The sequence below is a fragment of the Lysobacter sp. P5_B9 genome (assembly GCF_054049835.1).
Genome location: NZ_JBFULP010000007.1, coordinates 173,015 through 215,050, shown reverse-complemented (window position 1 = coordinate 215,050; position 42,036 = coordinate 173,015). Strand labels below are relative to the sequence as shown.

General features: G+C 63.9%; 37 protein-coding genes and 1 pseudogene (1 of these 38 running past the window's edge). 27 read left to right on the top strand and 11 right to left on the bottom strand.

Annotation, left to right across the window (positions count from 1 at the left end; translation table 11 throughout):
• Together ACXJJ9_RS14680 and ACXJJ9_RS14675 are read left to right on the top strand one after the other, a co-directional pair.
• Positions 1 to 230 (top strand): hypothetical protein (locus ACXJJ9_RS14680; RefSeq protein ID WP_457097862.1); only part of this gene is annotated, 230 nt, incomplete at its 5' end.
• Positions 231 to 352: 122 nt separating this feature from the next.
• The gene (locus tag ACXJJ9_RS14675) at positions 353 to 1,636 is read left to right on the top strand and encodes a carbohydrate porin (protein ID WP_457097861.1); all 1,284 of its coding nucleotides are present in this window, start codon (positions 353 to 355) and stop codon (positions 1,634 to 1,636) included.
• Positions 1,637 to 2,050: 414 nt separating this feature from the next.
• Here ACXJJ9_RS14675 and ACXJJ9_RS14670 read toward each other — a convergent pair whose 3' ends face one another.
• The 5 genes and pseudogenes from ACXJJ9_RS14670 to ACXJJ9_RS14650 form a co-directional block, all read right to left on the bottom strand.
• Positions 2,051 to 3,016, bottom strand: coding sequence for a hypothetical protein (locus tag ACXJJ9_RS14670; RefSeq protein WP_457097860.1), 966 nt, complete (start codon positions 3,014 to 3,016; stop codon positions 2,051 to 2,053).
• A gap of 323 nt (positions 3,017 to 3,339) precedes the next feature.
• Positions 3,340 to 4,698: a trypsin-like serine protease gene (locus ACXJJ9_RS14665; protein WP_457097859.1), complete on the bottom strand. Its 1,359-nt coding sequence runs from the start codon at positions 4,696 to 4,698 to the stop codon at positions 3,340 to 3,342.
• A 2-nt stretch (positions 4,699 to 4,700) separates the two neighbouring features.
• Positions 4,701 to 5,693 (bottom strand): hypothetical protein, encoded by a 993-nt coding sequence (locus ACXJJ9_RS14660; protein WP_457097858.1) that lies wholly within the window; start codon positions 5,691 to 5,693, stop codon positions 4,701 to 4,703.
• Between the two features lie 1,060 nt (positions 5,694 to 6,753).
• A pseudogene (locus ACXJJ9_RS14655) lies at positions 6,754 to 7,812 on the bottom strand (M4 family metallopeptidase); the annotation flags it as partial.
• Positions 7,813 to 7,844: 32 nt separating this feature from the next.
• A complete protein-coding gene (locus ACXJJ9_RS14650) occupies positions 7,845 to 8,162 on the bottom strand; it encodes a protealysin inhibitor emfourin (RefSeq protein WP_457097857.1) in 318 nt (105 codons plus the stop codon).
• Between the two features lie 1,775 nt (positions 8,163 to 9,937).
• Between ACXJJ9_RS14650 and ACXJJ9_RS14645 the strand changes: the two genes are divergently transcribed.
• Positions 9,938 to 10,297, top strand: a complete 360-nt coding sequence (locus ACXJJ9_RS14645) for a helix-turn-helix domain-containing protein (RefSeq protein WP_457097856.1) — start codon at positions 9,938 to 9,940, stop codon at positions 10,295 to 10,297.
• A 560-nt stretch (positions 10,298 to 10,857) separates the two neighbouring features.
• On the opposite strand, the gene ACXJJ9_RS14640 is transcribed toward ACXJJ9_RS14645, so the two are convergent.
• Both ACXJJ9_RS14640 and ACXJJ9_RS14635 read right to left on the bottom strand, forming a co-directional pair.
• Positions 10,858 to 11,526: a hypothetical protein gene (locus ACXJJ9_RS14640; protein WP_457097855.1), complete on the bottom strand. Its 669-nt coding sequence runs from the start codon at positions 11,524 to 11,526 to the stop codon at positions 10,858 to 10,860.
• 517 nt (positions 11,527 to 12,043) lie between these two features.
• Positions 12,044 to 12,370 carry a hypothetical protein gene (locus ACXJJ9_RS14635; RefSeq protein ID WP_457097854.1) on the bottom strand — a complete coding sequence of 109 codons (327 nt, stop codon included), beginning with the start codon at positions 12,368 to 12,370 and terminating at the stop codon, positions 12,044 to 12,046.
• Between the two features lie 118 nt (positions 12,371 to 12,488).
• On the opposite strand from ACXJJ9_RS14635, the gene ACXJJ9_RS14630 reads away from it, so the two are divergent.
• On the top strand, positions 12,489 to 12,758 hold the full coding sequence (locus ACXJJ9_RS14630) for a hypothetical protein (protein WP_457097853.1): 270 nt from the start codon (positions 12,489 to 12,491) through the stop codon (positions 12,756 to 12,758).
• A gap of 6 nt (positions 12,759 to 12,764) precedes the next feature.
• Here the strand turns inward: ACXJJ9_RS14630 and ACXJJ9_RS14625 are convergent, their stop codons facing one another.
• The gene (locus tag ACXJJ9_RS14625) at positions 12,765 to 12,959 is read right to left on the bottom strand and encodes an SDR family oxidoreductase (protein ID WP_457097874.1); all 195 of its coding nucleotides are present in this window, start codon (positions 12,957 to 12,959) and stop codon (positions 12,765 to 12,767) included.
• Positions 12,960 to 13,296: 337 nt separating this feature from the next.
• On the opposite strand from ACXJJ9_RS14625, the gene ACXJJ9_RS14620 reads away from it, so the two are divergent.
• From ACXJJ9_RS14620 to ACXJJ9_RS14605, 4 genes are all read left to right on the top strand, one after another.
• The gene (locus ACXJJ9_RS14620) at positions 13,297 to 13,623 is read left to right on the top strand and encodes a type II toxin-antitoxin system MqsR family toxin (RefSeq protein ID WP_457097852.1); all 327 of its coding nucleotides are present in this window, start codon (positions 13,297 to 13,299) and stop codon (positions 13,621 to 13,623) included.
• A gap of 2 nt (positions 13,624 to 13,625) precedes the next feature.
• Positions 13,626 to 14,222, top strand: coding sequence for a type II toxin-antitoxin system MqsA family antitoxin (locus tag ACXJJ9_RS14615; protein ID WP_457097851.1), 597 nt, complete (start codon positions 13,626 to 13,628; stop codon positions 14,220 to 14,222).
• Positions 14,212 to 14,736: a hypothetical protein gene (locus ACXJJ9_RS14610; protein WP_457097850.1), complete on the top strand. Its 525-nt coding sequence runs from the start codon at positions 14,212 to 14,214 to the stop codon at positions 14,734 to 14,736. Before ACXJJ9_RS14615 ends, ACXJJ9_RS14610 begins: the two co-directional genes overlap by 11 nt.
• 405 nt (positions 14,737 to 15,141) lie before the next feature.
• Positions 15,142 to 17,286, top strand: a complete 2,145-nt coding sequence (locus ACXJJ9_RS14605) for a CHASE domain-containing protein (protein WP_457097849.1) — start codon at positions 15,142 to 15,144, stop codon at positions 17,284 to 17,286.
• Between the two features lie 29 nt (positions 17,287 to 17,315).
• Here the strand turns inward: ACXJJ9_RS14605 and smpB are convergent, their stop codons facing one another.
• Entirely contained in the window at positions 17,316 to 17,843 is a 528-nt protein-coding gene (smpB, locus tag ACXJJ9_RS14600) for an SsrA-binding protein SmpB (RefSeq protein ID WP_310052776.1), read from the bottom strand.
• Between the two features lie 57 nt (positions 17,844 to 17,900).
• Between smpB and ACXJJ9_RS14595 the strand changes: the two genes are divergently transcribed.
• Positions 17,901 to 18,353, top strand: a complete 453-nt coding sequence (locus tag ACXJJ9_RS14595) for a type II toxin-antitoxin system RatA family toxin (protein WP_310052774.1) — start codon at positions 17,901 to 17,903, stop codon at positions 18,351 to 18,353.
• Positions 18,350 to 18,622: an RnfH family protein gene (locus ACXJJ9_RS14590; protein ID WP_457097848.1), complete on the top strand. Its 273-nt coding sequence runs from the start codon at positions 18,350 to 18,352 to the stop codon at positions 18,620 to 18,622. The genes ACXJJ9_RS14595 and ACXJJ9_RS14590 overlap by 4 nt, the downstream gene beginning before the upstream one ends.
• Positions 18,623 to 18,673: 51 nt before the next feature.
• On the opposite strand, the gene ACXJJ9_RS14585 is transcribed toward ACXJJ9_RS14590, so the two are convergent.
• Positions 18,674 to 19,069 carry an outer membrane protein assembly factor BamE gene (locus ACXJJ9_RS14585; protein WP_310052771.1) on the bottom strand — a complete coding sequence of 132 codons (396 nt, stop codon included), beginning with the start codon at positions 19,067 to 19,069 and terminating at the stop codon, positions 18,674 to 18,676.
• Positions 19,070 to 19,236: 167 nt separating this feature from the next.
• Here ACXJJ9_RS14585 and fur point away from each other — a divergent pair, with 167 nt between their 5' ends.
• A complete protein-coding gene (gene fur, locus ACXJJ9_RS14580; RefSeq protein WP_310052769.1) occupies positions 19,237 to 19,644 on the top strand; it encodes a ferric iron uptake transcriptional regulator in 408 nt (135 codons plus the stop codon).
• A gap of 68 nt (positions 19,645 to 19,712) precedes the next feature.
• Here the strand turns inward: fur and recN are convergent, their stop codons facing one another.
• Entirely contained in the window at positions 19,713 to 21,389 is a 1,677-nt protein-coding gene (gene recN, locus ACXJJ9_RS14575; RefSeq protein WP_457097847.1) for a DNA repair protein RecN, read from the bottom strand.
• Between the two features lie 134 nt (positions 21,390 to 21,523).
• On the opposite strand from recN, the gene hrcA reads away from it, so the two are divergent.
• The 16 genes from hrcA to ACXJJ9_RS14495 form a co-directional block, all read left to right on the top strand.
• Positions 21,524 to 22,579 (top strand): heat-inducible transcriptional repressor HrcA, encoded by a 1,056-nt coding sequence (hrcA, locus tag ACXJJ9_RS14570; protein ID WP_310052766.1) that lies wholly within the window; start codon positions 21,524 to 21,526, stop codon positions 22,577 to 22,579.
• A 120-nt stretch (positions 22,580 to 22,699) separates the two neighbouring features.
• The gene (grpE, locus tag ACXJJ9_RS14565; RefSeq protein ID WP_457097846.1) at positions 22,700 to 23,215 is read left to right on the top strand and encodes a nucleotide exchange factor GrpE; all 516 of its coding nucleotides are present in this window, start codon (positions 22,700 to 22,702) and stop codon (positions 23,213 to 23,215) included.
• Positions 23,216 to 23,388: 173 nt separating this feature from the next.
• Entirely contained in the window at positions 23,389 to 25,311 is a 1,923-nt protein-coding gene (gene dnaK, locus ACXJJ9_RS14560; RefSeq protein ID WP_457097845.1) for a molecular chaperone DnaK, read from the top strand.
• An 86-nt stretch (positions 25,312 to 25,397) separates the two neighbouring features.
• On the top strand, positions 25,398 to 26,528 hold the full coding sequence (dnaJ, locus tag ACXJJ9_RS14555) for a molecular chaperone DnaJ (protein ID WP_457097873.1): 1,131 nt from the start codon (positions 25,398 to 25,400) through the stop codon (positions 26,526 to 26,528).
• A 95-nt stretch (positions 26,529 to 26,623) separates the two neighbouring features.
• Entirely contained in the window at positions 26,624 to 27,334 is a 711-nt protein-coding gene (dapB, locus tag ACXJJ9_RS14550) for a 4-hydroxy-tetrahydrodipicolinate reductase (protein WP_457097844.1), read from the top strand.
• Positions 27,335 to 27,492: 158 nt separating this feature from the next.
• Positions 27,493 to 29,721 (top strand): DUF1631 family protein, encoded by a 2,229-nt coding sequence (locus tag ACXJJ9_RS14545; protein WP_457097843.1) that lies wholly within the window; start codon positions 27,493 to 27,495, stop codon positions 29,719 to 29,721.
• Positions 29,722 to 29,959: 238 nt separating this feature from the next.
• Positions 29,960 to 31,081, top strand: coding sequence for a glutamine-hydrolyzing carbamoyl-phosphate synthase small subunit (gene carA, locus ACXJJ9_RS14540; protein WP_457097842.1), 1,122 nt, complete (start codon positions 29,960 to 29,962; stop codon positions 31,079 to 31,081).
• Positions 31,078 to 31,536 (top strand): DUF6973 domain-containing protein, encoded by a 459-nt coding sequence (locus ACXJJ9_RS14535; protein WP_457097841.1) that lies wholly within the window; start codon positions 31,078 to 31,080, stop codon positions 31,534 to 31,536. Before carA ends, ACXJJ9_RS14535 begins: the two co-directional genes overlap by 4 nt.
• 7 nt (positions 31,537 to 31,543) lie before the next feature.
• Complete coding sequence (carB, locus tag ACXJJ9_RS14530; RefSeq protein WP_457097840.1) at positions 31,544 to 34,795, top strand: carbamoyl-phosphate synthase large subunit; 3,252 nt, start codon at positions 31,544 to 31,546, stop codon at positions 34,793 to 34,795.
• A gap of 104 nt (positions 34,796 to 34,899) precedes the next feature.
• On the top strand, positions 34,900 to 35,376 hold the full coding sequence (greA, locus tag ACXJJ9_RS14525; RefSeq protein WP_310052755.1) for a transcription elongation factor GreA: 477 nt from the start codon (positions 34,900 to 34,902) through the stop codon (positions 35,374 to 35,376).
• Positions 35,377 to 35,389: 13 nt separating this feature from the next.
• Positions 35,390 to 36,319 (top strand): phosphoglycerate mutase, encoded by a 930-nt coding sequence (locus tag ACXJJ9_RS14520; protein ID WP_457097839.1) that lies wholly within the window; start codon positions 35,390 to 35,392, stop codon positions 36,317 to 36,319.
• Positions 36,316 to 38,040, top strand: a complete 1,725-nt coding sequence (recJ, locus tag ACXJJ9_RS14515; RefSeq protein ID WP_457097838.1) for a single-stranded-DNA-specific exonuclease RecJ — start codon at positions 36,316 to 36,318, stop codon at positions 38,038 to 38,040. The genes ACXJJ9_RS14520 and recJ overlap by 4 nt, the downstream gene beginning before the upstream one ends.
• Before the next feature lie 74 nt (positions 38,041 to 38,114).
• Positions 38,115 to 38,738 carry a YkvA family protein gene (locus tag ACXJJ9_RS14510; RefSeq protein ID WP_457097837.1) on the top strand — a complete coding sequence of 208 codons (624 nt, stop codon included), beginning with the start codon at positions 38,115 to 38,117 and terminating at the stop codon, positions 38,736 to 38,738.
• Positions 38,739 to 38,811: 73 nt separating this feature from the next.
• A protein-coding gene (prfB, locus tag ACXJJ9_RS14505; RefSeq protein ID WP_310052748.1) for a peptide chain release factor 2 occupies positions 38,812 to 39,940 on the top strand; the annotation gives its coding sequence in 2 pieces (ribosomal slippage) (positions 38,812 to 38,886 and positions 38,888 to 39,940; 1,128 coding nt in all).
• An 85-nt stretch (positions 39,941 to 40,025) separates the two neighbouring features.
• Positions 40,026 to 41,534 carry a lysine--tRNA ligase gene (lysS, locus tag ACXJJ9_RS14500; RefSeq protein ID WP_457097836.1) on the top strand — a complete coding sequence of 503 codons (1,509 nt, stop codon included), beginning with the start codon at positions 40,026 to 40,028 and terminating at the stop codon, positions 41,532 to 41,534.
• 122 nt (positions 41,535 to 41,656) lie between these two features.
• A protein-coding gene (locus tag ACXJJ9_RS14495) for an HD domain-containing phosphohydrolase (protein ID WP_457097835.1) crosses the window boundary here: on the top strand, positions 41,657 to 42,036 show its 5' portion. The gene runs 679 nt beyond the window's last position; the window shows 380 of its 1,059 coding nt (coding positions 1–380); it begins with the start codon at positions 41,657 to 41,659; its stop codon lies beyond the right edge, outside the window.

Below are 42,036 nucleotides of genomic sequence, written 5' to 3'. Positions count from 1 at the left end.
CCGGGTTCGACAAGCAGACCATCGCCGACATCAAGCGCCTGGTCGATGCCAGCAGCCTCCCGCCGGACGAGCAGCTCGGTGCCGAGTGGGAGGCGTTCCTCACCTCGGTGCAGCGTCCGGCCGCACAGCAGCGCATCGGCAAGCTGATGCAGCAGGGCCTGCAGACCAACACGGACCTCGAAAGGAACCTGGACGTGTACACCGGCAAGCTCAACGAACCGTCGAAGTGACCCCTCGCCACAATGCGCCGGAATCGACCGGCGCTGTGGTGTTTCCTCGGACTGTGGCAGGCACCATGGATCGAGGTCCGGCGTCGTGTTGATTTGCTGTTTCGCGTCAGGAGATCACGGACGTGAATGCATGTACCAGGAGCCTGCTTGCGGCAGCGGTGGCGGCGTGGAGTTGCCACGTCCTCGCAGCCGAGGACGGCCCTTTCGACCACCGCATCACCGGCGACTGGGGCGGACTGCGTGAGACCTGGCACGAGAAGGGCGTCGACCTTTCCTTCGGCTACATCAACGAGTGGCTCCACAACTCGACGGGCGGCACACGGAGCACCAGCGCTTACGCCGACCAGATCATGCTCGGCGCGGATCTGGACTTCGACCGGCTATGGGGCTGGCGCGGCGGCTCGTTCCACGTGGTCATTACCAATCGCAACGGCCCCCAACTCGACGCCAAAGCGGGTCTCGGCACGTTGCTGGAAACCCACGAGATCTTCGGACGCGGCCACTACACGCGCCTGACTCGCTTCTATCTGCAGCAGGAGCTGTTCGACGATCGCCTGACGGTCAAGCTCGGCCGCAGCGATGTCGACTTCTTCCCATTGTCATGCGACTTCATCAACATCAGCTTCTGCGGCGTCCTGCCCGGCTACCACAGCGACGGCTGGTACACCTGGCCGATCAGCCAGTACTTCGCCGACGTAACCTTCCGGCCCACCGCCTCGTTCTACGTCAAGGTCGGCGCCAGCGAGGTCAACCCGCGCAACCTCGATGGCGACCAGGGTCTGCGGTTGACCACGCCCGACGACGACAACGACGGCACCCTGACGAACTTCGAGGCTGGGTGGCTCCCGACGTTCGGCAACGCACTCGAGGGTGCCTACCGCATCGGCTACTGGCGCGACAGCACCGGCTACTCCGACCTGCTGCTCAACCAGCAGGGCCAGCCGCTGCCGATCGCCGGCGGTACGCCCATGCTGCAGGACACGTCCACCGGCTACTACGCCATGGCGCAGCAGCGACTCACGCACAACGATGCCGGCGGCGGACTGGTGCTGTTCGCGAACCTCTCCCACTCGGACACCGACGTCAGCCAGACCGACCGCCTCATTTCCGTGGGCCTGTGGTACACGGGCGTGTTCCCTTCGAGGCCCGGGGACCGGCTGGGCTTCGCCATCGGGCAGAACCGGGTAGGCGACCGCATCCGTGAGTTCGAACGCCTGACCAACGAGCAGGCCGGGATCGATGCACCGTCGCGCGGCAGCGAGAAGCCGGTGGAACTCAACTACAGCATCGCGGTGTCACGCGGCTTCTGGCTGATGCCGAGCTTGCAGTACGTGCGCGACCCCGGCGGGCGCAGCGACGCGGAAAGTGCGCTGGTATGGGGCCTGAAGCTGTCCGCCGATTTCTAGCGGTATAGCGCGTGGGCCCTTCCCAGACGTTCTACTTCGGCGCCGATCTGCTGCCCACTACACCTCGGATCATGTCGAAGTGTCAGGCATCCTGGTGCCGACCAGGCGATGGGTATTGGTTCGCAACCCCGATGGAAGCACGCAGTCCGAACCGACCATCGTGTCAATCGCCTTGAGCGAGTTCACGACGCATAGCGTGGCCACCCGTTCGCGGAGGCCACGCCAATCGGTCTGACTCCAGCGCATGGCGCCGCCTGAGCTGCGCACACGAGAACCTGGCTGCACCAGATGCTCAATGACCGCTTTGGGTCGGAAGCGGACGCGGACTCCGCACAGCCGGCACCCGCGGATGTCCGCGGATGTCCGCTATCGGCCAAAAGCAGTCGTTCGCCAACGCCTGACGTCCGTGTCCGCCTATCGCACAGGCCCACTCTCCAGCCAGCGCTTGAACCGGCGCCATAGCGGCGCTCCGGTCCAGAATGCCAGCGTTCCTGTCACCAGGGCCGCCATGGCATTGACGACTCGATACAGGAGCGATCCTTCGAAGCTGACGGAGTACGTCCAGGCCGGCGATTCCGACAATAGTCTTAGCCAGTCGCTGCGAACCCCCAGCCAGCCCGCCGTGTCCACTGGGCGGGATAGCTTTTCGAGCGCATCCGCCAGGATCGCCCGGCTGGATGCCTTTGCTTCTTTGATGAGCAATCGAACTTGGAGCGTCGTATCCACGTTTCGCTCATTGCGTTTCAGCCAGGACCGCAACCTAAGCTTGCCGCTACCATCCAGCTGGATCTCCCTCTTCATGATCGACGCAGGCTTGGCCGCCTTCTCGAGGGTGTAAAGCTTCACTCGGCCATCCTGAGTGGTCGTCACCTCCTCGCCAAAGGACGTCTTGCTCGCCGGCACGGACAATCGCTGATCTTGGTGGTTAGCGAAGTACGCCTCGAGCGCCACCGCCCTATAGATCGCATCCTGGTGTGTTCTGGCAATCAGCGCGAGTTCGTTGAAGCGTTTCTGGCGTTCCTCCATCCCGCTGCTCGGCCTCGCCCAACTCTGCATATGCATCAGGGCCAGCGCATGCATCGAGGTGACCGTGATTAGCCAGTACGCCAGCACCAGCAGACCAAAGCCGATGCGCGATAATCCTTGGGTCCGGTAGATAGGCGTCCTGTACTCCACAACTTGCACCCAGCCCACAAGCGTTAGGATCAGCAGCATCGCCCAGAGGCCGGTGTATATGGCGGTGGCATCATCGTCACTTTCACTGCCACCCATCAGACCAACGATCCAGAACATGAAGAAGACGAACAGCCACATCGACGCTGTCCCGATTACAAACGGCTGATGCACCATCTCGCCTTCATATAGCCTGGGCTTTTTCATTTCACGACGTCCGGCGGGTTATCTGAGCGCCCATATCAAACGTGGCGCCTATGTCGAATCGGTCAGGAAGGCGGTCAATTCTTCAAGGCCGCCGCCGTTAGCCTGGCTGGGTCTGGACATCCAGCAGAAGGCCCATGTCGTTGGGGCTTACCGGCGCGAGCTTCGAGACTGATGTTCACGGGGTGAACGAATTTCACGACGGACGGACGTCCTGAAATGATCAGGGCGTTCGTTACTCCGTGCGACGAGGAGTACGGCGGCGACTGGCGTCACTTCGGGCCGACACACGCGTCGAGAATGTTGTATCAGGCCTGCGGCGAGCTCTACTTGATCCGCCCTTTGATCCATCCCTCATAAGCATCGATGCGGGTCTCGAACCCCCAAGTACACGTTGCAGAACCCATCGAAGTGATGGCGACCTGCGTGGTTTGGTCTCCCTCAACCAGAAGCGCGGGACCGCCCGAGTCGTAATTACATGTGCTCAGGCCGGAAACAAAGAAATAGACACGGCGAGGTTCAACTTCGTTGATGTGCCATTCGGCGTGGCGTTTGATTCCCTCTCCTACAAGCTCGCCAGCGTCCAGTGTGTACCCATAGCCGACGAAATCTAGCGTGGTCTGCTTGGACTTGATCGCTTGCCATCCTGGGTCACCTTGATGCAGTTTCATCAATGGACGGGACGTAGGCTGCTGAAGGTACACCACGCCGACGTCGTCCACGTGGCTCTTAGGGTCGTAGGCGTAGTGATCGCCATTCTTTCCGGTGGGATATTCGAAGTCCGCAATCTTGATCGGCGCACTGTCCGGCGCCGAGACCGTCTCACTCACCAAGAAGCTAAAGGAACGCTTTTGCTCCTCACGACCGTACAAACAATGCGCGGCGGTGAGGAGTGTCCGCTTGCCTACGATCGTCGCCGTGCAATGAATCTTCCCGTCGATCAGAATTGCGCCAACTGACGGATATCCATTTGTGCGCTCTCCACCAGCAATCATTGGTCTGTATTCACCGCGAAATGTAAGGAGAGGCGCCTTTTGCACCTTGACGTCCAGGCGCGCCGAGGAGGACACCTCCTCACGGCAGCATTTACCTTGATTGAAACTCGCGGAATCAGCAGCGACTTGAAGCTTGAAGTTGGCACCAGGCCGCCCATCGATTCCAAAGAAGCCTTGGCCGCGAACAGGGATTTCACTGCCGTCCGGCCCCAGCATCTTCAGTTTGACGGGCACACCGGTCGATTGCACCGACACGTCGACCATATAAGGTGTCTCCGACGCGTCGTCGCCGAAGGAAATTGCAACGTCGGCTACCGAGTGAGCGGAGGCACTCGCCTCTGAGCCGTCAATCCCAACGGGAACGCCATTTGCGCATGAATCGTAGCTGCCGCGCTGCGTGCTCGCCTCGGTCATGATCGCGAACGAAAGACCATCTGAACGCTGCACGATGTCACGCACGTCCGCCTTGGCCATTGCGGCGCCGACTTGACCTGCACCGCAGCGAGGGTCGCTGATGCGACTAAGCTTATCGAAAAGTGTGTCATCCCCTCGGCGAATAACAGGTTCGCGCCCCGATGCCTCCAAACGCAGCGCGTTACGTTCAATCAGGCGCAGCGAGAACTCCTGTGCGACCGCCGTGTCAGCCAAGCCAAATAGCGCTGCAGAAAATACTGACAGTGCCAGCCGCATTGCTACTTCTTCTTCTCGGCTTCGTTCTTCTTGTCGACAGCCTCTTTGACCGCCGCAACTTGCTTCGCGAGCTCCGCGACGATTGCGGCATTGGAACTAACGCCTGAATCCTTATCTGTGGAGACCGAAACGCCGCACTGCGAGTGCATTACGATCTTGCCCTTCTGGGGCAGGTTGACGCTTTGCAAAAATCTGGAATCTGAGATCTTGACCGGCGGCAGGTCTTGCTTACAAGACTCTGTCTTACCAACCACTTTCTTACCATCCACGGTCTTATCTGGCGTCTTGCACTCCACGGTCACAGTCACTGTCGCGGTTCGGCAGGCTGGATAATAGAAGTTGGAGGTAGTGTGTCCAAAAAGACTGTCGTTTGGATCGCCTTTTTTAGGAACCTGCATTGCGTCTTTCTCAACAGCAGCGACATTGATCTCTACAGTTGGTTCTTCGTCTGACTCTACGACTTTGCCCTTTCCGGTGTCGTCCGAGTTCCTGAGCAGCGAGCTGACATTGATGCGCTTCGGAAACTTTTCAACTTTGGATTCAGGCTCTGAGAACGTCACCGCGGTCACCAGAAGACCGCCGATCTGCTTGATCAGATCAATACGCGTATCCACCACTTCGGACCCAACTTCCTTCGGCATGGCTGTGTTTTCGTACTTGCTGATGACGACATTGGTCTTGACGCCAAGGCTCCCTCTCCGATACATCGCGACCTTGTAGTCGGTGTAGTCGACGGGGACCGATGTAACAGTCAATTGCAAGGGCTCCAACGCATTGCCTTTCTCATCACGCTTCGCGTCGATGATGATCACGGAGTCCTGGAACGCAAACGTGTCAAATTCCGTTCCGTCGAGCTGGGACGCGTCATAGATGCGCTGATATGCCACCTTCGGCATCGTCTTGCATGCAGCGGTTGCGAACGCGACAGACACCGCGAGGGCAATCACGCGCAGGATCGGGGAAGCGGACGGACTACCGGATACGAAAATGGCCATGGAAGGCTCCTTGCACGGTGAGCTGATCCTTGCTGTGGAGGGTGCGCGGGGTGCCACCGTCGGCTTACGGATTCCCGGGCGCCTCCGGCCATACCTCCAGAATATCGATCCAGCCGCCGAGCGAGCCCCAGCCGCTCCAGCCATTGCTGGGAGCCGTCTGCCACATGTTGTAGAGGGCGCCATCGCCGCCGCGCACGAAGATCTCCATGCGGCCATCGTCGTTCGAAGAGACCTTGAGTAGGTCGATCCAGCCGCCGAGTGAGTACCAGCCGCTCCAGCCGTTGCTGGGTGCGGTCTGCCACATATGCCAGACGGCACCATCGCCACCGCGCGCGAAGATCTCGAGCCGGCCATCCGCATTTCTGCCGAGGTCCAGCATATCGATCCACCCGCCCATCGAGTACCAGCCGCTCCAGCCGTTGTTGGGAGCGGTCTGCCACATATGCCAGAGGGCGCCATCACCGCCGCGCGCGAAGATCTCAAGACGGCCATCGGCGTTTCGCGCCATGTCCAGCATATCGATCCAGCCGCCGAGCGAGTACCAGCCGCTCCAGCCGTTGTTGGGTGCCGTCTGCCACATATGCCAGACAGCGCCGTCGCCGCCGCGCGCGAAGATTTCGAGCCGGCCGTCGGCGTTTCGGGCCACGTCCAGCATGTCGATCCAGCCGCCCATCGAGTACCAGCCGCTCCAGCCGTTGTTGGGAGCGGTCTGCCACATGTGCCAGAGGGCGCCATCACCGCCGCGCGCGAATATCTCGAGGCGACCATCGGCGTTCTTGACCACGTCCAGCCGGTCGATCCAGCCGCCCATCGAGTACCAGCCGCTCCAGCCGCCGCCGGGGCTCACTTCCCAGTTGTGCCAGACGGCGCCGTCGCCGCCGCGCGCGAAGATCTCGAGGCGCCCGTCCTGGTTCGTCGCGACCTTGATCAAGTCGACCCAGCCGCCGAGCGAGTACCAGCCGCTCCAGCCGTTGTTGGGCGCGGTCTGCCATCTGTGCCACACGGCACCGTCGCCGCCACGGGCGCAGACATGGATGCGGACACCTTGCGCGGACACGTCGATGCCGACGTCGTGCCAAGCCTGCACGACCGCCGCCCTGGCAGAGGCGCCGTAGAGCGTGTCGGCATTGTCGGCGGTGAGGTTGGCGAAATCCTGGAACTGGGACGTGGCGGAAAGCCTCGAATCGAGCAGCGTCCGGTACCAGATGTTCCCCGCCACGTCCCATGCATTGCCACCGATGGCGGTTGCGGCCAGGTAGAAGGCTTTGTTCGGAATCCCCGAGTTGGTGTGCACGCCACCGTTGTCGCTGGTGGTATGAACGTAACGGCTCATGTGATCGGGCTGTGGGTCCTTGCCGATTACTGGGTCGTCGTAGGCCGTGCCGGGTGCCTTCATCGACCGCAAGGCCACGCCTTTGATGCCCGCGGCCCACAGGCCGGCACCGATTAACCAGTCGGCCTGCGCGGCCGTCTGGCCGAGCGACCGCTGCTTGACCAGCGAGCCGAAGACGTCCGAAATCGACTCGTTGAGCGCGCCAGGCTGATCGTGATATTCGAGTCCTGCAGTCGCACCTGTCACGCCATGCGTCAGTTCGTGGCCCATAACGTCGATGGCAATCGTGAAACGGTTGAAGATCGTCCCGTCGCCGTCGCCGAACACCATATGCGTGCCGTCCCAGTACGCGTTGTCGTAGCCGTTCCCGTAATGAACCACCCCGATCAGGTTCTGGCCGTTGTCGTCGATCGAATTGCGTCCGTAGACGTCGGAATAGAGATCGAAGGTGGCGCCGAGGCCGTCGTAGGCTTCGTCGACTGCGACGTCCGCCGTAGCGGCCTGGCCTTCGCTTCGAACCAGCGTGCCGGGCAGGTTGGTCGAATTGGAGGCCGTGTAGATAGAGCGATTCTTGTGCGGGGGGCCGACGCCTTGCCGCCCTGCAGGTCTCGCTCCCGATCGCGCCGCGCGCTGCGCTCGGAACTGCGCGTCATGCGCCAAGGTTTGTATCGCTAGGGCGCGTTGAGCCTGCGTTCCATTCTTGGCGATGGACTCCAGGACATACGGTGGAACGATGCAACAAGTGCACACCCCATTCGTGTTGCTATGTCGATGCCGATGGATCATGTGCTTCTCCTGAGCTGGACGATGGGATGAAGTCACGGAGTCGACGGGCGAGCAATGATCCGGAGACATGACACGAGCCGTTCGAGATTCGCGTCCGTGATCGGGTCGGTCAATTGAACGGTGTGGACGCGTGGGCCGTCCTGCACTGTGATGGTGTAGGTTCGATAGTCGGCAGCCCCTTTTTGCGTAGTGTCGATGCGTGGAGGCTGGTCAAAGAAGCGAGATTCCCGCACTAGGGACTCGAGTTGACGGGTTAGCTGCGGGTCGATCCTTGTCGTGTCAATGGTCGAGGGTCTGCTCAAACCGGGGGTCGGTGCGTGCCCGCCGTCTGTTTGGATCGTGATGTTCATTTCTCGAAGCGCTCCAGGCGATGTCCCACCGGTAGTTGCAACCGGCGGCGGTGCACGGCACGTTATGCAGCCTTCATGGGCACGTTAACGTGAGCTTGCTCGGCAGGCCGCTTCGGCTTCGGCCGGTGCGCGCAATCGGCCATCGGCAACATAAGGTGTCGCCGACGCCAATACGGACCGCGTGGTGGGCAAGGCGCCGCGTTTCGGAGCAATCGCATCTGGCAGGCGTCTTACTCCTTCTGACAATGAGGCGAAAACTGAGCCATCTACATCTCAATGGGCCTTTCCCACTCCCGGGATCAGGCCGCTCGCGATCATTTATTCGACCGTTCTCATTTGGGCGGTGGCGTACCGGCGGTTCCCACATAGCCCGCACCGGCCTGCGAGCCGGCGGCAGTGGCGCCCGAGGGTCGCGGTGGCGTACCGGCGGTTCCCACATAGCCCGCACCGGCCTGCGAGCCGGCGGCAGTGGCGCTCGGGGGCAGCGGTGGCGTACCGGTGATTCCCACCTTGCCCGCGCCGGCCTGCGGGCCGGCCGCAGTGGCGCCCGGGGGCGGGGGTGGCGTACCGGCGGTTCCCACCTTGCCCGCGCCGGCCTGCGAGCCGGCGGCAGTAGCGCCCGAGGGCGGCGGGGGCGTTCCGGCGGTTCCCACATAGCCTGACGAAGCTGACTCACTCATAGCGGCACCTTCTGTCTTTGTATCGGATTGGCTTTCGGGTTCGTAGGGTGTCGCGCCCGCCAATGCGTCTCTGGGGGTTGGCAAAGCACCCCTCTTCGGAGCATCCCGCTTGGGAGTGGGACGAGTGTGATTCTCCTTGACCATCGCTCTCTCCTAAGCCGGGACATCTCGCGAATCCGAGCTCGCGTACAGGGTAACGCCAGGCAATAGCTGTTGTGGCCACTCGATTTAAGTAAGCATCGCTTACACAGGGCATTTCGCTGATCTATCTTCTGCTAGAGACCGCCAATGTCAGTGTGGCTAGACAAATTTCTGAGAGAATTGCTTACCGGTAAGCACGGCTGTTCCGGCCGCGTGACTTTGTGCCTCGCCGGAGATATGACGCGCATGGAATGGGCTTTTCCAGGCGTTAGGTCTACGAGTCGAGGTTATGCAGCGGAAGACACGGCGACGAGTGCAGTTCGGGATCACCGAGATGAGTAGAGAGCTCGTCAGGTTTGAACGCGGGCTCCGTAGCTCGGACTACGTATAGCAAGCTCTAGAGCTCCGTCCGTTAACTACCGAGGTTGACGACGCGCTCGAGATCTCCCAGCAGACCGAGGCTTGAGGTCCCGCCAGAAGCGGTCATGTGTATACACGCTCCTACTATGCAGAGTTCAGCGACCGTGATCGCCCTCCGAGTGCTTGCACTGCGGCGGTCTCCCGAGCGTTGGCAATCCGGGCCCCAGCGACTTTGCGCCACGCCACCGTTCCCCCGGAAAGCACCTCGACCTCGATGACGTCGTACGCCTGAAGTTGCTCGACGTTGTCGACCGCGACCGCGGGCCCGCCGGCCAACGCGACGTTATGGTGGTCTTTAACTCGGGCATGACGCTTCGCTCCCTTGTCGGATGCATGCATCACAGGTAACACGATTGTCGCGAATGCAACAGATTGCAGCCGTACGTTAAGCCGCACTTACCTTCAGCCACGACGGGGGCGTCGGCCGACTGGAGGTAACCGCTTTCTGGACGAGAGGCAAGCGCAATTGGACCAGTCGGCGTTAGGATCGCTGCGCAGTCAGCCCTACTTGACGGGCGAGCAAAGGACAATGCCATGCTGCAGTTGCGGTCACGGATTCGACGAGCTCGCACGCGCTCCTCCTTGACGCAGTCTGAGTTGGCGAAGCGCCTAGGCGTCAAGCGCAGCGCGGTGAGTCAGTGGGAAGCCACCTCCGGAACCACGCCTAGCGTGACGCATCTTGCGGAAATCGCCCGCGAAACAGGCGTTTGTTTCGATTGGCTGGCGACAGGGCGCGGCCCCGAGGTTCCCGAACCGGGAGCCTTCGAGTCAGCGGTGCTCCTCACGGACTACGCGCAGGACGAACTCGAAAGCATCGGCCTAGCAGCATTGCGGCGGATGCCACGGCAAAAGAAGCGTGTCGCCGTTTCCATCATCGAATTGTTGGCGCAGTGAATCGAGGCGGTGGGTGTTGTAGCGATCCCTCGACGCGCCTGGACACCGTCCTTCTCCGAAGAAGGCGGCGACTCGGGCGGAAATAGGGCCGAATCCGATAGCGCCTTTGTCGCCGGCCTCCAGTGCCGGGCGACCATTTGCGACAACATCGCACTGAACATGCTTACTAGTTCGCGCTTGCGCAACTATGGCGACTGTCGCTGGACGGAACCGTTCTCCGAGGAGACCGACGGATTCGGTGATGGCAACAGGGCCGTGTGTGGCACAAACGAATTCGTGAACCGATCCAGAGCCCCCCACTGATGCTTTTGCAGGCCCTCTTTTTGGACGCATGGGAAGGCGCCAATTTGCTGGTCGTTGCCCGACATCGAGAACATCTTGAGAGGCGACCTCAGGTAACTGGACGACCGCTACTGGCCGATAGCGGCCGTTAAGACAGCCCCGTCGGCTCAGGCGGCCGGATACGTCCAGATGTCTGCTATCGGCCAGAAGCGGACATTCAACAAGAGAGCCGAAGCCAAGGAGCAAGGGCGGCAAGAACGTCCAAGCGCGGGCAGGCGTCATTCGACGCAGACCTGTTCGCTGAACCGGGACTTGCGGCCCACGCCCGCGTCGTCCAGCGCGTCGCGATAGAACGCATGGTATCCGGAGAGATGCCGTTCGTTTGTGTCGTAACTGGGAGACCAGCGATCGACCACACGGTGTTCGCTGCCGCGGATTGCTTCGACGACAATCCGCAGGCCGTCTCGTCCGTTGCTCTCCTCTTTAGCGGCCATGTCCCAGTAGCCGGCTGCGTCGAGCGACGCGAGGAGCGCGTCCGCCTGCGCGCGCGTCAGACGGTCCGTGCGATCGACTACGATCGGACCCGGCTGGCCATATCCTTGCAGTTGCACTGCGCGCCGCGCCGCGCCGTTGGCGTCGAATGTATAGCGCACAGCCGCTGAATGACCAAACGCAGTCACACAAAGGATTCGCAACGCAGCGACGCGCGTTCCGCCGGCGTAGGCACGCAATTCGGGTTCGCGCATCGCGTCAAGATGCCCGCGATAAATTGCATGCAGAGGACCGGGCATGACTTCAGGCGGAAAATACCAACCTGATCGTGGCATCGAGATTCCGAGCATCGCCGCTGCCACTATCGCAACGAGCAGGCACGCCACCAGCGCGGCAAAGACAAGCCACGGCGTCATCAACGTTGGCTTGGCGGGAGGCGCCTTGTCGAGATCCATGCTGCTGACGTTATCGCCACGCGCCCGCTTCGCAAAGGGCCTCATCGCGATACTAAAGCGCGCCTATGCACCGAAGCGGCCCCTCCGAATGTCCGCTTTGGGTCGTTAGCGGTCACTCGCCAGTTCACCGCAGCGGCCTTCTGGCCATGTCCGCATGGCGCGTCGTGGCTTGGGGCGCCAGCTCACTGGCTCAATGGCCGGGTCAAGCAGTGGGTCCGGTCCAGCCTTGGTTTGGGCCCCACCAAAAAAGCGTACGCCGCTTGCTCCAGCCGCCACAGGCAACGATTTGGCTGTTGTGCTCAATGACGAAATAGGTCTGATCATCAATGAGCTGGGTGTCTGATCGCGTCAGCTTGCTTCGGCGAATAGTGGCCGATGCTCAGGGCGCGACCGGAGAGTTCAATGAGATCGCCAAGACCGGAGATGTCAGATCGATCGGCTGTACGAAGTTCCATTGCGGGAGGCCTAACACCAGAATTAAGTCGACCCGTGAAGCGGGTTCCGCTTGAATGAATTGTTAGGCGCTGTCTCGTGGAGAACAGGCCCGCTCAAACGCGCGGAACAATGAACTGACGCTCCATACCAAGATAGTGGATTGAACCGTCAGTAACGCAGCAGCCAGAAGATAAAGGCCTAGCGGGTTGTGCCCTGACGCCGGAAAATGTCTGGCACCGTAAGAAGTAAGAACATATAGGACGTTGAAAGCGCTTGCGACGGACATCACCGCGAGGCTGGGATGCTTGGTTTTGCGGAATGCGCCGAGTTGCAAGGTAATCAGGATGATCTGGGTGATGACGCCAACGACAATTAGGTAATTCTCCACGAGGTGCATGTTGTAGGTCATCGATGTGACTCGCTTAAGCGGCCTAACGCCTGAATTATGCGGAGCCGCGAAGCGGCTTCGGCTTGAATGAATTGCTCGGGCAAAACGCCTCTAGCCTATTGATTTTAAAGGAGTGAAAATGATTCCCCTCGCGGCTGGTTCGTCTGTGGTTCGTTTGCGAGTCCCGGCGGCGTTTCCAGGCGCGAACCTGGCGGCCTGGTATGGGAACAATTATCCGGAATTGTTCCCCCTGGCACGGTGGGTCCTGAAGTTGGCGGCGCGTACAAGCGCAACCCGCAAGCGCGACGTACGGATGTCGGACGGGTTGATCGCTCGCGCCGGCAAGGCGCTGACGTGCCTGCTGATGATGACCGCTTTCGGCCACGAGCGGACGCTAGATTTCCTGTGACTGTCGTTACCCGCGCGCCAGCGGACCGTAGAAATACGAAGCAGTCACGCCACCATCAATCAGGAAATCGCTGCCGGTAATGAAGCCGCCTTCCGGCCCCATCATCAACGAGGCCAGCGCCGCGATTTCATCCGGTGTACCAGCGCGCCCGACCGGACTTTTGGCGAGCATGTTGCGATAACCCTCTAACGCACCCTTCAGACCAAGACTGACGGAACCTGGAATGTTCTATTCGCCTGAGGCCACGGCTACGACGCAAGCCTTTCGACCAGGGGGCAGGGCGATTCCTGCTCGATCTGGGCGAGTAATCCGAAGGGTCGATCCCTCGAAGCCGCCATGCTGAAGGGATCGTGATTCCTGTTCACACCCACCCCGGAATCTAGTAGGCTCCGCCGTGGGGGACCATGACTTCCTACATATAGGGGTCGGTGGATCAGCTCCATCAAGGGTTAGGGGTAGCCCTACACAGCGCCGACTGTCGCGCCTTTTGACGCGATGGTCAGAACGTTGAATTCTGACTAACCATTATGGTTGATTTGTGCCCCAATCCACGCCACTATACGATCTCGACCTAGTGCGCGCAGCCGCCGAAAAGGGGCGCGTGTTCTTGACCAGGAACGCCCAGCGGGACTACCAGGAGTTGGGATATGACCTTGATGACGTGCATGACTGCCTGGCCAATTTGCGGGTTTCTGACCACCGCGGCGTAGTTGAACTCGGTGGCATCAAGTATGACGTTTACCACCCGAACTATCGCGGTCCGGGCGGAGTCGTCGACGAGCTTTATGTGAAGCTAAGCGCTAACGAGCGGGCGACCGTTCCTCAGATTGCGATAGCTTCGTTTCATTTACAGCGAAAGGGTTAGCAATGACTGCAACTTGCCCGCTTTGTGAGCGTGGTCAGCTTGAGCCTCGAGTTATAGACGAGACGATTCGTTATGACGGGGCTGAACTTGTTGTGCGAGGGATTGAGATCTCTGTGTGCCACGTTTGTGGCCAAGAAGTGGTTGCTCCGCAGCAGGCGCGCGCTAACGAAGTTAGATTTGCCGATGCAAAGCGTGCCCACGACGGCCTTCTCACCTCGAAAGAAATCTCTGAGTGGCGTGACCGCTGGCACTTTACGCAGCAAACGGCTGCGGCGTTGCTTGGTGGCGGCGTCAACGCTTTTTCGAAGTATGAGCGTGGCGAAGTAATCCAATCGCGTCCGATGGACCTTTTAGTGCGCGCTTCGGATCGGTTTGCGGAACTGCGGGAGTTCCTAGCGGAAAGGGCGGGGGTGACCCTGCCTGATCATCATTGGGTGACGTTGACACAAGACGACGAGCCCGTTGAGCGTTCAATGAGGCTTAAGCTGGAATCGAACGTCATTGACGTGGCGGCTTATCGTGTTCGACGTGCTGAGTGCGGCGTCGTCGCAAACGACGGCACATGGCACGAGGATGCCGGGTTCGCTTATGGCAGTTGATCAGGGCCAATTCGACGCCACCGAGTATTTCGCGCTCAACGACATTGCGCTCTGGACAACTTCGCTCCGAAGGGACGTGGAGTATCAGTCGGGGATTCACGACGGAAAAACAGTCGTACAGACCATGCGCTCTACCACTGCGGAAACCATAACCGCAGTTTTCGAAGGGGCTGAAGAGCCCATGGACATGCTTCGAACCTACGTCAATTTTGGCGTGAGATCGGTCTTTCGAGGCGACGACGATCAGCAAGAGGTTGCGCTCTACACATTAGAAGCGACCTTCGCTGTTGAGTACGCAATTCTGAAGATGCCATCCGAAGATAAGCTTCAGTCTTTCGTCGAGTTCAATTGCACACACAATGCTTGGCCGTTCTGGCGTCAACACGTGTATGACACCTTAAAGCGTGCTTCGTTACCCGTACCGGTGATTCCCTTCTTCAGCGGGAAACCAGGGGGCAGGCCAGGGAAGATAAAGCTGAAGCGGGCATCGGTGCAGGGCAAGAAGGCTCCGTAATTGCGCTCGGCCAGTGAGCGCTCCGGCGGGTTTCGCGTTGCCCTAAAGCGGTCATAGTGACCACATAGCCTTAAACGCCTTCCATGCTTCGCCTTTCGGCTTTCTCCAGTTGAGCTTTGTCGTCGTTTCCCCGGTCCCGTGCAGACGATGCTAGTTCGCTAGAGTCGACGACAACGAAGCACGATGTCGGTGCCGGTAGCTTTGACGGTAACTTCTTTGGGTCCTTAGAAAAAGTAGCGCAAAGCAAGTGATGCACCGCCGTATTCAGTAGTCCCCACCTCCACCAATCAGGAAAAAGCCCGCTTCGGCGGGCTTTTTTTTGCCTGCCGCCGCGCGCCGGACTTGTATGCTTGGGCGATGGGGACAGGATCCATACGGACCTCGGACAGTCATCGCTCCGGCCTGATGCCGCGGGGAGGATATCTGCTGGCACTGATGGTGCTGGTGGGTTCCCTGGTCTTCGTGCTGGTCGCCTGGCACTACGCGCGCGAACGCGAATTGCGTGCTGCAGAAGCCAGCTTCGTAGCCCGGACGACCGAAATGGTCGAACGCCTGAACCAGCGGCTCGTGTATTACGAACTGGTGGCTCGTGGTGGCACGGCCTTGTTCGCATCGATGGCGCGACCGACGCCGCAGCAATGGGCGGACTACGTCGATAGCCTGAATCTGCGTGCGCGGTTTCCTGCAGCGGAAGGCCTTGGGTTCGTGGGCTATGTCAGCAGCAGCAGCCTTGACGACCTGCAGATCGAATGGCGCGAATCCGGCTACGGCCAATTGAATGTGCGCCCACACGGGATGCGTGCGCGCTATGCCCCCGTGCTCTACCTGGAACCACGCACGCCCGACAACGTCGCGGCCATCGGCCTGGATCTGCTGAGCGACCCGGCCAGCGCTGAAGCGCTGCAGGCGGGGCTGGACACGGGAGAGGCGCGCCTGAGCGGTCCGGTGCAGGCATACGCGCGCGACCTCATGCTGTTCGTCCCCGTCTTCAGGGATGGCGATCGTCCGCGCACGCCCGCGTCGCGGGAACTGTCGATGCAGGGTTGGGTGTACCTGCCATTCGATCTCGACCGCTATGTCGATGTTTCGCTGGGCACGGCCTATGCCGACGTTGGCTTGCGTATTTTCGATACCGATGGCGGGGATCGGCTGCTTTTTGCCAGCAAGGGAGGGCAGGCGGAGCCAGCGTTCCACCACCAGGTGGCGATGGCCCGTTACGGTCGCCACTGGCGCCTGGAGTTCGATTCGCCACCAGAAGCCGTGGCCGCGCCCCACATCAGGGGCCTGGAAAGCATGCTTGCATTGGGCATGGTCGCCGCCCTGCTGCTCTATGGCGTGGCCTGGACGCTTGCGCGCACGGAGGATCGCGCTGTCGTGATCGCAACGCGGATGACCGAGGACTATCGCCGCAGCGAGCAGCGCTTCCGCAGCTCCATGCAGCACTCGGCGATTGGCAAGGCGCTGTTGGACAGCGAAGGTCGAATGGTTGAAGTCAATCCTGCGCTATGCCGGATCGTCGGGCGTCACGAGGAATCGCTGCGGGGGCATGCGTTCGAATCGCTGTTCGAGGACGACGAGTCCTCGCTGCGACCGAATGGCGACGGGACGACGGATGCCAATGGAATCCATCGCGTTACCCGGCACCTCCGTCGCGAAGGCGACCTTCCGCGGGAGGCGCAACTCACCTACGCGCCGGTGCCGGGCAATATCGGGCAGGACATCACCGGGCTGGTCGAGGTCGAGGACGTAACCGAACGCGTTCGCGCGCAAGCCCGTGTCCATGCCCTCAACCGCACGCTTGAAGCACGCGTGGCCCTGCGCACGCGCGAGCTGAGCCAGGCGAACCAGGAGCTGGAGGCTTTCGCCTACAGCGTCTCGCACGACCTGCGCGCCCCATTGCGTTCGATCGACGGCTTCAGTCGTGTGCTCATCGAGCGCTACGAAAACCAGCTGGACGAAGGCGGCAGGGACTACCTGCGCCGCGTGCGCAAGGCCGCCACGCGCATGGGGGAGCTCATCGACGCGATCCTGCAGATATCGCGCCTCGGTCGCGCCGAGGTGCGTCGCGAGTCAGTCGACCTCAGTCGCATGGCGGTGGAGGTGATCGACGAGCTGCGCGCCGACGATCCCGGTCGTGAGCTTGCCGTGCGCATCATGCCGGGCATGGCCGCGATCGGCGACGCCACTCTGCTGCGCAACCTGCTTGGCAACCTGCTCGGCAACGCGTGGAAATTCACGCGCGGTCGCGAGCACGCGATGATCGAGTTCGGTGCGATCGAACAACCTGGCGGCGACGTCGAGTTCTACGTACGCGACAACGGCGCCGGCTTCCCGCAGGCGTACGTCAACAAGCTGTTCCGTCCCTTCCAGCGCCTGCACTCCCTGCACGAATTCAGCGGGCACGGCATCGGCCTGGCATCGGTGAAACGCATCATCGAGCGCCATGGCGGCCTCATCCGCGCGGAAGGACGCGAAGGGGAGGGCGCGGTGTTCTACTTCACGTTGCCCGAGACTGTCGAACCCGCTACGGATTCCCGGCAGGGCGCCTGACGCCTGCCGCAGTCCGGCTGTGAAGGCCGCTAGGCGTTCTTGTTGTGGCGACGCATGACCCGCTGCTTCTCGCGTGCCCAGTCGCGTTCCTTGCTGGCTTCGCGCTTGTCGTGCGTCTGCTTGCCCTTGGCCAGCGCTATCTCAGCCTTGACCTTGTTGCCCTTCCAATAGAGGGCGGTGATCACCACGGTGTAGCCGTCGCGCTGGACGCGGCCGACCAGGCGGTCGATCTCGCGACGGTGCAGGAGCAGCTTGCGCGTGCGCCGGTCCTCGGCGACGACGTGGGTGGAGGCTGAAATCAGCGGCGTGATCTGGGATCCATACACGAACATCTCGCCTTCGCGGATCATCGCGTAGGCGTCGACGATATTGGCGCGGCCCGCGCGGATCGCCTTGAGCTCCCAGCCCTGCAGGGCCAGGCCGGCCTCGAAGCGCTCTTCGAGGTGATATTCGTGGCGGGAACGCTTGTTAAGGGCAATGGTCTTCACGGCCGTGGCGTCGCCACCGCCTCCCTTTCCTTTATCCTTGCCGCCCTTGCTGCTGGAATTCTTTGCCATCGCGCCATTGTCCCATGCTGGCGAGCGCGATGTGCAGCGACCGGAACACACAGCCCAATGCCCACCATTCGCCGCTCCGCCCTGGTCGAACACTCCGCCGCGCGCATGTTCGCGCTGGTCAATGACGTGGCGGCCTATCCACGCCGTTTCGACTGGTGCGATTCCGCCGATGTGCTCGAAGCCGACGATGAGCACATGGTCGCGCGGCTGGACCTGGGGCTCGGCGCGCTGCGCACCTGGTTCACCACCCACAACACGCTCAAGGCGCCGCACCACATCGACCTGAAGCTGGTCGACGGCCCCTTTCGCAAATTGAGCGGACGTTGGGAGTTCCATGCGCTCGACGAGTCCGCGTGCAAGGTAACGTTGACCCTCGACTTCGAGCCGGCCGTGAAGCTGCTCGGCCCCGCATTGGCAGTAGGGTTCCAGAGCCTGGCCGATCGCATGGTGGACGACTTCGTCCGCATTGCCGATTCGGCGGAAGCGGATGTGCCGAGCCGGATGTCATGAAAGTGGAACTGGTGCGGGCCTGGCCCCGCCGTTACGAGCGGGTCGAGCTGGAATTGCCGGAAGGGACAACCGTGCGCGAGGCAGTCGACGCGGCCGCGTGGGGCGACGATCCGCAAGCGGTGGCGTACGCCGTCTTCGGCCAGCGGACCGAGGGCTCGGCGATCCTGCGCGAGGGCGACCGTGTCGAACTGCTCAGGCCGCTGCTTGCCGATCCGAAGGACGCACGGCGGCAACGCGAGGAAGAGCGACGCCGCCTGCCGAAAAAATGACCATAAAAAAAGCGGAGCCTGGCTCCGCTTTTTTCCTGCAACCGGCTTGGATCAGCGGCGGCGCTTCTTGTCCTTGTCCTTGGCCAGGTTGCGGCCGAACTGCTTCGGCGCGGCCTTGGCCAGGGCCTCGTCCTGCTCGGGAAAGTAGTCGCCTTCCCAGCGGGCGAGGGTGTCGCCTTCGAAGTAGAGCGTGAAGTTCTTGATTTCTGTGCGGCCCATGCGGCCCACGCGCTGGCTGGCGGTGTAGTCCCAGCGCTCGTGGTGGAAGGGGTCTTCGATCGAAGGCGTACCCAGCAGCACCAGCACCTGCTGCTTGCTCATGCCGGTCTGCAGCTGGTCGACGTTGGTCTTTTCCAGGAGGTTGCCCTGGTAGATCGGCTGCTTGTAGAGGATGCCGCAGCCCGCGGTGGACAGGGCGACAATAAGGACCAGCAGGAGCTTACGCATCGTGTTCTTCGCGACAGGCGGACAGTAGAAACAGGGGCCGATGATACACTGAAGCCATCGCCACGCGGCCCGGCCGCGGACATGTTCACCTGCCGTTCCGGGCTGTTTCCCACGGCGCCCGCGGCACCCGGTTTGTCGATCGCGGCTACCCGGACAGAAGGAAACCCATGGAATCCGAAGACCTTCGCAACGCCGGACTCAAAGTCACCCATCCGCGCCTGCGGATCCTCAGCCTGCTCGAGCAGGCCAAGCCCCGGCACATGACGGCCGAAGACATCTACCGTCACCTGCTGGAGCACGGGGAGGACATTGGCCTCGCGACGGTATATCGCGTGCTGACCCAGTTCGAGGCGGCCGGGCTGGTACTGAAACACAACTTCGAGGCCGGCCAGTCGGTTTACGAGCTGGACCGGGGCCACCACCACGACCATATGGTCGATGTCGATACGGGCAAGATCACCGAGTTCGAAAGCAGCGAGATCGAGGAGCTGCAGCGCAAGATTGCCGCGCAGCACGGATACGAGATCGAAGAGCACTCGCTGGTGCTCTACGTGCGCAAGAAGGCGCCGCGGTAAATCATCCGCCACCGAATCGATGAGCGCGCCGCAGCGCGCGGGGTCATCGAGTCGCCGGGCTCGCGCAGCTACTCCACGTCCGCCAGCAGGCGCTTCGCAGCCGCGCGCGCCTCGCGGGTCATCTCCACGCCGCCCAGCATCCGCGCGAGTTCTTCCTCGCGCTGCTTCGCGTCGAGTGACTGCACCGCGCTCTGGGTAACGCCCTCGCTCGCGGCCTTGCTGACCCGGTAATGGGCATGCCCCTGCGCGGCCACCTGGGGCAGGTGGGTCACGCACAACACCTGCCGCGAAGCGCCCAGCGCGCGCAGTTTCTGGCCGACGATTTCGGCGACCCCGCCGCCGATGCCCGAATCGACTTCATCGAAGACCATCGTGGGCACGGCATCGAGGCCCAGGGCGGCAACTTCTATCGCCAGCGAGATGCGCGAAAGCTCGCCGCCCGAGGCGACCTTGCGCAGCGGACGTGCGGGCTGGCCCGGGTTGGCGGCGACCAGGAATTCGACGCGCTCGCCACCCTGCGGGTCGGGGCGCCCGGTTTCGATCGGCTCCAGCGCGACCTCGAAACGACCGCCGCCCATGCCGAGTTCGGCGATCAGGGCGGTGGTGTCCTTCGACAGCGCCGCCCCGGCTGCGCGGCGCTTCGCGCCCAGGATGCCGGCGGCCTGGCGCCAGGCCGTCGTGGCCCGCTCGATGTCTCCATCGAGCCGCTGCAGGCGTTCGTCGGCACCGCGCAGTCGTTCCAGTTCCGCGGCGATCGAATCGCGTTGCGAAGCGAGTTGCTCGGCGGGCACGCGGTGCTTGCGCGAGAGCTCATGGATCCGGCCGAGGCGGTGTTCCAACTGCGTGAGGGCGTCAGGGTCGAGATCGAGGTCGCTGCGCACCCGGTCGAGCATGACCAGCGCCTCGTCGATCTGGATCGCGGCGGCGTCGAGCATCGCATCGACCTCGACCAGTCGCGGCTCGTGCTCCGCCACGCGCTGCAGTTCACCGCGAACGTGGTGCAGGGCGCGCGACAGCGAGGGGCCTTCGTCACCCCCCAACTGCGCGAAGGCGCCATCGCAGGCGGCGATCAGGCCAGCAGCGTGGGCGAGGCGACGGTGGTCGGCCTGCAGCTTCAAAAGGGAATCGGGCTCGAGGGCCTCGCGGTCGAGTTCGGCGAACTGGTGTTCCAGCCATCCGATCCGATCTGAGACGTCCCCCTGCGCGAGCAGGGCTTCGCGCTCGCGCAGCAGTTCGCTCCAGGCCTCGGCAGCCTTCGCCACCACGATGAGTTCCGCGTCGTTGCGGCCGTAGGCATCGAGCAGGGCCAACTGACTGGAGCGCGCAAGCAGTGCCTGGTGCTCGTGCTGGCCGTGTATCTCGACCAGCAGGCTGGCCAGCTCGGTGACCTGGGTGACGGTGGCGGGGCGGCCATTGATCCATGCGCGCGAACCGCCATCGGCACGGATCACGCGCCGGATCTGGCAAACGGAGTCGTCTTCGCTTTCGTCCAGGGCGTTTTCGCGCAGCCAGGCGAGGGCGGCGGAGGCGTCATCGAGCACGAAGCCCGCCGTCAGCTCGGCTCGCTCGGCGCCGTGGCGGACGACGCCGCTGTCGGCGCGCAGGCCCGAGAGCAGTCCGAGGGCGTCGACCAGCAGCGACTTGCCGGCGCCGGTCTCGCCTGAAATGACGGTGAGTCCGCGGGCGAAATCCAGCTCCGTGCTACGGACGACGGCGAAATCCTTGATGGCGAGGTGGACGAGCATGGGGCGTGATTGTAGCGGCGGCCAGTTTCGGAGAGGGGTAGCGAGGCAAGATGTAACCGGGTTGCGTCTCACAAACCGAAACAACCGGCGCCCCGGAGCTTGCGTAGCCCCCCTGCCGCCTTTATATGGCCCACATGAATCGTCATTTCCCCGACTACACCAGCCTGGATCCCCGTGCGCGGCAATTGCTCCGCACGCTGATCGGCCGCTACATCCAGAGTGGTGAGCCGGTGGGATCGCAGACACTGGCCCGTCACGCGGGGCTGGACGTGAGCGCGGCGACGATCCGCAACATCCTCGCGGACCTGGAGGAGGTGGGACTGCTCAGCGCACCGCATACCTCGGCCGGGCGCATTCCCACGGCCCAGGGCTACCGCCTGTTCGTGGACTCGCTGCTCCAGGTCCGGCCATTGCCGGAAGGCGAGGTCGCACGCCTGCGCAGCGAGCTGCCGGCTGGCTCCGGGACCCAGGCCCTGCTCGGCAGCGCGTCGGAACTACTCTCGGCGATGACCCACTTCGTGGGCGTGGTGAGTGTGCCCCGGCGCGAGCAGTTCGCCTTCCGTCGCATCGAATTCGTCCCGCTGGACGCACAGCGCGTGCTTGCGATCCTGGTGTTCTCGGACAACGAGGTGCAGAACCGGATCATCCAGACGCGCCGCCCCTACGATGCCAGCGAACTGGAGCGTGTCGCCAACTACCTCAACACCCATTTCTCCGGGCGGACGCTGCCGGATATCCGCGCCCGCCTGCTGCGCGAGCTGCGCAGCGCCCGCGACGAGATGGAAACGCTGCTTGCGCAGTCGGTGGAGCTGGCCGAACAGGTACTCGCCCCCAGCCACGATGACATGGTGCTGGCCGGACAGACCCGGCTGATGGGTGTGCAGGAACTGGCCGACCTCGATCGACTGCGCGACCTGTTCGAAGCCTTCGCCCGCAAGCGCGAGATCCTGCAATTGCTCGAGCGCACGGTCCGCGCCACGGGCGTGCGCATCTTCATCGGCGAGGAAACCGGCCTGGCGCCGCTGGAAGGAATGTCGCTGGTGACCGCCCCCTACGCCGCGGGAGGGCAGGTGCTGGGGGTGCTCGGAGTGATCGGCCCCAGCCGCATGGCCTATGAGCGCGTGATCCCGGTGGTGCAGGCCGCTGCGGAGGCGCTCGGGGCCGCGATCCAGCCCGAGCCATCCCGGTAGGCCGTCCCGGTAAGAACCGCGATCGTCGTGCAGTCGCGGGCCCGGGGCGCTTGAATCGGCTTTGCCCCGGCCCCATTGCAGCAGGGTGCGCACTTCGCGCAAGGCAGACCCACGCCCAAGATGACGACCGAACCGATGCAAGAAGCCACCGGCGAGAATCCCGCCGTCACCCCTCCCAATCCCCTCGTCGCCGAGTTGGAAACGCTGAAGGCCGAACTGGCCCAGCTGCGCGAAGAATCGCTGCGCGAGCGCGCCGAGCTGGACAACCAGCGCAAGCGCCTCGCCCGCGATATCGAGATGGCCCGCAAGTTCGCCAATGAGCGCTTGCTCGGCGACCTGCTTCCAGTGGTCGACAGCCTCGAGGCCGGCCTCGCCGTAAAGGCTGACACCGCGCAGCACCTGCGCGAAGGCATGGAGCTGACCTTGCGCCAGTTGCTGAAGGTGGCTGGCGACAACGGCCTGGTTGCGGTCGATCCCGCCGGCAAGCCCTTCAATCCCGAACACCACCAGGCCATGGGCATGGTCGATGGCGACGGCCACGAGCCCGGCCATGTCGTGCAGGTCTACCAGAAGGGTTGGCTGCTGAACGATCGCCTGCTGCGTCCGGCGCTGGTGACCATCAGCAAGCACGACTGATTGGGGCGCGCCGCGGGCGCAGCCGGTCTGCGACGGGCTCGAACGCGCCGCAGCGCGCAGGGGCATCGAGTCACGAGCTGTTCCGCTTGAACTGGCAGCCCCCCAGCCCCAAATAGCGCACATCAGCGGTTCACACCGCCATCAACGACCAAGATTCGCAAGAGGAAACACCAATGGCAAAGATCATCGGCATCGACCTGGGTACGACCAACTCGTGCGTGGCGATCATGGAAGGCGGCAAGGCCCGCGTCATCGAGAACGCCGAAGGCGATCGCACCACGCCGTCGATCGTGGCGTTCACCAAGGACGGCGAAGTGCTGGTAGGCGCCTCGGCCAAGCGCCAGGCGGTGACCAACCCCAAGAACACCTTCTACGCGGTGAAGCGCCTGATCGGCCGCAAGTTCACCGATGCCGAAGTGCAGAAGGACATCGGTCTCGTCCCCTACAAGATCACCCAGCACGACAACGGCGATGCATGGGTGGAAACCGCCGACAGCAAGAAGATGGCGCCGCAGCAGATTTCGGCCGAAGTGCTGGCCAAGATGAAAAAGACGGCGGAAGCCTACCTGGGCGAAACCGTCACCGAAGCCGTCATCACCGTCCCGGCCTACTTCAACGATAGCCAGCGCCAGGCGACCAAGGACGCCGGCAGGATCGCGGGCCTCGACGTAAAGCGCATCATCAATGAGCCGACCGCCGCCGCGCTGGCCTACGGCATGGACAAGAAGGGCGGCGACCGCAAGGTTGCGGTGTACGACCTCGGCGGCGGCACCTTCGACGTGTCGATCATCGAGATCGCGTCCGTCGACGGCGAAATGCAGGTGGAAGTGCTGTCGACGAACGGCGACACCTTCCTCGGCGGCGAAGACTTCGACAAGCGCGTCATCGACTACCTCGTCGACGAGTTCAACAAGGACCAGGGCATCGACCTGCGCAAGGACCCGCTTGCTCTTCAAAGGCTCAAGGACGCGGCCGAGCGCGCCAAGATCGAGCTTTCCTCCGCGCAGCASACCGAAGTSAACCTGCCGTACGTCACSGCSGAYGCYTCSGGYCCGAAGCACCTSAACATCAAGYTGACCCGCGCCAAGCTGGAGTCGCTGGTCGACGACCTGGTCAAGAAGACCATCGAGCCGTGCCGCGTCGCGCTGAATGACGCCGGCCTGCGTGCGTCCGACATCTCCGAGGTGATCCTCGTCGGCGGCCAGACCCGCATGCCGAAGGTCCAGCAGGCGGTCACCGATTTCTTCGGCAAGGAACCGCGCAAGGACGTCAACCCGGACGAAGCCGTCGCCGTTGGCGCCGCGATCCAGGGCGGCGTGTTGCAGGGCGACGTGAAGGACGTGCTGCTGCTCGACGTGACCCCGCTGTCGCTGGGCATCGAGACTCTGGGCGGCGTCTTCACCAAGATCATCGAGAAGAACACGACCGTGCCGACCAAGGCCTCGCAGGTCTTCTCGACCGCCGAGGACAACCAGTCCGCCGTCACCGTGCATGTGCTGCAGGGTGAGCGCGAACAGGCCCGCTACAACAAGTCGCTGGCCCGCTTCGACCTGTCCGGCATCGAGCCGGCGCCGCGCGGCATGCCGCAGGTGGAAGTGTCGTTCGACATCGACGCCAACGGCATCGTCCACGTGACCGCCAAGGATAAGAAGACCGGCAAGGAACAGAAGGTCGAGATCAAGGCCGGTTCCGGTCTGTCGGACGAAGAAATCCAGAAGATGGTGCAGGACGCCGAAGCCCACCGCGAAGAGGACAAGAAGTTCCACGAGTTGGTGCAGGCCCGCAATCACGCCGATGGCCTGATCCACGCTGCCCGCAGCGCGATCAAGGACAACGGCGACAAGGTGCCGGGTGACGTGATTGGCCGTGCCGAAGGCGCGATCGCCGAGCTCGAGACCGCGATGCGCGGCGACGACAAGGCGCAGATCGAAGCCAAGGCCAAGGCGCTGGAAGAAGCCGCGCAGTCGCTGTTCGCTGCGGCCTCCGCTGGCCAGGCGGGCCCGGACATGGGCGCGGGTCCGGCCGGTGCAGGTCCGTCGCAGGATGACGTCGTCGATGCCGAGTTCACCGAAGTCAAGGACGACAAGAAGTCCTGAGGCGAACTGGATAGATGACAGCAATACGACGGGCAGGCCAAGGTCTGCCCGTCGGTGTTTCGGAGTGACGGGGAATGGCAGCAACGATGAGCAAGCGCGACTACTACGAAGTCCTGGGTGTGGCCCGCGAGGCCAGCGATGAAGACCTGAAAAAGGCTTACCGTCGCTGCGCGATGAAGTACCACCCGGATCGCAATCCGGGCGACCACGCTGCCGAAGCATCGTTCAAGGAATGCAAGGAAGCCTACGAAGTCCTGTCGGATGGTTCCAAGCGCCGCATGTACGACCAGCACGGCCACGCCGCGTTCGAACACGGCATGGGTGGCGGCGGCGGTCCGGGAGCGGGTTACGCCGACATGGGCGACATCTTCGGCGACATCTTCGGCAACATCTTCGGCGGTGGCACGGGTGCCCGTGGCCCGCGCCGCGGTGCCGATATCGGCTACGTGATGGAGCTGTCGCTGGAGGAGGCGGTCGGCGGGATCGACAGGAAAATCGAGATCCCCACGCTCGACGAATGCGGATCCTGCAAGGGCAGCGGTTCTTCCGATGGCAAGCTGGAGAACTGCGAAACCTGCCATGGCCGCGGACAGGTGCGTTTCCAGCGCGGCATATTCTCGATGCAGCAGACCTGCCCGCATTGCGGTGGTCGCGGCAAGACCATCGCCAGTCCCTGTGGCGACTGCCACGGACAGGGCAGGGTCGAGCGTACCAAGACCCTCCAGGTCAAGATTCCCGCGGGCGTCGACACCGGCGACCGCATCCGCCTGACGGGCGAGGGCGAAGCCGGCCCGGCAGGTGCGCCTCCGGGCGATCTCTATGTCGAGGTCCGCGTGCGTCCGCACGAGATCTTCGAACGCGACGGCGACGACCTGCACTGCGACGTGCCGATCCGCATCTCGCAGGCCGCGCTGGGCGACTCCGTACGCGTGCCCACGCTCGATGGCGAAGTCGAATTGCGCATTCCGGCCGAGACCCAGACCGGCAAGCAGTTCCGCCTGCGCGATCGTGGCGTCAAGTCGGTGCGCAGCCGCTCCCCGGGCGACCTGTATTGCCGCGTCGTCGTGGAAACACCGGTAAACCTGACCATCGAGCAGCGCGAATTGCTGGAGCAGTTCGAGGCGACTTTCGTCGGCGACGGCGCGCGCAAGCATTCGCCGCGCTCGTCGACCTTCATCGATGGCGTGAAGGGCTTCTGGGATCGGATGACGTCCTGAATCGAAGCAGCGTCCGCCGGGCCTGGACCCGGGTTGCGCGCTTCGTTTCGTGGGTGATGCTGGGAAACAATCGCCCGACACGCTAGCCTGCGCACATGGAAACGCATCCCCGAATTGCCATCCACGGCGCCTCCGGGCGAATGGGCCAGGCGCTGTTGCGGCTGGCTGCCGAACGTCAGGATCTGCAGGTCGTCGCCGCCGTTTCGCGCAAGGTCTCTTCGCGTGCTGTCGACGGCATTCCTCAATTCACCGCGAGCGAGCTGGGTGGACTGCCCGAGTTCGACGTCGCGATCGACTTCAGCCTGGCGGAAGGATTCGACGGAATCCTGTCCGCCTGCGTCGCGCGAAATGCCGCACTGGTTTCCGGCACGACGGGTCTGTCGCCAGCGCAGCAGGAAGCCTTCGCCGCAGCCGCAGCCAGCATCCCGGTGCTGTCGGCCGCGAACTTCAGCCTGGGAGTGGCCGCACTGAGCGAACTCGTCGAGCGCGCGGCGGCTGCGCTGGCGGGCTGGGACTGCGACATCGTCGAATCGCACCATGTCCACAAGAAGGATGCCCCGTCCGGGACCGCGCTCGCCCTTGGAGCCGCGGCGGAGCGCGGCGGGGCGCACCCGCGATACGCGTCCTTGCGCGCCGGGGACATCGTTGGCGAGCACCTGGTCCAGTTCACGACGCTGGGCGAGCGCATCGAGCTCGTGCATCGCGCCACCAATCGCGACATCTTCGCCCGTGGCGCGCTGCACGCGGCGTCGCGCCTTGCCGGCCGTGCACCGGGCCGATACCAATTGCGTGACCTGCTGGACTGACCCAGCGTGCTCCAGGCCCTGTGCCGACCGTGACCGCGCGCACGTTCCAGAACTTGCGCGGAGCGCCCGACGGACGGCAAGTAAACGCTTCATGAACTGCGTCACCATGCCACGTGTTTGGGCGCCGATAGGATGCGGTCTGAACCAGGGGGTAAAGCATGACGATGCAGGGAGATTCGTTTCCGGCAGGAAGCCGAGATCCACAGCTGTTGCTCGCTGCGATGCAGCGCATCAGCCAGGAACAACTGGGCCTCGCGCTCGAGCGCGTACTGCGCCGCGCGGACGATTACCTGTTCGACAGCAGCCAGACCGGCGCGGGCACGGAGCTCACGTCGCTTCGTGACCTCCGCCGCGCTCGCGCCCAGATATCCCAACGCTTCGACCAGTCCATCGCGGGAGCATTCCGCCGGCTGGGGGAAGCACCGATGGGGACGCGCGCCGTCGACGCATCCGCGCTCACCCTGGTATCCGACGATGCCCTGGAAGAACAGCTCGCTACCGAACAGGTCATCGATGGCCTGAGCCGATACCACGCACCGGCGCTGGAATTGCTCGACAAGCGACTGGCGGCTCTGACCGAACGCCCGGTGCTCGCCGCCCGCGATAACCCGGTGGGCCCCAAGTACCTTGCCGAAGGCCTCGGTGCGGCGCTGACGGCCCTGGATGTGACCACGGGCGTGCGCATCGTGTTGTACAAGTTCTTCGAGCGCGAGCTTTCGTCCGGGTTGGCCCCGTTGTACGACCGGCTGAATTCGGGACTGGTTTCCGCAGGCATCCTGCCGCACATCAAGCCGACCAAGCGCGCCGAGCCGCTCCCGCAGCCCACTCAGCAGGCCGGGGAACCGGCCGCGGGGGACGCCGCGACCGTGGCTGTCGCCAACGCGGTCGCCACCCAGTTCGGCATGACCGGCCCGGGCGACCAGATGATGTTTTCCAGCCTGCTGGGGTTGCTGCAATCCTGGCGACAGGCGATGAACCCGGGGCGCGCGGCCGAAGCCGGACCGAGCATGAGCACCTCGGATGTCATGACGGTGCTGTCGAAGTTGCAGCACGAGCCGGCAAAGCCATACGAAAACGTTGCCACGGATTCCCGTGTCCCCCTGGCCGAACAGTTGCGCCGCGACCTGCTGACCGGCGCACGCCGCCTGGGCATGGGCGGCGACAACCTGACCCTGTCCAACATGGACGAAGACGCCGTCGATCTCGTCGGCATGCTGTTCGACGTGCTGCTCGATGAGCGTCATTTCGAAGCCGACGTCCGGACCAAGATCAACCGCCTGCTGGTGCCGTATATCAAGGTCGCGGTAAAGGACCGTCGCCTGTTCCTGTACAAGGCGCATCCGGCCCGCCGGCTGCTCAACGTGGTCGCCGAGGCCAGCGAAGGCAACCGCGGCGAAAGCCCGCAGGAACGCGAGCTGATGGCGCGCGTGGACGGCACCATCGACCGGCTCGTTGCCGAATTCAACGAGGACGTCGCCATCTTCGAGACGCTGGAGCAGGAGCTGCGTTCCTTCATGGAGCAGCACCGCAAGCGCATCGAAGTCACCGAGCGACGTGCCGCGGAAGCCCAGCGAGGCAAGGAGCGGCTTGAACAGGCACGCGAGGGCGTTGCCGGGGACCTGGCCGTCAGCCGCGACACGCGCGAATTGCCGCCCGCGCTCGATGCCTTCATCAATGGCTATACCGCCCACCATCTCACCCAGCTTGTCCTGCGCGAGGGCAAGGACGCGCCGCGTTACGCCGAAGCGATCAACGCGGTCACTTCGTTGCTCGTGAGTTTCGACCATGCCGAACTGGGCGTGCCGTTCGAGAAACTCCCCGAGTTGCCGCGCACGGTAATGGCTTCGATCCTCGAGAGCTCGGGCGTCCATGGCCATGCGGCCGATGAGGTGCTCGCAACACTGCAACGTACCCTCCAGCGGGTATCGGCGGGCGAAAGTGCCGCCGCGGTCGCGGAGCAGCTTCCGATGTCGCAGGTTCCGGCTCCCGAGACCGCGGCTCCCGATCCGGCGGAACTGCAGCTGGTCGGAGGCAAGGACAATCTCGAATTCGACCCGGACATGGCCGAACGCATGCGTGCGCTCGAAGTCGGCACCTGGGTGCAGCTGACCAGCGAAAGCGGGCGGGTCGAGCCCGCCAAGGTGTCGTGGATCAGTCCGATCTCCTCGCGCCTGCTGTTCGTGAACCGGCGCGGCATCCGTGTGCTCGTGGCCTCCGCCGAGGAACTGGCCGCGATGGCGCGGATTGGTCGCCTGCAATTGCGTGAAGCCGGCACGGCCTTCGAAGACGCCATGCACCAGGTGATGGGGAAGCTCAAGGTGAGTACGGCCCCAACCCCCGCCGATTCCGTTGCGGAAGGTTCGCCCCCGGGTATCGCCACCGCCTGACGCCACGGGTCGTCCCGGCAGAGCGCTTGCAGCCGCATGCCGTTGCAGCTTTGCGGCGGGTGAAATTCGCGCTGGCGTATTCGCCGCGCCATCGCTACAATTCCCGCTCGCCTGAACCCCACCCGCCGGACCGGTACTGACCCGAGTCCGCGGTTTGCTGCAGCCTGCGTTCCGCACTTGCGAATGCGCGGTTGCCGGCCTGGTGGGGTCAGTCCCCCCAGCTGCCAAGGCGATCCCCGTGACTGAACCCGCAATCCTTGCACTCGAAGACGGAACGATCTTCGAGGGCATTTCCGCAGGCGCGCCCGGCCTTTCGGTCGGCGAGGTGGTGTTCAACACCGCCATCACCGGCTACCAGGAAATCCTCACCGATCCGTCCTACGCCCGCCAGATCGTCACCCTGACGTATCCCCACGTCGGCAACACCGGCATGACCGAGCAGGACGACGAAGCCAACCAGGTCTGGGCTTCCGGCCTGATCGTCCGCGATGTCCCGCGCCGTCCGAGCAACTGGCGCAGCCAGGTATCGATGCCGGAATGGCTGGCCAAGCGCGGCATCGTCGCGATCTCCGATATCGACACGCGCAAGTTGACGCGCCTGCTGCGCGATACCGGTGCGCAGAACGGTGCGCTGATGGCGGGCGAGATCAACGTGGACAAGGCGCTCGAAGCCGCACGCAAGTTCCCTGGCCTCAAGGGCATGGACCTGGCCAAGGTCGTCACCACGCCCACTGCTTACGAGTGGAGCGACGGCCAGCTCGATCTGGACAACAACGTCTTCGTGCACGCCGATCCGAAGTTCCACGTGGTCGCCTACGACTTCGGCGTGAAGCACAACATCCTGCGCATGCTTGCCGAGCGCGGCTGCCGCGTGAGCGTGGTGCCGGCGCAGACGCCGGCCGCCGATGTGCTGGCGATGAATCCCGATGGCGTGTTCCTTTCGAATGGTCCCGGCGATCCGGAACCGTGCGACTACGCGATCACCGCGATCAGGCAGTTCGTCGATCGCAGGATTCCGACCTTCGGCATCTGCCTGGGCCACCAGCTGCTCGGCCTGGCCAGCGGCGCGAAGACGGTGAAGATGAAATTCGGCCATCACGGCGCCAACCATCCGGTGCAGGACCTGGCCGGCGGCCGCGTGATGATCACCTCGCAGAATCATGGCTTCGCGGTCGATGAATCCACGTTGCCGGCCAATGTGCGGGTGACGCATCGCTCGTTGTTCGATGGCAGCAACCAGGGCATCGAACTGACCGACGCCCCGGCCTTCAGCTTCCAGGGCCACCCGGAAGCGAGTCCCGGACCGCATGACGTAGGACCGTTGTTCGACCGCTTCGTCGCGTCGATGCAGGCGAAGTGAAGGCCGTTGCCGCCAAGCCGACCCGCAAGCGCTTCTGGCGCCGGCCAGCCGTTATCAGGATGGCCGTCATTGCGGTGTTGCTTGGCGCGTACCCTGCCTTCGTCATGACGGCGACGTACACGCAGTGGTTCAAGGCCGGCCTGCCAGGCGGTCGCAACGGCCCGGCGGATGCCTACCGCCACTCGCTTGCCAGCGCCATCGTTGCCTACACCTTGTCGCCGCGTTGCGTGGACTGGGTAACGGCAGTGATGGAGCAGGGCGGGCAGGGCAATGCCGCCCGTGCGATGGACGCGCACAACAACCAGCTCGGCGCGCGTATTGGCGCGACGGCCGATAGCTGGGATGCAATGCAGCAAGCCGTGCTTGCTGCCGTGAAGAATGGTGCGATCGATGCAAGGTCGCCCGAGCAGATTACCTGGCTCGCGCCCCGCGCGTGGCGGGAACGACTTTACTGAGGACACCATGCCCAAGCGCACTGATATCAAGACCGTGATGATCATCGGCGCCGGTCCGATCGTCATCGGACAGGCCTGTGAATTCGACTATTCCGGCGCCCAGGCCTGCAAGGCCCTGCGCGACGAGGGCTACCGCGTGGTGCTGGTCAACAGCAACCCCGCGACGATCATGACCGACCCGAACATGGCCGACGCCGTGTACATCGAGCCGATCAACTGGCAGACGGTCGAGAAGATCATCGCCAAGGAGAAGCCAGACGCGCTGCTGCCGACCATGGGCGGCCAGACCGCGCTGAATTGCGCGCTGGACCTCGCCGACAACGGCGTGCTGGAGAAGTACAACGTCGAACTGATCGGCGCCTCGCGCGATGCCATCCGCATGGCCGAAGACCGCGAACTGTTCCGCATCGCGATGAAGGACATCGGCCTGGAATGCCCGAAGGCCGAAGTCGCGCGGTCGTTCGAACAGGCCGTCGAAATCCAGACCAAGGTCGGCTATCCGACCATCATCCGTCCGTCGTTCACCCTGGGTGGTACCGGCGGCGGCATCGCCTACAACAAGGAAGAGTTCGAGGAGATCGCCAAACGCGGCCTCGAGCTGTCGCCCGTGCACGAGATCCTCGTCGAGGAATCGGTGCTGGGCTGGAAGGAGTTCGAGATGGAAGTGGTCCGCGACAAGGCGGACAACTGCATCATCGTCTGCTCGATCGAGAACTTCGACGCGATGGGCGTACACACCGGTGACTCGATCACCGTCGCTCCGGCGCAGACGCTCACCGACAAGGAATACCAGCGCCTGCGCGATGCCTCTATCGCGGTGCTGCGCAAGATCGGCGTCGACACCGGCGGCTCGAACGTGCAGTTCGGCATCAACGCCACCAACGGCCGCGTCGTCGTCATCGAGATGAATCCGCGCGTCTCGCGCTCCTCGGCGCTGGCGTCGAAGGCGACCGGCTTCCCGATCGCGAAGATCGCGGCCAAGCTGGCGGTCGGCTACACGCTGGACGAACTTCGCAACGAGATCACCGGTGGCAAGACCCCTGCATCGTTCGAGCCGACCATCGACTACGTCGTCACCAAGATCCCGCGCTTCGCCTTCGAGAAATTCCCGCAGGCCGATGCCCGCCTCACCACCCAGATGAAGTCGGTGGGCGAGGTGATGGCGATGGGCCGCACCTTCCAGGAGTCGCTGCAGAAGGCGTTGCGCGGGCTGGAGACAGGCAAGGTCGGACTCGACCCCACCGGCCTCGATCTCGACAGCGAAGTCGGCCTTGCCGCCCTGCGCCGTGAACTGAAGGAACCGGGCCCGGAGCGCATGTTCCATATCGGCGACGCCTTCCGTGCTGGCATGAGCGTTGAAGACGTCCATGCGATGTCCTTCGTCGATCCGTGGTTCCTCGACCAGATCGAGGAAATCATCGCCACCGAGAAGGACGTCGCCGCCGGCGGACTCGCGTCGCTCGGTGCGAAGCGCATGCGCGCCCTCAAGCGCATGGGCTTCTCCGACGCACGCCTGGCCCAGCTCACCGCCACCGACGAAACCGCCGTGCGCACGCTGCGCCGCGCACTCAAGGTCCGGCCTGTGTACAAGCGCGTCGACTCCTGCGCTGCCGAGTTCGCCACCAGCACCGCCTATCTGTATTCGACCTACGAGGACGAATGCGAAGCGGAGCCCACCGACCGCAACAAGATCATCGTGCTCGGAGGCGGCCCAAACCGCATCGGCCAGGGTATCGAGTTCGACTACTGCTGCGTGCATGCCGCGCTCGCCCTGCGCGAGGATGGCTATGAAACCATCATGGTCAACTGCAATCCGGAAACCGTGTCGACCGATTACGACACGTCTGACCGCCTGTATTTCGAGCCGCTGACGCTCGAAGACGTGCTGGAGATCTGCGACCTGGAGAAGCCCAAGGGCGTGATCGTGCAGTACGGCGGACAGACTCCGCTCAAGCTTGCCCGCGCATTGGAGGCCAATGGTGTGCCGGTCATCGGCACCTCGCCGGATTCGATCGACCTCGCCGAAGACCGCGAACGCTTCCAGAAGCTGGTGCAGGACCTGGGCCTGGCACAGCCGCTCAACCGCACCGCGCGCAATCCGGAAGAGGCGCTGCTGCTCGCCTCGCAGATCGGCTATCCGCTGGTGGTTCGTCCGAGCTATGTCCTCGGTGGCCGCGCCATGGAAATCGTCCATGGCGACTCGGACCTGACCCGCTATATCCGCGACGCCGTGAAGGTATCGAACGACTCGCCGGTGCTGCTCGACCGCTTCCTCGACAATGCCGTGGAAGTCGACGTCGACGTCATCGCCGACAAGGACGGCAACGTCCTGATCGGTGGCGTCATGGAGCACATCGAGGAAGCCGGCGTGCACTCGGGCGACTCTTCGTGCTCGCTGCCCCCGTATTCGCTGTCGAAGGAAGTGCAGGACAAGTTGCGCGTGCAGGTGGTGGCGCTGGCCAAGGCGCTCAATGTGGTCGGCCTGATGAACACCCAGTTCGCGATCACCTTCGACGAAGCCGGCAACGACACCGTTTACCTGATCGAAGTGAATCCGCGCGCCTCGCGCACCGTGCCGTTCGTGTCGAAGGCGACCGGCATGCCGCTGGCGAAGATCGCGGCGCGCTGCATGGTCGGGCAGACGCTGGCGGAGCAGGGCGCGGTCAAGGAAATCATTCCCGACTACTACTCCGTGAAGGAAGCGATCTTCCCGTTCGCCAAGTTCCAGGGCGTGGATCCCATCCTCGGCCCGGAGATGCGCTCGACGGGCGAAGTGATGGGCGTGGGCCGCAACTTCGGCGCGGCGATGGCCCGCGCGCAGGAAGCCGGCGGCATCAAGGCCCTGCCGGCCACCGGCAAGGTCTTCATCTCGGTGCGCGATCCCGACAAGCAGCGCGTGCTGCCGGTGGCACAGGACCTGATCAAGCGCGGCTATGTACTGGTGGCCACGGAGGGTACGCATGCGTTCCTGACGGAGAACGGGCTCGCGTGCGAGCGGATCAACAAGGTGCTCGAGGGCCGTCCGCACATCGTCGATCTGATCAAGAACGGCGAGGTCGTCTATATCGTCAACACCACGGAAGGCCGCCAGGCGATCACCGACTCGTTCTCGATCCGGCGCGAGGCCCTGCAGCAGCGCGTGACGTATTCGACGACGGTCTCCGGCGCCCGTGCGCTGGTGAATTCGCTCGATTACCGCGGCACCGGTCCCGTGTGGTCGTTGCAGGAACTCCACGCAGAAGTGAACGGAACCGCCTGATTTCGCCCTCATAGCGGCGCATGACGGGATGACGGCCCGGGCGATCTGGGCCAGAATCGCCACAGAAAGGCCGCGCTGACGCGCGGCAGGTACCTGGAAGGAAAATGCGAGCACCCATCACCATGAAAGGCGCGCAACGCCTGCGCGCCGAGCTGGACGAACTGAAGTCGGTCAAGCGCCCGGCCGTGATCAACGCGATCGCCGAAGCGCGTGCCCATGGCGATCTCAAGGAGAACGCCGAATACCACGCTGCCCGTGAGCAGCAGGGCTTCATCGAAGGCCGCATCAAGCAGCTCGAGGCCGAGCTGTCGCATGCGCAGGTCATCGACGTGTCGTCGCTCAACGCCGGTTCCCGCGTCGTCTTCGGCGCGACCGTCGAACTGGCCGATGCCGACACGGACGAAGAAAAGACCTACCAGATCGTTGGCGACCTCGAAGCCGACATCAAGATGGGCCTGATCGCGATTTCCTCGCCGGTGGCGCGCGCCCTGATCGGCAAGCACGAGGGCGATACCGTCACCATCGAGGCGCCGGGCGGCACCCGCGAATACGAAATCATCGGCGTCAGCTACCAGGCCTGAGCCGTTGACCCGGATGAGTTCGGCAACACTGCTGCTGCCGGCCCGCGACAGTTTCGGCGGGCAGCGCCTGACGCCGGAGGTGGCGAAAGCGCTTGGCCGCGGCGATCGCGACTCGCTGGCGGGCGCACAGCACGCACGCCTGTTCGACATCCTGCCGCGCGGCTGGCCCGTGGCGGCCGTGACGCGGCAGCGCGACGCCGGTGACGCTTCGCAGTCCGCCTGGTTGCGTGCGGATCCGGCCTACGTGCGACCGGACATCAACGGTGCACGGTTGCTGGCCTATGGCACCGCACTCGCGCTGACACCGGAAGAAGTCGATGAACTGCTGCGGCCATTACGGCCCCTGTTCGGAGATTCGGGATTCACGATCGACGCCCCTGTGCCCTCGCGCTGGTACCTGCGTTTGCCTCGCGAAGCGCGGCTGCCGGTCTTCCATGGCCCCGATGAGGCGCTGGGCGCGGACCTGTTCGAGCATTTGCCGGACGGTCCCGAGGGCCGGCGCTGGCGCGCCCTGTTGAGCGAGGCACAGGTCGTCCTGCACAACCACCCCGTAAATGCCCGACGCGCCGCGGTCGGCAAGGCACCGGTGAATTCGCTGTGGTTCTGGGGGGCGAGCGCAATGCCGGACCATGTCACCACGACGCACACCGCGATCTTCAGCGACGACGACGCCGTGCACGCATTCGCGACGATGGCCAAGGCGGTGGCGATGCCGCTGCCCGGGCGGTGGGGGCAGGTGGAGGGCCAGAGCGTTTTCGACTTGCGCTACGTACGCGATCTGGCGCTGCTGCAGTCGCAATGGATGGAGCCGCTGCTCGGCGCGCTGCGTTCCGGTGATGTGGCAACCGCTTCGCTCGAATTCGCCGACGGAATCCGGTTCGTGCTGAGGGCAGGTCAACGCTGGCGCTTCTGGCGCCGCCCATTGCCGTCGATCGCGGCATGAAGGCGAAACCGCGGCTGGTCCGCCGCCCGCCGGCCGGAACCAACGATTGGCCCGAGGGGTTTCCGGGGCTGCTCGCGCGTCTGTATGCGGCACGCGGGGCCGTCAACCTCGAGCAGGCCCAGCCCAGACTCGCGAAGCTGTTGCCGCCCGATCTGCTCGGGATGGATGCGGCGATCGCATTGCTGTCGGATGCCATGGCCGATGGCAGCCATATAGTCGTTGTCGGCGATTTCGATTGCGATGGTGCGACCGCCTGCGCGGTCGGCGTCCGCGGCCTGCGCCTGCTCGGCGCGCGACATGTCTCGTATGCGGTGCCCAATCGAATGGTGCATGGCTACGGTCTGTCGCCTTCGCTGGTGGAAGAGCTCGCTGCGTTGAAGCCCGACCTGCTGGTGACCGTCGATCACGGCATCGCCTGCCACGCCGGTATCGCCGCCGCGAAGGCGCAAGGCTGGAAGGTGCTCGTCACCGACCATCATCTCCCCGGGGACACGTTGCCGGCGGCCGATGCGATCGTCGATCCGAACCAGCGTGGCGACGCATTCCCCAGCAAGGCGCTCGCCGGCGTCGGCGTCATGTTCTACGTGCTGCTGGCATTGCGTAAGCATCTTCGCGCAGCAGGGCGGTTCACTACGGGCGAGTTCACGACGGGAGAACCGGACCTGCTGCCATTGCTGGACCTGGTCGCGGTCGGCACCGTCGCCGACCTGGTGCCGCTGGACGTGAACAACCGTGCCCTCGTCAGTGCCGGCCTGCGCCGCCTGCGCGCGGGGCAGGGCTGCGCAGGCCTGCGTGCCCTGATCGAAGTCTCGCAGCGCGCCCCGTCGCGACTGACCGCCGCCGATATCGGCTACGCGATCGGCCCGCGACTGAATGCCGCCGGCCGGCTCGAGGACATGGCCCTGGGCATCGAGTGCCTGCTGACGGACGACTTCGAACAGGCCCGCGACATCGCTGCCACGCTCAACGAGATCAATGGCGAGCGTCGCGCCGTGCAGCAGCAGATGACCGAGGAGGCGGAACTGGCGCTGTCGCGCGTGGCGCCGCTGGACGGTCTCGCCCCCAGTGCGCTCTGCCTCTACGACCCCGAATGGCACCCGGGCGTGGTCGGGCTGGTGGCGTCGAAGATGAAGGAACGGCTGCACCGGCCGGTGATCGCCTTCGCGCCGGCCGAGCCGGGAAGCCAGGTGTTGCGCGGGTCCGCCCGCTCGATCCCGGGCTTCCATATCCGCGATGCGCTGGCGGACGTGGCCGCGCGCCATCCCCACCTGATCGGGCGCTTCGGCGGCCATGCCATGGCTGCCGGCTTGTCGCTGGATCTCGAATCCCTGGCGGCATTTACCGATGCCTTCGCGCAATGCGCGGCCGCCGCGCTGACTCCGGAACTGCTGCAAGCCGATGTCCTCAGCGACGGCGAGCTGGCGGCGAACGAGTTCGACCGTGCCATGGCCGAGGCCCTGCGCGACGGCGGACCGTGGGGCCAGGGGTTCCCCGAACCGCAGTTCGATGGCGAATTCGAGGTGCTGTCCTGGCGGGTACTGGGCGAGCGCCATCTCAAGTTCGAACTGGGCCTGGCCGGCAGGCGCCTCAATGCCATCGAGTTCGGTGGCTGGGGCGGTGAGCCTCCGCCGGGGCGGGTCCGCATCGCGTACCGGCTCGAACCCGACGACTATCGAGGCGGCCAGGCCGTGCAGTTGGTGGTTGTCCACCGGGAGCCCTGATCAGCCGTTTGTCCAATTGACGGAATGCCAACAAACGTGGACATAAGCTGAATGTTCCCCCACGGAGCCGTGCCATGCCACTGACCGTCAATATCGAGCTGTCGGACAAGGATCTCGAGCACTTCAACCACGCTGCCGACAAAGCGCGGGCACTGGCCGAAGGCAAGTCCAACAAGGAAATCATCGATGGCGCGACGCAGTTGCTGTCGAATGCGCAGCAAAGCAATCCGCCCGAATTCGTGAAGCAGCGGCTGTTCCTGCTGGACACGTTGATCGCCATGCTCCGGGACGAAGGCTGGGCGATGTCCGAGGCGGACGCCAAGCATGTGCGCTGCGCCCTGGTCTACTTTGCCGTGCCTGGCGACGCCATTCCTGACGACGTGCCGGTCCTGGGCTTCCTGGACGACGCGATCATGATCGAGCTGTCCGCCCGTGAGCTGCAGCACGAGATCGATGCCTATGCCGACTTCTGCGAATTCCGCCAGAACGAGGCCGATCGGCGTGGGTTGGCGCCGGACACCGTGGGCCGGGCGAACTGGCTGGACAGCCGTCGCGAGGAGTTGCAGGAACGCATGCGCCGCCGCCGTGAACGTGAGTCGGTCTCCGGTTTCGGGCGGGGATACGGCAGCAGCAGCGGGTACGGGCCGGTCCGCAGCTATACGAACACCGGCTGGCGGCCCGGATTCAAGGTCTCCTGACAGGGAAAATCCGAGGGCACGGTCCCGGGCGGTTTGTTAGAATTTCCGGTTTCCTGATCGAACCAAACCGGACATGATCGAACTCAATCCCGTCCGCCAGCGCATCGCCGACCTTCGTGGTCGGCTGGATGCGCTTAGGGGGTACCTTTGACTACGACCAAAAAGTCGAACGTCTCGAAGAAGTAAACCGGGAGCTGGAAAGCCCCGACATCTGGAATAACGCGGAATACGCACAGACCCTGGGCCGCGAACGTTCGCAGCTGGAGAGGGTGGTGAACGGCATTCGCGATCTCACCGACGGACTCGTCGGCGCCGGCGAACTGCTGGAACTGGCCGAGATGGAAGACGACGAGGACACCGCCGTGGCGGTGGTCAACGACGTCGAGAGCTACGCCAAGGAAGTGGAGAAGCTGGAATTCCGGCGCATGTTCTCCGGCAAGATGGACTCGGCCAACGCTTTCGTCGACATCCAGGCCGGCGCCGGCGGCACCGAGGCCCAGGACTGGGCCGAAATCCTCCTGCGCATGTACCTGCGCTGGGCCGAATCGCGCGGCTGGAAGGCCGAACTGATGGAAGCCAGCGGCGGCGACGTCGCCGGCATCAAGTCGGCGACCGTGCGCGTCGAGGGCGATTTCGCCTACGGCTGGCTCAAGACCGAAACCGGCGTGCACCGCCTGGTACGCAAGTCGCCGTTCGACTCCGACAACCGCCGCCATACCAGCTTCACCTCGGTGTTCGTGTCGCCGGAAGTCGATGACAACATCGACATCGACATCAATCCTGCGGACCTGCGCACCGACGTCTATCGCTCCTCCGGCGCCGGCGGCCAGCACGTCAACAAGACCGAGTCCGCGGTGCGCATCACCCACATTCCTTCGGGGATAGTGGTGGCGTGCCAGACCGGCCGCAGCCAGCACCAGAACCGCGACAACGCGATGAAGATGCTGGCGGCCAAGCTGTACGAACTCGAGATCCAGAAGCGCAATGCCGAACGCGACGCGGTCGAAGCGACCAAGTCCGACATCGGCTGGGGTAGCCAGATCCGCAACTACGTGCTCGACCAGAGCCGCATCAAGGACCTGCGTACCGGCATTGAGCGCAGCGACACGCAGAAGGTACTGGACGGTGACCTCGACGAGTTCGTCGAAGCCAGCCTGAAGGCGGGCCTCGAAGCGGGCTCGAAACGCATCGACGCGGCCTGATACCTTGGCGGCGCGGATTCGCGCCAGCCCTTCCGCCCCGGGGTGCTCCCGGGGCCAATCGCAATACCACTCACTCGACACCACGATGACCGACGCCACGACCCTGCCGCCCGATGAGAACTTCCTGATCGCCGAGCGCCGCGCCAAACTGACGGCGCTGCGCGGACAGGGCGTGGCGTTTCCGAACGACTTCCGTCGTGCCGATTACGCCGGCGACCTGCAGGACCAGTACGCAGGGGTCGAGCAGTGGGGCGCCGAAGCGCTGGAAGCCGAGGCGCACCGCGTCGCAGTCGCCGGCCGCATCATGCTCAAGCGGGTGATGGGCAAGGCCAGCTTCGTGCAGATCCAGGACGAGACCGGGCGCATCCAGTTGTTCCTGCAGAGCAACGTGCTGGGCGATGTCTACGAAGCGTTCAAGGGCTGGGACGCCGGCGACATCGTGGCTGCCGAAGGCGCGCTGACGCGCACGAAGACCGGCGAACTGTCGGTCAGGGCGGACAAGCTGCGCCTGCTGACCAAGTCGCTGCGTCCTTTGCCCGACAAGTTCCACGGGCTCGCCGACGTCGAACAACGCTACCGCCAGCGCTACGTCGACCTCATCGTGTCGCCGGAATCGCGCGAAGTGTTCGTGAAGCGTTCCAAGATCATTCGAGCGATTCGTGCATGGCTCGACGCGCGCCGGTTCCTCGAAGTCGAAACGCCGATGATGCATTACATCCCCGGCGGTGCCGCGGCGAAGCCGTTCGTCACGCACCACAACGCGTTGGACCTCGAACTCTTCCTGCGCGTGGCCCCGGAGCTGTACCTCAAGCGCCTGACGGTCGGCGGCTTCGAGCGTGTCTACGAAATCAATCGTAATTTCCGCAATGAAGGCGTGTCCACGCGCCACAATCCGGAATTCACCATGCTCGAGCTGTACGAGGCCTATGCCACGTACAACGAAGTCATGGACCTGACCGAAAACCTGATCCGCGACGTGGCGGTCGAAGTACTCGGCACCACGATGATGGAATGGGACGGCGCCACCATCGACGTCGGCCCGGCTTTCCGCCGCTGGCGCCTGGACGAATCCGTGCGCGAGAAGAATCCGGAAATCAGCGCCGCCGATTGCCGCGACCGCGACGCGCTGGTGAAGCATTGCGAGCGCCTGCGCATTCCGGTCAAGGCCGGTCATGGCTGGGGCAAGCTGCTGCTGGAAATTTTCGAGAAGACGGTCGAAGGCAAGCTGGAGCAGCCCACCTTCATCACGCACTATCCGGTCGAAGTCTCGCCGCTCGCGCGCGAGAGCGACACCGAGAAGGGCATCACCGACCGTTTCGAACTGTTCGTCAACGGCAAGGAGCTGGCCAACGGATTCTCCGAGCTCAACGACCCCGAAGACCAGGCCGCCCGATTCCAGGCGCAGGTGGAGGCGAAGGAGGGCGGCGACGATGAGGCCATGCATTTCGATGCCGACTACATCCGCGCACTCGAAGTCGGCCTGCCGCCCACGGGCGGCCTGGGGATCGGCATCGATCGACTGGTGATGCTGATGACGGGCTCGGCTTCGATCCGCGACGTATTGCTGTTTCCCTACATGCGCCCCGAGGCCTGAACGCAAGCGCACGCGAATCCCCGGGCAAGGCAGGCGGTACCCGCTGCCCAATTGCTGCCCGGCCGCGTTATGCTCCGCGAAGCTGCAAGGCACCGCGGCGTTGGCCACTAGGGGAATGATGCGTGGATGTCGTAATTGTCGATGACCAGACGTCGGCGCGGACCATGCTGCGCCACATCATCGAAGACATTGGCTCCGAACTGCGCGTGCACGATTTCGGCGAGCCGGCCGTCGCGCTGGACTGGTGCGAGTCGAACCAGCCAGACCTGTTGTTGCTCGATTACCGCATGCCGGGCATCGATGGACTGGAATTCGCGCGCCGCTTCCGCCGCACCCCCCTGCATCGCGACATCCCCATCATCCTGGTCACCGTCGTAGGCGACGAACCCGTGCGCCAGGCTGCCCTGGATGCCGGGGTGATCGACTTCCTGGTGAAACCAGTGCGGCCGCGCGAACTGCGCGCACGCTGCCGCAACCTGCTGCAGCTCCGGCAGCAGTCCGA

Coding starts and splice junctions, on each gene's coding strand:
- ACXJJ9_RS14670 (WP_457097860.1), bottom strand. CDS start 3,016: ATGAAAAAGCCCAGGCTATATGAAGGCGAGATGGTGCATCAGCCGTTT.
- ACXJJ9_RS14665 (WP_457097859.1), bottom strand. CDS start 4,698: ATGCGGCTGGCACTGTCAGTATTTTCTGCAGCGCTATTTGGCTTGGCT.
- ACXJJ9_RS14660 (WP_457097858.1), bottom strand. CDS start 5,693: ATGGCCATTTTCGTATCCGGTAGTCCGTCCGCTTCCCCGATCCTGCGC.
- ACXJJ9_RS14650 (WP_457097857.1), bottom strand. CDS start 8,162: ATGAACATCACGATCCAAACAGACGGCGGGCACGCACCGACCCCCGGT.
- ACXJJ9_RS14645 (WP_457097856.1), top strand. CDS start 9,938: ATGCTGCAGTTGCGGTCACGGATTCGACGAGCTCGCACGCGCTCCTCC.
- ACXJJ9_RS14640 (WP_457097855.1), bottom strand. CDS start 11,526: ATGGATCTCGACAAGGCGCCTCCCGCCAAGCCAACGTTGATGACGCCG.
- ACXJJ9_RS14635 (WP_457097854.1), bottom strand. CDS start 12,370: ATGACCTACAACATGCACCTCGTGGAGAATTACCTAATTGTCGTTGGC.
- ACXJJ9_RS14630 (WP_457097853.1), top strand. CDS start 12,489: ATGATTCCCCTCGCGGCTGGTTCGTCTGTGGTTCGTTTGCGAGTCCCG.
- ACXJJ9_RS14615 (WP_457097851.1), top strand. CDS start 13,626: ATGACTGCAACTTGCCCGCTTTGTGAGCGTGGTCAGCTTGAGCCTCGA.
- ACXJJ9_RS14610 (WP_457097850.1), top strand. CDS start 14,212: ATGGCAGTTGATCAGGGCCAATTCGACGCCACCGAGTATTTCGCGCTC.
- ACXJJ9_RS14605 (WP_457097849.1), top strand. CDS start 15,142: ATGCCGCGGGGAGGATATCTGCTGGCACTGATGGTGCTGGTGGGTTCC.
- smpB (WP_310052776.1), bottom strand. CDS start 17,843: ATGGCAAAGAATTCCAGCAGCAAGGGCGGCAAGGATAAAGGAAAGGGA.
- ACXJJ9_RS14595 (WP_310052774.1), top strand. CDS start 17,901: ATGCCCACCATTCGCCGCTCCGCCCTGGTCGAACACTCCGCCGCGCGC.
- ACXJJ9_RS14590 (WP_457097848.1), top strand. CDS start 18,350: ATGAAAGTGGAACTGGTGCGGGCCTGGCCCCGCCGTTACGAGCGGGTC.
- ACXJJ9_RS14585 (WP_310052771.1), bottom strand. CDS start 19,069: ATGCGTAAGCTCCTGCTGGTCCTTATTGTCGCCCTGTCCACCGCGGGC.
- fur (WP_310052769.1), top strand. CDS start 19,237: ATGGAATCCGAAGACCTTCGCAACGCCGGACTCAAAGTCACCCATCCG.
- recN (WP_457097847.1), bottom strand. CDS start 21,389: ATGCTCGTCCACCTCGCCATCAAGGATTTCGCCGTCGTCCGTAGCACG.
- hrcA (WP_310052766.1), top strand. CDS start 21,524: ATGAATCGTCATTTCCCCGACTACACCAGCCTGGATCCCCGTGCGCGG.
- grpE (WP_457097846.1), top strand. CDS start 22,700: ATGACGACCGAACCGATGCAAGAAGCCACCGGCGAGAATCCCGCCGTC.
- dnaJ (WP_457097873.1), top strand. CDS start 25,398: ATGAGCAAGCGCGACTACTACGAAGTCCTGGGTGTGGCCCGCGAGGCC.
- dapB (WP_457097844.1), top strand. CDS start 26,624: ATGGAAACGCATCCCCGAATTGCCATCCACGGCGCCTCCGGGCGAATG.
- ACXJJ9_RS14545 (WP_457097843.1), top strand. CDS start 27,493: ATGACGATGCAGGGAGATTCGTTTCCGGCAGGAAGCCGAGATCCACAG.
- carB (WP_457097840.1), top strand. CDS start 31,544: ATGCCCAAGCGCACTGATATCAAGACCGTGATGATCATCGGCGCCGGT.
- greA (WP_310052755.1), top strand. CDS start 34,900: ATGCGAGCACCCATCACCATGAAAGGCGCGCAACGCCTGCGCGCCGAG.
- ACXJJ9_RS14520 (WP_457097839.1), top strand. CDS start 35,390: ATGAGTTCGGCAACACTGCTGCTGCCGGCCCGCGACAGTTTCGGCGGG.
- recJ (WP_457097838.1), top strand. CDS start 36,316: ATGAAGGCGAAACCGCGGCTGGTCCGCCGCCCGCCGGCCGGAACCAAC.
- ACXJJ9_RS14510 (WP_457097837.1), top strand. CDS start 38,115: ATGCCACTGACCGTCAATATCGAGCTGTCGGACAAGGATCTCGAGCAC.
- lysS (WP_457097836.1), top strand. CDS start 40,026: ATGACCGACGCCACGACCCTGCCGCCCGATGAGAACTTCCTGATCGCC.